The sequence below is a fragment of the Rhodococcus sp. P4_F3_2 genome (genome assembly GCF_056401335.1).
Genome location: NZ_JBFUJN010000006.1, coordinates 171,034 through 219,300, shown reverse-complemented (window position 1 = coordinate 219,300; position 48,267 = coordinate 171,034). Strand labels below are relative to the sequence as shown.

At 63.0% G+C, this 48,267-nt stretch carries 46 protein-coding genes (1 of these 46 only partly in view); 28 read left to right on the top strand and 18 right to left on the bottom strand.

The annotated features are described in order from the left end of the window. Positions 1-538, top strand: a 538-nt coding sequence (locus AC1DWA_RS09415; RefSeq protein ID WP_477916616.1) for a BCCT family transporter, incomplete at its 5' end; no start/stop codon positions are given. A 54-nt stretch (positions 539-592) separates the two neighbouring features. Here the strand turns inward: AC1DWA_RS09415 and AC1DWA_RS09410 are convergent. Next, on the bottom strand, positions 593-2,101 hold the full coding sequence (locus AC1DWA_RS09410) for a dolichyl-phosphate-mannose--protein mannosyltransferase (protein ID WP_477846248.1): 1,509 nt from the start codon (positions 2,099-2,101) through the stop codon (positions 593-595). A gap of 74 nt (positions 2,102-2,175) precedes the next feature. Here AC1DWA_RS09410 and rsmI point away from each other — a divergent pair, with 74 nt between their 5' ends. Next, positions 2,176-3,006 (top strand): 16S rRNA (cytidine(1402)-2'-O)-methyltransferase, encoded by an 831-nt coding sequence (rsmI, locus tag AC1DWA_RS09405; protein ID WP_477916614.1) that lies wholly within the window; start codon positions 2,176-2,178, stop codon positions 3,004-3,006. Here rsmI and AC1DWA_RS09400 read toward each other — a convergent pair. Together AC1DWA_RS09400 and metG are read right to left on the bottom strand one after the other, a co-directional pair. Further along, positions 3,003-4,250 carry a DUF2786 domain-containing protein gene (locus tag AC1DWA_RS09400; protein ID WP_477846241.1) on the bottom strand — a complete coding sequence of 416 codons (1,248 nt, stop codon included), beginning with the start codon at positions 4,248-4,250 and terminating at the stop codon, positions 3,003-3,005. The two genes, rsmI and AC1DWA_RS09400, sit on opposite strands and share 4 nt — an antisense overlap. A gap of 81 nt (positions 4,251-4,331) precedes the next feature. Continuing rightward, positions 4,332-5,930: a methionine--tRNA ligase gene (gene metG, locus AC1DWA_RS09395; RefSeq protein WP_019744705.1), complete on the bottom strand. Its 1,599-nt coding sequence runs from the start codon at positions 5,928-5,930 to the stop codon at positions 4,332-4,334. 21 nt (positions 5,931-5,951) lie between these two features. On the opposite strand from metG, the gene AC1DWA_RS09390 reads away from it, so the two are divergent. The 3 genes from AC1DWA_RS09390 (at position 5,952) to AC1DWA_RS09380 (ending at position 7,410) form a co-directional block, all read left to right on the top strand. Next, positions 5,952-6,779 (top strand): TatD family hydrolase, encoded by an 828-nt coding sequence (locus AC1DWA_RS09390; protein WP_046378972.1) that lies wholly within the window; start codon positions 5,952-5,954, stop codon positions 6,777-6,779. Positions 6,780-6,856: 77 nt separating this feature from the next. After that, positions 6,857-6,988 (top strand): hypothetical protein, encoded by a 132-nt coding sequence (locus tag AC1DWA_RS09385; RefSeq protein ID WP_477916612.1) that lies wholly within the window; start codon positions 6,857-6,859, stop codon positions 6,986-6,988. Then, positions 6,985-7,410, top strand: a complete 426-nt coding sequence (locus AC1DWA_RS09380; protein ID WP_477846240.1) for a DUF6578 domain-containing protein — start codon at positions 6,985-6,987, stop codon at positions 7,408-7,410. The genes AC1DWA_RS09385 and AC1DWA_RS09380 overlap by 4 nt, the downstream gene beginning before the upstream one ends. A 36-nt stretch (positions 7,411-7,446) precedes the next feature. Here the strand turns inward: AC1DWA_RS09380 and AC1DWA_RS09375 are convergent, their stop codons facing one another. Together AC1DWA_RS09375 and AC1DWA_RS09370 are read right to left on the bottom strand one after the other, a co-directional pair. Then, on the bottom strand, positions 7,447-8,214 hold the full coding sequence (locus tag AC1DWA_RS09375) for an amino acid ABC transporter ATP-binding protein (protein ID WP_019744702.1): 768 nt from the start codon (positions 8,212-8,214) through the stop codon (positions 7,447-7,449). Next, positions 8,211-9,659 carry an amino acid ABC transporter substrate-binding protein/permease gene (locus AC1DWA_RS09370; protein ID WP_020908609.1) on the bottom strand — a complete coding sequence of 483 codons (1,449 nt, stop codon included), beginning with the start codon at positions 9,657-9,659 and terminating at the stop codon, positions 8,211-8,213. The genes AC1DWA_RS09375 and AC1DWA_RS09370 overlap by 4 nt, the downstream gene beginning before the upstream one ends. A 236-nt stretch (positions 9,660-9,895) precedes the next feature. Here AC1DWA_RS09370 and AC1DWA_RS09365 point away from each other — a divergent pair, with 236 nt between their 5' ends. From AC1DWA_RS09365 to rsmA, 3 genes are read left to right on the top strand one after another with little or no spacing between them, the layout of a single operon-like run. After that, on the top strand, positions 9,896-11,020 hold the full coding sequence (locus AC1DWA_RS09365) for a resuscitation-promoting factor (protein WP_019744700.1): 1,125 nt from the start codon (positions 9,896-9,898) through the stop codon (positions 11,018-11,020). A gap of 33 nt (positions 11,021-11,053) precedes the next feature. Next, positions 11,054-12,181 (top strand): transglycosylase family protein, encoded by a 1,128-nt coding sequence (locus tag AC1DWA_RS09360; RefSeq protein ID WP_477846238.1) that lies wholly within the window; start codon positions 11,054-11,056, stop codon positions 12,179-12,181. Positions 12,182-12,190: 9 nt separating this feature from the next. Beyond that, the gene (gene rsmA / locus AC1DWA_RS09355; RefSeq protein WP_003946263.1) at positions 12,191-13,090 is read left to right on the top strand and encodes a 16S rRNA (adenine(1518)-N(6)/adenine(1519)-N(6))-dimethyltransferase RsmA; all 900 of its coding nucleotides are present in this window, start codon (positions 12,191-12,193) and stop codon (positions 13,088-13,090) included. Between the two features lie 57 nt (positions 13,091-13,147). Here the strand turns inward: rsmA and AC1DWA_RS09350 are convergent, their stop codons facing one another. The 3 genes from AC1DWA_RS09350 to AC1DWA_RS09340 are packed head-to-tail and all read right to left on the bottom strand — an operon-like array spanning position 13,148 to position 16,540. Continuing rightward, positions 13,148-15,409 carry a heavy metal translocating P-type ATPase gene (locus tag AC1DWA_RS09350; protein WP_477846237.1) on the bottom strand — a complete coding sequence of 754 codons (2,262 nt, stop codon included), beginning with the start codon at positions 15,407-15,409 and terminating at the stop codon, positions 13,148-13,150. Beyond that, positions 15,409-16,323: a hypothetical protein gene (locus AC1DWA_RS09345; RefSeq protein WP_080909181.1), complete on the bottom strand. Its 915-nt coding sequence runs from the start codon at positions 16,321-16,323 to the stop codon at positions 15,409-15,411. Before AC1DWA_RS09345 ends, AC1DWA_RS09350 begins: the two co-directional genes overlap by 1 nt. 7 nt (positions 16,324-16,330) lie before the next feature. Beyond that, positions 16,331-16,540 (bottom strand): heavy-metal-associated domain-containing protein, encoded by a 210-nt coding sequence (locus AC1DWA_RS09340; RefSeq protein ID WP_084325303.1) that lies wholly within the window; start codon positions 16,538-16,540, stop codon positions 16,331-16,333. A gap of 314 nt (positions 16,541-16,854) precedes the next feature. Between AC1DWA_RS09340 and AC1DWA_RS09335 the strand changes: the two genes are divergently transcribed. Beyond that, a complete protein-coding gene (locus AC1DWA_RS09335; protein ID WP_003946232.1) occupies positions 16,855-17,058 on the top strand; it encodes a cold-shock protein in 204 nt (67 codons plus the stop codon). Positions 17,059-17,155: 97 nt separating this feature from the next. Here AC1DWA_RS09335 and AC1DWA_RS09330 read toward each other — a convergent pair whose 3' ends face one another. Continuing rightward, positions 17,156-18,124 carry a helix-turn-helix transcriptional regulator gene (locus AC1DWA_RS09330; RefSeq protein ID WP_477846236.1) on the bottom strand — a complete coding sequence of 323 codons (969 nt, stop codon included), beginning with the start codon at positions 18,122-18,124 and terminating at the stop codon, positions 17,156-17,158. A 96-nt stretch (positions 18,125-18,220) separates the two neighbouring features. On the opposite strand from AC1DWA_RS09330, the gene AC1DWA_RS09325 reads away from it, so the two are divergent. From AC1DWA_RS09325 to AC1DWA_RS09310, 4 genes are all read left to right on the top strand, one after another. Continuing rightward, on the top strand, positions 18,221-19,216 hold the full coding sequence (locus AC1DWA_RS09325; RefSeq protein ID WP_019744695.1) for an ABC transporter ATP-binding protein: 996 nt from the start codon (positions 18,221-18,223) through the stop codon (positions 19,214-19,216). Positions 19,217-19,253: 37 nt separating this feature from the next. Beyond that, positions 19,254-20,030, top strand: coding sequence for an ABC transporter permease (locus AC1DWA_RS09320; RefSeq protein WP_019744694.1), 777 nt, complete (start codon positions 19,254-19,256; stop codon positions 20,028-20,030). Positions 20,031-20,111: 81 nt separating this feature from the next. Continuing rightward, a complete protein-coding gene (locus AC1DWA_RS09315; protein WP_047888461.1) occupies positions 20,112-21,047 on the top strand; it encodes a 4-(cytidine 5'-diphospho)-2-C-methyl-D-erythritol kinase in 936 nt (311 codons plus the stop codon). Continuing rightward, positions 21,047-22,855: an ABC-F family ATP-binding cassette domain-containing protein gene (locus tag AC1DWA_RS09310; protein ID WP_003946255.1), complete on the top strand. Its 1,809-nt coding sequence runs from the start codon at positions 21,047-21,049 to the stop codon at positions 22,853-22,855. Before AC1DWA_RS09315 ends, AC1DWA_RS09310 begins: the two co-directional genes overlap by 1 nt. Here the strand turns inward: AC1DWA_RS09310 and AC1DWA_RS09305 are convergent. After that, complete coding sequence (locus AC1DWA_RS09305) at positions 22,852-23,313, bottom strand: TetR/AcrR family transcriptional regulator (protein WP_070795922.1); 462 nt, start codon at positions 23,311-23,313, stop codon at positions 22,852-22,854. The genes AC1DWA_RS09310 and AC1DWA_RS09305 overlap by 4 nt on opposite strands. Positions 23,314-23,489: 176 nt before the next feature. On the opposite strand from AC1DWA_RS09305, the gene AC1DWA_RS09300 reads away from it, so the two are divergent. Next, complete coding sequence (locus AC1DWA_RS09300; RefSeq protein ID WP_477846235.1) at positions 23,490-24,728, top strand: HNH endonuclease signature motif containing protein; 1,239 nt, start codon at positions 23,490-23,492, stop codon at positions 24,726-24,728. A gap of 66 nt (positions 24,729-24,794) precedes the next feature. On the opposite strand, the gene AC1DWA_RS09295 is transcribed toward AC1DWA_RS09300, so the two are convergent. Beyond that, positions 24,795-26,285, bottom strand: coding sequence for an acetyl-CoA acetyltransferase (locus AC1DWA_RS09295; RefSeq protein ID WP_070795925.1), 1,491 nt, complete (start codon positions 26,283-26,285; stop codon positions 24,795-24,797). Between the two features lie 139 nt (positions 26,286-26,424). Here AC1DWA_RS09295 and AC1DWA_RS09290 point away from each other — a divergent pair, with 139 nt between their 5' ends. After that, positions 26,425-27,249: a helix-turn-helix domain-containing protein gene (locus AC1DWA_RS09290; RefSeq protein WP_003946247.1), complete on the top strand. Its 825-nt coding sequence runs from the start codon at positions 26,425-26,427 to the stop codon at positions 27,247-27,249. A gap of 43 nt (positions 27,250-27,292) precedes the next feature. On the opposite strand, the gene AC1DWA_RS09285 is transcribed toward AC1DWA_RS09290, so the two are convergent. Both AC1DWA_RS09285 and AC1DWA_RS09280 read right to left on the bottom strand, forming a co-directional pair. Next, positions 27,293-29,050 carry an ABC transporter ATP-binding protein gene (locus AC1DWA_RS09285; protein ID WP_477846234.1) on the bottom strand — a complete coding sequence of 586 codons (1,758 nt, stop codon included), beginning with the start codon at positions 29,048-29,050 and terminating at the stop codon, positions 27,293-27,295. After that, positions 29,047-30,705, bottom strand: a complete 1,659-nt coding sequence (locus AC1DWA_RS09280; RefSeq protein WP_477846233.1) for an ABC transporter ATP-binding protein — start codon at positions 30,703-30,705, stop codon at positions 29,047-29,049. The genes AC1DWA_RS09285 and AC1DWA_RS09280 overlap by 4 nt, the downstream gene beginning before the upstream one ends. A gap of 258 nt (positions 30,706-30,963) precedes the next feature. Between AC1DWA_RS09280 and AC1DWA_RS09275 the strand changes: the two genes are divergently transcribed. The 5 genes from AC1DWA_RS09275 to AC1DWA_RS09255 are packed head-to-tail and all read left to right on the top strand — an operon-like array spanning position 30,964 to position 35,933. Then, positions 30,964-31,851 (top strand): siderophore-interacting protein, encoded by an 888-nt coding sequence (locus AC1DWA_RS09275; protein WP_445387140.1) that lies wholly within the window; start codon positions 30,964-30,966, stop codon positions 31,849-31,851. Beyond that, the gene (locus AC1DWA_RS09270; protein WP_428690815.1) at positions 31,848-32,975 is read left to right on the top strand and encodes a Fe(3+)-siderophore ABC transporter permease; all 1,128 of its coding nucleotides are present in this window, start codon (positions 31,848-31,850) and stop codon (positions 32,973-32,975) included. The genes AC1DWA_RS09275 and AC1DWA_RS09270 overlap by 4 nt, the downstream gene beginning before the upstream one ends. After that, positions 32,972-34,021, top strand: a complete 1,050-nt coding sequence (gene fepG, locus AC1DWA_RS09265) for an iron-enterobactin ABC transporter permease (RefSeq protein WP_019744683.1) — start codon at positions 32,972-32,974, stop codon at positions 34,019-34,021. Before AC1DWA_RS09270 ends, fepG begins: the two co-directional genes overlap by 4 nt. A 23-nt stretch (positions 34,022-34,044) precedes the next feature. Further along, on the top strand, positions 34,045-34,896 hold the full coding sequence (locus tag AC1DWA_RS09260) for an ABC transporter ATP-binding protein (RefSeq protein WP_438472257.1): 852 nt from the start codon (positions 34,045-34,047) through the stop codon (positions 34,894-34,896). Continuing rightward, positions 34,893-35,933 (top strand): ABC transporter substrate-binding protein, encoded by a 1,041-nt coding sequence (locus AC1DWA_RS09255; RefSeq protein WP_477846232.1) that lies wholly within the window; start codon positions 34,893-34,895, stop codon positions 35,931-35,933. The genes AC1DWA_RS09260 and AC1DWA_RS09255 overlap by 4 nt, the downstream gene beginning before the upstream one ends. Position 35,934: 1 nt before the next feature. Here the strand turns inward: AC1DWA_RS09255 and AC1DWA_RS09250 are convergent, their stop codons facing one another. Further along, the gene (locus tag AC1DWA_RS09250) at positions 35,935-36,909 is read right to left on the bottom strand and encodes an ABC transporter substrate-binding protein (RefSeq protein WP_477846231.1); all 975 of its coding nucleotides are present in this window, start codon (positions 36,907-36,909) and stop codon (positions 35,935-35,937) included. Positions 36,910-36,980: 71 nt separating this feature from the next. Next, the gene (locus AC1DWA_RS09245) at positions 36,981-37,619 is read right to left on the bottom strand and encodes a TetR/AcrR family transcriptional regulator (RefSeq protein WP_477846230.1); all 639 of its coding nucleotides are present in this window, start codon (positions 37,617-37,619) and stop codon (positions 36,981-36,983) included. 84 nt (positions 37,620-37,703) lie between these two features. Here AC1DWA_RS09245 and AC1DWA_RS09240 point away from each other — a divergent pair, with 84 nt between their 5' ends. The 7 genes from AC1DWA_RS09240 to AC1DWA_RS09210 all read left to right on the top strand — a co-directional run bounded on the left by AC1DWA_RS09240 (position 37,704) and on the right by AC1DWA_RS09210 (position 45,639). Continuing rightward, a complete protein-coding gene (locus AC1DWA_RS09240) occupies positions 37,704-39,086 on the top strand; it encodes an MFS transporter (protein WP_070385493.1) in 1,383 nt (460 codons plus the stop codon). A 55-nt stretch (positions 39,087-39,141) separates the two neighbouring features. Then, the gene (locus AC1DWA_RS09235) at positions 39,142-40,011 is read left to right on the top strand and encodes an ABC transporter substrate-binding protein (RefSeq protein WP_060939779.1); all 870 of its coding nucleotides are present in this window, start codon (positions 39,142-39,144) and stop codon (positions 40,009-40,011) included. Further along, on the top strand, positions 40,008-41,945 hold the full coding sequence (locus tag AC1DWA_RS09230; protein WP_477846229.1) for an ABC transporter ATP-binding protein: 1,938 nt from the start codon (positions 40,008-40,010) through the stop codon (positions 41,943-41,945). Before AC1DWA_RS09235 ends, AC1DWA_RS09230 begins: the two co-directional genes overlap by 4 nt. Further along, positions 41,942-43,678, top strand: coding sequence for an ABC transporter ATP-binding protein (locus AC1DWA_RS09225; RefSeq protein ID WP_259121022.1), 1,737 nt, complete (start codon positions 41,942-41,944; stop codon positions 43,676-43,678). The genes AC1DWA_RS09230 and AC1DWA_RS09225 overlap by 4 nt, the downstream gene beginning before the upstream one ends. A 21-nt stretch (positions 43,679-43,699) precedes the next feature. Then, a complete protein-coding gene (locus AC1DWA_RS09220) occupies positions 43,700-44,341 on the top strand; it encodes a TetR/AcrR family transcriptional regulator (protein ID WP_477846228.1) in 642 nt (213 codons plus the stop codon). 97 nt (positions 44,342-44,438) lie between these two features. Further along, positions 44,439-44,939: a nuclear transport factor 2 family protein gene (locus AC1DWA_RS09215; protein ID WP_020970307.1), complete on the top strand. Its 501-nt coding sequence runs from the start codon at positions 44,439-44,441 to the stop codon at positions 44,937-44,939. Between the two features lie 25 nt (positions 44,940-44,964). Continuing rightward, a complete protein-coding gene (locus tag AC1DWA_RS09210; RefSeq protein ID WP_477846227.1) occupies positions 44,965-45,639 on the top strand; it encodes a pyridoxine/pyridoxamine 5'-phosphate oxidase in 675 nt (224 codons plus the stop codon). 15 nt (positions 45,640-45,654) lie between these two features. Here AC1DWA_RS09210 and AC1DWA_RS09205 read toward each other — a convergent pair whose 3' ends face one another. Then, positions 45,655-45,963, bottom strand: a complete 309-nt coding sequence (locus tag AC1DWA_RS09205) for a hypothetical protein (protein WP_283301934.1) — start codon at positions 45,961-45,963, stop codon at positions 45,655-45,657. A gap of 55 nt (positions 45,964-46,018) precedes the next feature. Here AC1DWA_RS09205 and AC1DWA_RS09200 point away from each other — a divergent pair, with 55 nt between their 5' ends. Continuing rightward, positions 46,019-46,210, top strand: a complete 192-nt coding sequence (locus AC1DWA_RS09200; protein ID WP_306294056.1) for a hypothetical protein — start codon at positions 46,019-46,021, stop codon at positions 46,208-46,210. A 92-nt stretch (positions 46,211-46,302) separates the two neighbouring features. Here the strand turns inward: AC1DWA_RS09200 and pnuC are convergent, their stop codons facing one another. Together pnuC and AC1DWA_RS09190 are read right to left on the bottom strand one after the other, a co-directional pair. Continuing rightward, complete coding sequence (gene pnuC / locus AC1DWA_RS09195; protein ID WP_477846226.1) at positions 46,303-46,953, bottom strand: nicotinamide riboside transporter PnuC; 651 nt, start codon at positions 46,951-46,953, stop codon at positions 46,303-46,305. Continuing rightward, positions 46,953-48,267, bottom strand: the 3' portion of a protein-coding gene (locus tag AC1DWA_RS09190) for a peptide chain release factor 3 (RefSeq protein ID WP_477846247.1). 290 nt of this gene lie beyond the right edge of the window; only the last 1,315 of its 1,605 coding nucleotides appear in the window; its start codon lies off the right edge, out of view; the stop codon is at positions 46,953-46,955. Before AC1DWA_RS09190 ends, pnuC begins: the two co-directional genes overlap by 1 nt.

The following is a 48,267-nucleotide window of genomic DNA, read 5'->3' as shown; positions in this document are numbered from 1 at the left end:
GTTCATCGTCGGCGTCATCGCCGTTCCCACGACTGTCAGCTTGCTCTGGTTCGCGATCTTCGGCGGCGCGGGCATCGGCGAGGAACGTGACGGAATCGGCTTGTCCGGCCGAGGCTCGGAAGAGGCTCAACTGTTCGGCATGCTCGACAATTTGCCGTTGGCCGGAGTGACGACTGTCCTCGTCATGCTGCTCGTGGCAGTGTTCTTCGTTTCCGGCGCCGACGCTGCGTCGATGGTGATGGGGACGCTCTCGCAGCGCGGAACGCTCGAACCGAGTCGCTGGGTTGTGGTCTTCTGGGGCATGTTGACCGGTGGCGTCGCAGCGCTTCTGCTGTGGACCGGTGGCTCCGAAGCGCTCGACGGCTTGCAGACCATGACGATCATCGCTGCGGCGCCGTTCGTGCTGGTCATGATCGGACTGTGCTTCTCGCTGTACAAGGATCTTTCGCACGACCCGATCATCATTGCGGCGAAGGAGCAGAAACGTGCTCTCCTACGCCCGAGGCGGGGACGTCGCGTCGGTAAGCCGACAGAGTAATCGTGAAGCGAAGGAGGCACCGAACCAGGTTCGGTGCCTCCTTCGTCTGTCCCACTATTTCCAGCTAGGCAGCCACAGATGGTTTTGCCACGATTCCGGCGTGATCGGCATGGCGGTGAGTATCGGCCAGAGGTAGACGAAGTTGGCCACGACCAGACCGATGTACAGACTGACCGCAAGAAGTCCGGTGGTACGACGCTCGACGGACGCGCTCGCCTTGCCCAGAACATCGCCGAGGACCAGCGCAAATCCCATGACCATGAACGGGGCGAGTGCAACTGCGTAGAAGTAGTACATCTGGCGGTCGAGCGTCGCGAACCACGGAAGGTAAGCGGCGCCGTAGCCCGTCAGGACCACGGCGTATCGCCAGTCCCTGCGCACGAACGTCTGCCAGATCGCCCACGCCAACATCGGTAGGGCCAGCCACCACATCGCCGGTGTGCCGATCAGCATCACGGCCTTGACGCAGCTGGCGGCCCCGCAACCGGTGACCTGCTCGCCGTCGGCGTAGTAGTAGAGCATCGGTCGTAGCCCCATCGGCCACGTCCACGGTTTCGACTCCCACGGGTGGTGGTTTCCGGCGGAGTTGGTCAGACCGGCATGGAACTGGAGAACGTTTCCGCTGTAGTACCAGAGTGAACGCAGTGCGGAGGGAATGAAGCTCCACGTGCCGCCCTCACCGATCTCGTTACCGACGGCGTGACGGTCCACGCCGGTCTCGCTGGTGAACCAGGCCCAGTAGCTCGCGAGGTACACACCGAGCGGAATGACCACCAGCGCATACAGAGCTGGACCGATGTCGCGAACTGCGGTGCCGACCCAGGGGCGCTGCACGCGGTATGCGCGGCGCGCTGACAGGTCGAAGGCAACACTGAGCAATCCGAAGAACAGAATGAAGTACATGCCGGACCACTTGGTTCCGCATGCCAGACCGAGCAGGATGCCGGCGCCGAACCGCCACCACCGGAAACCCAGCCGTGGACCCCAGGCGGAATCGCCGATTCGACCTTCCTCGTATACCTTCGCCATTCGTTCGCGGACTTGGTCGCGATCGACCGCCAGGCATCCGAGCGCCGCAAGGACGAAGAATGCCAGGAAGATGTCGAGCATCCCGAGGCGTGAGGAGACGAAGGTGACGCCGTCCACGATGAGCAGGATTCCGGCAATCGCCCCGATCAGCGTGGACCGCGTCATGCGGCGGACGATCCGGATGATCAGCAGGACCATCAGCGTCCCGACCAGGGCTGACGAGAATCGCCACCCCCAACCGTTGTAACCGAAGAGTGCTTCGCCGATCGCGATCATCTGCTTACCGATCGGCGGGTGCACCACCAATCCGTAACCGGGATTGTCCTCGATGCCACCGCCGGTCAGAACTTGCCAGCCCTGCGGAACGTAGTGCTTCTCGTCGAATACAGGTGTGCCGGCGTCGGTCGGGTAGGCGAGCATCGTGAAGCGGGTGATCGCCGCGATGGCGGTGATGAAAGCGGTGACGATCCAGCCGCGCAATCTGTCGGTCGGGCCGAAATCAGGATCCGGTACCAGCGGGCCGGGACTACGCACTACCCGATCGCTCGTGGCGGGCGTTGGCCGCTCGTCCGTCTGCACAGTCACCTGGCAATCGTAGGCTGTCAGGTATGACTGGTCGTTTGGTACTCGCCGCAACACCCATGGGAGATGTCGGTGACGCATCCCCGCGTCTTCGGTCTGCTCTCGCAACCRCCGACGTCGTCGCTGCGGAGGACACACGACGCACCAAGTCTCTGGCGTCCGCGCTCGAGGTAACCATCACCGGGAAGATCGTCAGTTTCTACGATCAGGTCGAGATTTCGCGGCTGCCCGCGTTGGTCGCCGACGTGGCCGAAGGCAAGACCGTCCTGCTGGTCACCGATGCAGGCATGCCGTCGGTCAGTGACCCCGGATATCGCCTCGTTGCCGCCTGCGTAGCCGAGAACCTCGCCGTCACGTGTCTCCCGGGCCCGTCGGCGGTCACGACGGCGCTGGCACTCTCGGGTTTGCCGGTGGAGCGGTTCTGCTTCGACGGGTTCCCACCGCGAAAGCAGGGGCAGCGCAAGACCTGGCTTTCGGCCCTGGCAACCGAGCAGCGAGCGTGTGTGTTCTTCGAAGCACCCCATCGCCTTGCGGACTGCCTCGCAGATGCGGTGGAAGTTCTCGGGCCCGATCGCCGCGCGGCCGTGTGCCGGGAATTGACCAAGACCTACGAGGAAGTGAAGCGCGGCACTCTCGGAGAGTTAGCTACTTGGGCGGCCGAGGGCGTTCGCGGAGAGATCACGGTGGTGCTCGAAGGCGCAGTGCTGGTGGCATCTGATCCTGCCGATCTGGTCGACGAGGTGGAAAGGCTGGTTGAGGGGGGAGCACGATTGAAGGACGCGTGTGCTCTGGTCGCAACGGCCGGAGTCTCCAAGCGTGAGTTGTACGAGACGGTCCTGGCCGCTCGAAAGGACTAGCGGGAGCGGTTCACGGCGGGTGCGCCGGGACGCAGGTTGGCGTCGTCGGCTGCAGCCTGGCCGGCGTGCCAGCCTTCGGCGTCGACGGACCGTCCGCGAGTTTTGCGGGTTGTCGGGAACAATCGATCGAATTCGGCGTCGACGGCCTCGGAAGTGGTGGCCAGGATCGGCAGAAGATCCGCGACGTCCATCGATGCCGCGTCGGCCGCTTCGGCGGTGGCTTTGGTGCCGGCGTCACGCAGGCGGTGTCCGATGCGGCTGGCGAACCCGGCCAGGAATCCCTTGCGGAACGAGGTGGTGCGTGAGCCGCCACGATTGCTCGAGTCGGCGAATTGCATTGCACGGGTTGCCTGTACGAGCAAGGAAGTGAACAGCATATCGACTTGCTGAAGGTCGACCGGAGTGCCGACGACGGTCGCGAGTGCAATGTCGCTGAACCAGACAGTCCTGACTCGATTCGATTCGCCGATCTCGGTCAGGAGGTGAACCTTTTCCTTCACGTACGGGTTCTCGATGTGAATGCGTCGGGCATTCACGGATGTGTCGGTGACCCCGGCGCGAGAGTGGAGCAGCGCGGAATCGATGGCGTACCGGGTCATCAACTCCTGAGCCTTCGCGGTGAAAATCTCGGCTTCTTCCGCGAAGTTGGTGGCTTCCGCTTTGGCGAGTAATCCACGAATTCGCTTGAGTACCTTGGCGTCGACCTCGGTATCGCCGACGCCGGCATAGCTGGTGTCGGTCCGTTGCGACGGCCAGGTGGATGGTGGCGCGAGCAACACCGTCCACTGAGGTAGGCGCATCCAGGATCGCGCGACGTCGACGATCTGCGAAACAAGGAAGTAGGGATCCTGGAACAGAAGGCCGGCCGCGAGGGAGCGAAAAACGTCGTCGTCCACGGTGATTCGAGAAGCGATGTGCCGAGACTTCGGATACTGCTCGCCGATCGTCTGCAACTGCCCCACCCATTCGAGCGGTGCGCGATCGGAGGCGCGCGACGCTTTCGCATCGAACAGGATGGTGGTGGCGGCGAGATCGGCGTCGGACGCTTCTTTGCTTCGACGCGCCAGATGGATCAGATCCGCCGGCTGCCATCCGCGTTCGTACGCCGCGGACAGTTCGGAAACGAGATCTCGCACCGCGGAAACGGTTTGAGGGCTGACCTCCTGAGTGGACACCCGCGCTCCGTTCCATGGCAGTGTCTGCGCCGAAGCGCTGGTTCGAATGTATGTTCTATTCGTCGTCATGGCTGGAGTGTGCACGTGGGGTCCGACACATCCGCCTGTAACCGGATATCTCGGACCCCACGTGCGGCACTCTCGCTTAGCTCATTCCTCGACGAAGCGGGGGAAAACTGGCGCCGGAGCAGGCAGTTTCCGGTTCGCGTCGATGCGAACCGCGATGTCGGCGAACTGCCGGTTCTCTTCGCTCTGGCCGAGCAGATCGAGGATGCGTGACGCCGCGTCGGGCATCACCGGCTGAACGAGAAGCCCGACGATACGGACCACTTCGAGCGTCACGTACAGAACCGTCGCCATGCGTGCCGGATCGGTCTTACGCAGAACCCACGGTTCCTGCTTGGAGAAGTACCGGTTGGTCTCGCCGAGCACGCCCCAGATGGCTTCCAGCGCGAGGTGTAGAGCCTGCACGTCGAACTCGCTGCGGCACTTGGCAAGCAGGGCATCCGCCGATGCCAGCATCGCCAGGTCGTCCTCGGTGAACTCACCGGGGGTGGGTACCTGGGCGTCGCAGTTCTTCGCGACCATCGTCAGCGAACGCTGCGCGAGATTGCCGAGTTCGTTCGAGAGATCAGCATTCATGCGCGTCACGATCGCTTCGTGGCTGTAGCTGCCGTCCTGACCGTACGAGATCTCGCGGAGCAGGAAGAAACGGACGGCGTCGAGGCCGTACTGATCGACCATCGCGATGGGGTCGACGACGTTGCCGACGGACTTCGACATCTTCTCGCCCTTGTTGTACAAGAAGCCGTGGACGAACACCCGCTCCGGCAGTTCGATGCCGGCAGACATGAGGAATGCCGGCCAGTACACGGTGTGGAACCGCGTGATGTCCTTGCCGATGATGTGCAGGCTCGCGGGCCAGAACTTCTTGAACTCCTCCGAATCGACGTTCGGGTAACCCACACCGGTCAGATAGTTGGTGAGGGCGTCTACCCAGACGTACATGACGTGGTCCGGGTCGCCCGGGACCTTGACGCCCCAGTCGAACGTGGTGCGCGAGATCGAGATGTCCTTGAGGCCGCCCTTGACGAAGCTGACGATCTCGTTGCGGCGTGTTGTGGGGGCGATGAATTCGGGGTGCTCTTCGTACAGCGCGAGGAGACGCTCCCCGTACGCCGAGAGACGGAAGGTGTAGTTCGACTCCTCGGTCCACTCCACCGGGGTGCCGGTCTCGGTGGACTGACGGGTGCCGTCCTCCAGAAGCGTGGTCTCGGCTTCGGTGTAGAAGGCCTCGTCCCGAACCGAGTACCAACCCGAGTACGTGTCGAGGTAGATGTCGCCCGATGCGGCCATCTTCTCCCAGATCGCCTTGCTGGCGACCTGGTGATCAGCGTCCGTGGTGCGGATGAACCGGTCGTACGAGATGTTCAGGACCTTGTCGAGGTTCTGGAACACGTCGGAGTTTCGAGCCGCGAGTTCGCGTACGTCGATGCCCTCTTTGATCGCTGTCTGCTGCATCTTCAGACCGTGCTCGTCGGTACCGGTCATGAAGAACACTTCATGACCGTCCAAGCGCTTGAAGCGGGCGAGCGCGTCCGAAGAGATGTACTCGTACGCGTGGCCGATGTGCGGAGCGCCGTTGGGATACGCGATCGCAGTCGTGATGTAGAACGGCGATCGTTCCGCGCCTTCCGGGGCGGCGGAGTCCGGGCGCGGGGTCTGGGAGGGTGAGGCAGGCACAGTCATGGTGGGCTTACTCTATCGGGCGTGAGCAAAGACCGTCCCGCCCCCGATGCCCCTGAGCCCTTGTCGCCTCTGATCGACGCCCATACGCACCTCGACGCGTGCGGCGCCCACGACGCTGCGACCGTGGCCGAAATAGTCGATCGAGCCGAGGCCGTCGGCGTCGGACGGGTCGTCACGGTGGCCGACGACCTCGATGCTGCACGCTTTGCCGTCGACGCTGCGAACTGGGATTCGAGGGTTTACGCAGCCGTCGCAATCCATCCGACCAGGGCGAACGTCCTGGATGCCGACACCAGGGCCGAGATCGAACGGTTGGCGTCCGATCCGCGGGTCGTCGCGGTGGGGGAGACCGGGCTGGATCTCTACTGGCCAGGCAAGCTCGAAGGGTGCGCCACGATCGAGGAGCAGGTCGACGGTTTCCGGTGGCACATCGACCTCGCGAAGCGTCTCGGTAAGACGCTGATGATTCACAACCGCGAAGCCGACCAGGACTTGCTGCGGGTGCTGAACGAGGAAGGTGCGCCGGAGACAGTGGTGTTCCACTGCTTCTCCTCGGATTCGGAGATGGCGCGGGAGTGCATCGCCGCCGGGTACGTGTTGAGTTTTTCGGGAACCGTGAGTTTCAAGAATGCGAAGGCGCTGCGTGAGGCCGCGCTGTTGGTGCCGTCGGATCAGCTGATCGTCGAGACGGATGCGCCGTTCTTGACGCCGCACCCGTTCCGCGGTGCGCCTAACGAGTCGTACTGCCTGCCGTACACAGTGCGTGCACTCGCAGACATCCGCGGCGAGGATCCGCAGGCCCTGGCAGCGGCGTCCACGGCGACAGCGGAGCGCGTCTACAAGATCTGACGCTATTCTGGTTCGACAGGTAACTCCGCGCCCGGGATTGTCGTGTCCCGGTCCGTCTACTGCGCGGGGTATTTCAGATGAATGACTCCATCTATCCCTCCGACGTCTATCCCTCCGACGTCTATCCCGACGACGTCGAACACACAGCCGAACAGTCCTCTCGATCCGGCTCGAGCGCGGCGAATTTCTCGAATCCCGGGAGGGAATGAAGGCGCACAGCTTCACTGAGCCGACGCCGGTCGACTCTTCGGTCCAGATCGTCAGCGTTCATGTCGACGCGGTCGAAGTCGAGTGCTGCGGGCCGTTTCCGGTGGTCGGTGAATCATGCTCGTGGACATTGGCACCGCGATCGCAGGACGACGCGTTCGACGGTTGGGTTCACGGCGGGATGCCTGCGTCTGGAGTCGTGACCACGGGTGTGGTGCTCGGGATTCTCGTGGTGACGACGACCTACGCAGAGGTCGGAAGTCCACGCATGTGGTTGCCCGTCGCAGGTAGTGAGAACTATCGAAGGGTCGAGGCCAGTCCTCGGTGGTTCCGAAGGTTCGGCGACTTCGACTTCGAGCCGCAGAATCGGATCGAGACCGGGCTGGTCGTCGAATTGGCCACCACCCGTGCGCCTTTCCGGTAGTCCCCACTACCAAAAAGGCGCACAGGGGGCTTGCCCCTACAGGACCTTCGCCAGGAAGTCCTGGGTGCGCTGCTGCTGGGGGTTGCCGAACAGGTTCTCCGGCTTGCCTTCTTCGACGATGTATCCGTCGGCCATGAAGATGACTCGATCGGAAACCTCACGGGCGAAGCCCATTTCGTGGGTTACGACGACCATGGTCATGCCCTGCTTGGCGAGGTCACGAAGCACCTGTAGAACCTCTCCCACCATCTCCGGGTCGAGGGCGCTGGTGGCCTCGTCGAAGAGCATGATGTCCGGGCTCATCGCCAGTGCGCGGGCAATGGCCACACGTTGCTTCTGCCCACCGGACAGGCTGGCGGGCTTGGCATCTGCCTTCTCCGCGAGACCGACCTGGCCCAGCAGTTTGACGGCGATCTCGCGAGCCTGATCCTTGGTCGATCGCCCGGTCTGCACCGGGGCGAGCATCACGTTTTCGACGACGCTCATGTGTGGGAACAGGTTGAAGTGCTGGAACACCATCCCGATGTGCTGGCGCACCTTGTCGATGTCGACGTCCTTGTTCGTGAGGTCGAACTGGTCGACGCGCACGGAGCCGGCGGTGATGTCTTCGAGGCGGTTGAGGCAGCGCAGGAAGGTGGACTTACCCGAACCGGAAGGCCCGATGACGCAGACCACTTCACCGCTCTTGATGTCGACGTCGAGGCCTTTGAGGACCTCGTTGTCGCCGAACGACTTCTTCAGTCCCTTGACCGAAATCTTGACCTCGGTGTCGGACTTGCCCATGTTGACGGCTGTTTCGGTCACTTGTTGATCCTCTTCTCGAGGCGGTTCGACAGCTTGGTGAGCGCCATGATGATGATGAAGTACATGACGCCGATGATCAGCCACATGTTGAACGACTGGAAGTTGCGCGCGATGATGATGCGCCCTGTCTGAGTGAGCTCGGCGAGTCCGATGACCGACAGGATCGACGTGTCCTTGAGGGTGATGACGAACTGGTTGATGTACGACGGGATCATCGTGCGAATTGCCTGCGGCATGATGACTTTTCGCATCGACTTCATGTAGCTGATGCCCAGGCTTCGTGACGCCTCCATCTGTCCCTTGTCGACGGACAAGATGCCGCCGCGGACGATTTCAGCCATGTACGCGCCGGCGTTGAGCGAGAGCGTGATGATGCCTGCGGTGAAGGCGGACATCTGGAAATGCAGGGCTGCCGGGATGCCGAAGTAGATGAAGAACGCCTGCACCAACAGCGGTGTGCCGCGGAAGATGTCGACGTAGGTCGTGCCTATACCTCGGACGAACATGTTGGTGGACACGCGGCAGAGACCGAAGATCGCACCCAGGACCAGAGCGATCGCGATCGAGACGACCGAGAGAACGATCGTCAACCACAGGCCCTTGAGGAGCTGGGGATAGGTGCTCTTGATCAAGCCGATGATGGAGTTGTCCGACGTCGACGCGCCCTGACCGAGGTAGGTCGAGACGATTTCGTCGTACTGGCCGTCGTCGCGCAGGTTCTGCAGTCCAGCGTTGAACATCTGGAGCAGTTCGGCGTTCTGGCCCTTGTTGACTGCGAAGCCGTAGCTCGCGCCCACCTCTTTTTCGGTGACCGTCTTGAGGCCGTTGCCCTGTGTGATGCCGTAGGCGAGGACGGGGTAGTCGTCGAAGACTGCGACGGAGTTTCCGGTGCGGACCTCGTCGTACATGCTGGCGGAGTCGGCGAAATAGACTGTGGTGAAGCCGTATTGGTCCTTGATGGACTCGGCGAAGCTGGCGCCCTCGGTGCCGTTCTTGACCGCGACGCGCTTGCCCTTCAGATCCTCGTACGACTTCACGTCGTTGTCGGTCTCGAGGACCGCCATCTGCACGCCCGACTCGAAGTACGGGTCGGAGAAGTCGAAAACCTGCTTGCGGGCGTCGGTGATGGACATGCCGGCGATGACGCCGTCCGCCTGCCCGGCTTGCACGGCCTGCAGCGCAGCGTCGAAGCCGAGCTGCTTGATGTCGACCTTGAAACCTTGGTCCTCGGCGATCGCGTTGAGGAGATCGATGTCGATGCCGACGAGTTTGCCGTCTTCGTTCTCGAATTCGAACGGGGCGAATGTCAGATCGGTGGCGATCGTGTAGGTGCGACCGGGTTGCGCGCTCGCGATTCCGGGGGCGAACAGCGCTGCGATCAGCGCCAGCAGGATGGCCAGGATCGGCCACCTGGCATTACGTGGTCTGTCGAATCTTCTTCGCACTATCGCCCAGCTTTCTTCTGTCGCGCCCGGGATCGCCGGACTGCTTTGAACCAGACGAGAACATACTGCGCCCAGAGCTGAATCGATACACGGGTATCGGAGCCGGAAAGTGCAGAACACACGACACGCCGTTGCCGTTCCGTGACAAAAGTCGCATTTCGTTGTGATTTGGTTGCCGATACAACGCTCGGTCGTTACCGTATTGTGATCGAACGTCGTCTGCCTTGGGATTTCCTGTGTCGCCTTTTGCCAAGATCAACTCCACGAAGTCACCACTTCTCTATTCAGTGGTGGGTGCGTTGCTTCTGACGCTCATCGTCGGAGGTGCGCTCGCCGTGGTTCGGCACAAGACGATCACCCTCGACGTCGACGGCGACATGATTTCGCTGTCCACGATGTCGAGCAGCGTCGGTACCGCTCTCGAGGACGCCGGATACCCGGTCGATCCCAAGGACGCGCTCGCTCCGAGCGCCGATTCCTCGCTGTCCGACGGCGATACCGTCGTACTGCGCCGTGCCCGTGAGTTGGCGCTGACCGTGGACGGTCAGCCGACGACCATCTGGACCACGGCATTGACGGTCGACGAGGCACTGAAGCAGGTAGATGTTTCCGACGACTTCGCAGTCTCGGCTTCGCGCTCGCATCGTCTGCCCCTCGAACGCACCGAGCTCGACGTCGTCAGCCCGAAGACCGTCAGCGTCAGCGACGGTGGTGCTCCGGCGGCCGAGATCAAGCTCGCCGCCGTAACCGTCGGTGATCTTCTCGCGGCCAAGAATGCGCCGCTCGAGCAGGCCGACTCGGTGGTTCCCACCGCTGACACACCCGTTACCAACGGCCTGACCATCCAGGTCACCCGCGACCGCACGGACACTCGCGTCGAGACGCAGCCGATCGCGCCGCCCGAGAACAAGGTCGAAGATCCCGAGCTCGAGAAGGACAAGACCGTCGTCGAAAACCCGGGTGTTGCCGGCGAGCGCACGGCCACCGTCGAGGTCAAGACCGTCAACGGCGTCGAGGCTGGGCGAACCGAACTGTCCGCGACCGTGATCAAGGAACCGGTCGCAGCAGTGGTGAAGGTCGGAACCAAGCAGACGTCCGCGCCCGCTGTGTCCAACGCGTCGACGTGGGACTCCATTGCTCAGTGCGAGGCGACCGGAAACTGGGCCATCAACACCGGCAACGGTTTCTACGGAGGACTTCAGTTCACCCAGAGCACCTGGGAAGCATTCGGCGGCGGTCAGTACGCAGCGCGGGCCGACCTCGCATCACGTGAACAGCAGATCGCGATCGGCGAGAAGGTCCGCGCCGGTCAGGGCTGGGGTGCGTGGCCGTCCTGCACCAGCAAATTGGGCCTGCGCTGACGCGCCCACACTCCACACAGAACTCAGGAACCCATGTCACCGTTCGCCAAGATCAACTCGACCAGGTCGCCGTTGTTGTACTCGGCGATCGCCGCTCTTCTCCTGACGGTTCTCGTGGGTGGCGTTCTGGCCGTCGTCCGGCACAAGACCATCACCCTCGACGTCGACGGTGAGCAGATTCGCCTGAGCACCATATCGACCAACGTCGACGGCGCTCTCGAGGACGCGGGTTACCCGATCGGTGACAAGGACGCGGTTGCTCCGGCGGCCGACGCGTCGCTGTCCGACGGCGACACCGTGGTGCTCCGTCGTGCTCGTGAGATCACGCTGACGGTCGACGGTCAGCCGCAGAAGCTCTGGACCACCGCCTTGACCGTCGACGACGCGCTCAAGCAGTTGGATGTCTCAGCGGATGTGCACGTGTCGGCGTCGCGCTCGCAGCGTCTCCCGCTCGACGGCGCCGCGCTCGACGTCTTGACACCGGTCGTCGCAAAACTGGTCGACGGCGCAAACGCGGCGGCCGACGTGCGTATCGCGGCACCGACGGTGGGCGAGTTCCTTACGGCCAACGGCACTCCGCTCGAGCAGTCGGACACGGTGGTTCCCGCCGCCGACGCTCCGCTGACCGAGGGCCTCGAGGTCACGGTGACGCGCAACCGCACCGAGAACAAGGTCGAGACCTTGCCGCTCGATCCGCCGGATCAGCGCATCGAGGATCCGACGATGAACCAGAGTCGCACGATCGTCGAGAATCCGGGCGTTCCCGGCGTGCGTGACGTGACGTTCGCCGTGAATCTCGTCAACGGTGTCGAGGCCGGACGTACACAGGTATCGGAGACGATCACCACACCGGCGCAGCCGAAGGTCGTGCGCGTGGGAACGAAGCCGGGCACCGAGGTGCCGCCCGTGGAGAACGGTTCGACGTGGGACGCGCTCGCGCAGTGCGAGGCCACCGGCAACTGGGCTATCAACACCGGCAACGGTTTCTACGGCGGCGTGCAGTTCGACCAGAACACGTGGGAACGGCAGGGCGGGTTGAAGTATGCGCCTCGCGCCGACCTCGCAACCCGTGAGGAGCAGATCGCGATCGCGACGCAAACGCAGCGCACTCAGGGCTGGGGCGCATGGCCGTCGTGCTCGGGTCGCCTCGGACTGGGATAAGTTCTACTGGTGTCAGACGCCGAACAATCGAACGAACCCATCGCTACTCCGCGCGGGCAGGCAGCCCTGCTCGGTCCGGTCGAGGTGCGCGCTCTTGCCGAGGAATTCGGTGTCCGGCCCACGAAACAGTTGGGGCAGAACTTCGTTCACGACGCCAATACCGTGCGACGCATCGTCACCACGGCAGGCGTCACTCGTGACGATGTCGTTCTCGAGGTGGGGCCGGGTCTCGGTTCGCTGACGATGGCGCTGATGGACGTCGTCGATCGTGTGATCGCGGTCGAGATCGATCCCAACCTTGCGGCTCGCCTTCCCAAGACGGTCGCCGAGCGAGCGCCGGAGCTTGCCGATCGACTGACCGTCGTCGAAGCGGACGCGATGCGTGTGCTGCCTTCACAGATTCCCGGCGAGCCGACCGCACTGGTTGCGAACCTGCCGTACAACGTGGCGGTGCCGGTGCTGTTGCATCTGTTCGCATCGCTCCCGAGTCTGCGGACCGCACTCGTGATGGTGCAAGCCGAGGTTGCCGATCGCCTGGCGGCTGATCCGGGAAGCAAGATCTACGGCGTTCCCAGCGTCAAGGCCAACTTCTTCGGCGAGGTTCGCCGCGCCGGTGCCGTCGGACGCAACGTGTTCTGGCCGGTGCCGAAGGTGGAATCAGGTCTGGTTCGTATCGACCGGTACGCGGAGCCGCCGTGGCCGATGGACGAGAAACACCGCAAGCAGGTCTTTGCTGCCATCGACGCCGCATTCGCGCAGCGCCGCAAGACTTTGCGTGCCGCGCTCAGCGGGTGGGCAGGTTCGCCTGCCGAGGCCGAGCGACGGCTCCTCGCTGCCGGCATCGAGCCACAGACGCGTGGCGAGATGCTCGACGCAGCAGCCTTCGTTCGGCTGGCTGGAGGCGAATAGCCCCGTGCGCGGTTAAGGAGTGCAGGGACTCCTTAACCGCGCACAGGGCTTGCCCCCTTACTTGAACCGCCGCAACCTCAGGCTGTTGCTCACCACGAACACACTGCTGAATGCCATTGCGGCACCAGCGAGCATCGGGTTGAGCAGGCCGGCCGCAGCCAGCGGGATCGCAGCCGTGTTGTAGGCGAACGCCCAGAACAGGTTGCCCTTGATGGTCTTCAGCGTCTTGCGGGACAGTCGAATTGCATCGGCTGCCGACCGCAGGTCACCTCGAACCAGGGTGATGTCGCTGGCCTCGATTGCAACGTCGGTGCCCGTGCCCATCGCCAGACCGAGATCGGCCTGAGCCAGGGCCGCCGCGTCGTTCACGCCGTCGCCGACCATGGCTACGACGCGTCCTTCCGCCTGCAGCTTCTTGACGGCGTCGACCTTGTCCGCCGGCATGACCTCGGCGAAGACGGTGCTGATCCCGACCTGATCCGCCACGGTGCGGGCAACGGTGGCGTTGTCACCGGTCAGCAGAACCGGTTCGAGGCCGAGTGCCTTCAACTGCGCGATTGCTTCGGCGCTCGTGTCCTTGACCGCGTCGGCGATCACGAGGACGCCGTGCGCCTTGCCGTCCCAGCCCACCGCGATTGCGGTGCGCCCGGCCTTCTCTGCTTCAGCTTTCGCGTCACGGAGATTTTCCGGCAACGGCATCGACCAGTCGGCGAGCAGCGCGTCTCGGCCGGCAACAACGGCATGACCCTCGACCATTCCCTGCACGCCGCGACCGGCGACGTTCACGAAATCCTCGACCGCAGGCAATTCGCCCACTGCGTCGGTCGCACCCTTCGCGATCGCAGCGGCGATGGGGTGCTCGGAGCGATGTTCGAGTGCACCGGCCAGCCGAAGGACCTCGTCGACGGTTGTTCCTTCGCCCACCACGGTGTCCAGCAATGTCATCTGACCGGTGGTGACGGTTCCCGTCTTGTCGAGCACGACGGTGTCGACTGCGCGCGTCGATTCGAGCACCTCGGGTCCCTTGATGAGGATTCCCATCTGGGCTCCGCGGCCCGTGCCCACCAACAGAGCTGTGGGCGTTGCCAATCCGAGAGCACAGGGGCACGCGATGATCAGGACGGCGACCGCAGCGGTGAATGCCATCTCGATGGGGTTGCCGGTACCGAGCCAGTAGCCCAGTGTCGCAACGGCAATCGCGATGACGACCGGTACGAAGATGCCGGCGATTCGATCGGCGAGGCGCTGAACTTCGGCCTTGCCGTTCTGGGCGTCTTCGACCAGTGCCGCCATCTGGGCGAGTTGGGTGTCGCTCCCGACTCGGGTGGCCTCGACGGTCAAGGTTCCACCGACATTGACGGTGGCCCCGACGACGGTGTCTCCGACACCGACCTCCTCCGGGACGGATTCGCCGGTCAACATGCTCATGTCGACGGCTGAGCGGCCTTCGGTGATGATGCCGTCGGTGGCGATTTTCTCGCCGGGCCGAACGATGAAGGAGTCGCCCGCTGCCAGTTCTTCGGCGGGGATTCGTACTTCGACGCCGTTTCGCAGTACCGCGACGTCTTTTGCACCGAGTTCCATGAGCGCGCGTAGTGCGGCGCCGGACGTGCGCTTGGACTTGTGCTCGAAGTAGCGTCCGGCGAGCACGAACGTGATGACGCCCGCGGCAACCTCGAGGTAGATGTTGGCGCTGCCGTCCATCCGGTCGACCGTCAGTCTGAACGCGTGTTTCATTCCCGCTTCGCCCGCGGTGCCGAAGAACAGTGCATACAGCGACCAGACGAACGCTGCGATGGTGCCCAGCGAGATGAGCGTGTCCATCGTTGCGGCGCCGTGACGCAGGTTGACCCAGGCAGCCCGGTGGAAGGGAAGGGCCGCCCACACGATGACCGGTGCGGCCAGCGTGAGGGAGAGCCACTGCCAGTTGTCGAACTGCAACGCAGGAATCATCGCCATCGCGATGACCGGCACGGAGAGCAGAGTCGAGATGATCAGGCGGGTACGAAGCTCGCGCAGATCACGATCCTGCGGGGTTTCCGCATCCGGGTCGACGGTGTCTGGCGCGCTGGGCGGTTTCGGGAGCGCGGCAGCGTAACCGGCATTCTCGACGGCGGTGACCAAATCTTCGACGGGTACCCCGTCCGGGAAGGTGACCTTGGCTTTTTCCGTCGCGTAGTTGACGGTGGCTGTGACGCCGTCGATCTTGTTGAGCTTCTTCTCGATTCGTGACGCGCAGGAGGCGCAGGTCATTCCGGTGATCGCGAGTTCGACGCTGCTCGAGTTGGCAGCATTGTCGACCGCAGTCGGTGACGTCATCAGTGCCCTCCCTCGTGATTGTCTGGAACTGAAGCTGCGGAAGTGCCTGCATCAACAGTGAATTCGGCGGTGCGAACCACGCCCTCGTGCTGGAAGTCGAGGAACAGTCGGTATGTGCCTTCGCTCGGCGCCTGTGCGTGGAAGGAAACGTCAGGACCGGGAGAAGTGACGCCGTCGCCCGGTTCACCCTCGGGGTGAACGTGCAGGTAGGCGAGGTCGCCGGTGCGAAGCGCAACAAGATGACCGTAGGCACCGAGGTACGGATCGAGATCGGTGACCGGGGCTCCGTCGCGAGCAACGCTCAGCGTGATCGGGCCGCCGGCAGTGGTCAGATCACCGTCGAGAGTCACGGTGTATCCGTCGACGGTTGCGGTCGCGCTCTTCGCGGGCAGCGGCGCAGGAGTGAATTCGCCTGCCACGTCGAAGTTTCGGCCGAGTGTCAGTTGGGTGCCGTCGGTGGGATCGAAGTCCGCGAAGACTCGGTAGGTGCCGGCGACGGGCCAGGTCCAGTCGATCGACCAGGTGCCGTCTGCGGCGAGAGAAGGATGTACGTGGCGGAATTCGCTGGTGTCGTTTCGGACGACGATGAGGTGGAGCTTCTTCTCGTGCAGGAGGTCGAAATCGACGACGGGCTTGTTGGTGCTGTCGAGAATCCGGAAGGTCAAGGTTCCCGGCTCCCCAGCTCGACCGGGTGCGGTCACGTCGGTGAGTGTGTATCCGCCGGAAGAGACTTCGAGCCCTGCGGGTGTCGCCGAATCCATGCCTGGCATCGATTCAGCGGTTGATTCGTGGGTGCTGTGCTGGGTAGTGGACATGTCTATCGGGCTTCCGATTGCGGCCCCCACGCCGAGGGCGGCGCCGAAGACGGCGGCCAACCCTACGGCGTAGGTGGCAAGTGTTGTCGAGGTGCGCACGGCTGACTCAGCTTGGTACGACTGCGTAGCCGGCTTCGTCGACTGCTGCGACGACGTCGGCTGCGGAGACGGGGGCATCGCTGGTGACAACGACGCGTCCGCTCGCCAAATCGACATCCACCGCGGTTACGCCCGCGATGTTGCCGATCTCTTCCTTGACGGATCCGACGCAGTGTCCGCAGGTCATTCCGGAAACGGTGTATTCGGCGGTGGTCATCGCAGATCCCTTCGCTTGTGTAAAACTCATTTTACGGATACCCGGTGTAGGTATCTCCCTGGGACTGAAGGTACCCCCAGGGGGTATGCCTGTCAACGGGTTGGGCAGTGACGAAGGCCTCAGGGAAGACAACAGGGCGGATGTGTGGTCTACTTGTGTTGGTCGTAAGTGTTTGTGTTTGTGTTTCCACGCTCGCAAATGGTTAGGTTGCGAGCGTTTGGACATCCTCCACGGATTTGTCTCAGAACGGTCGTAGTAAGTGACCCGGGCGGTCGAAGCGACTGCCTGTTGACACTGTGTTAGAGGAGATTTACATGGCAGAGGGCATCGTGAAGTGGTTCAACTCCGAGAAGGGGTTCGGCTTCATCGCTCCCGAAGACGGCAGTGCTGACGTCTTCGTTCACTACTCCGAGATCCAGAGTGGCGGCTTCCGCACTCTCGAGGAGAACCAGCGCGTGGCGTTCGAGATCGGTCAGGGCAACAAGGGCCCGCAGGCCACCGGCGTTACCATCGTCTAAGACGTCCATGTGAGTCGGGCAACCGACGCATGACGTACTGACAAGACCCCAACTCTTCGGAGTTGGGGTCTTGTTGCATTTTGGGTGAAAAGTGCTCTCACGCATCGAGATAACGCTGAGCGGCGACGGCCGTTTCGGCTGCGATCGTGCGGCATTCCTCGCGGAGTTCGGGTGGATTCACAACGGTGAAATCGACGTCGAAAGCCCTGAGCCACATTGCGATCGACCGTAGGGAAGTGCCCGAAAGCACAATGACGCAACGCCCTTCGTCGGTGGACTCCACTGATCCCCACTGCTCATTGACCATTGGTGCTATCTGCTCGATGGGTGCATGCAGTAGAACTGTTGCGCGCGTGGAGGAATAAGCCCGGGCGACGCCGCGCGAAACGAAGTCTGCCGCGCCACCGGCCGGTAGTTCCCGCGGCGTGAACCGCGGACCGGTGGGAATCTTGGGTTCCATCCGGTCGACGCGGAACGACCGCCAGTCTTCGCGAGATAGATCCCAAGCCACCAGATACCACCGAACACCCGACCGTACGAGCCTGTACGGTTCCACCTCGCGTCGGCTCTGGGTGCCGTCGTGAGTGCGGTAGTCGAATCTCAAACGCTCGTGGTTGTGGCATACGGACGCGATGGCGGACAGTACCGACGCATCGACTGCGCTCGCGGCGGGCTCGCGTGGCACGACGTCGATCGACAGCGACTCCAGACGGTGTCGCAGCCTCGACGGCATGATCTGCCGCAGCTTCGCCAGCGCGCGCATCGAAGCCTCGCCGATGCCGACCACAGAGCCGGTCGCTCCGGACTGCAAAGAGAGCGCCACCGCGAGCACTTCTTCGTCATCGAGCTGTAGCGGGGGCATCTCCGCGCCCGCTCCCAGGCGATATCCACCGCCGACGCCGACCGTCGCGTCGACTGGGTAGCCGAGATCGCGGAGGCGGTCCACGTCACGTCTGACTGTGCGCGGGGTGATCGCGAGCTTGTCTGCGAGTTCGGCACCGGACCAGTCTCGACGTGTCTGGAGCAGTGACAGCAACCGCAGTAGGCGAGCCGATGTCTCCTTCATGGCAAGAAGTCTGCCAAACATTTAGGACCCAATGCGTCCTCAATTGAATTTAGGTTGGTCCACATCCGACCAGTCGAGAAGAAATTGGGGCACATCATGAGTCGCATCAACAACGGCAGACCGATGATCGAGACGGAGGCGCTCACCAAGCACTTCGCCCAGGGCAAGAAACTCGTGGAAGCAGTCAAGGGCGTCACTCTCGACGTAGCGGAGGGCGAGTTGGTTGCCTTGCTTGGGCCGAACGGTGCCGGAAAATCGACGACGTTGCGCATGCTGACCACCTTGCTCGAGCCCACTTCCGGTACTGCGCGGATCGCAGGATTCGACATCGCTGCGGCACGAAACGAGGTGCGCTCCAGCCTCGGATACGTCGGACAGGGGAACGGAGCCGGCCACAACCAGCGGGTTCGCGACGAGTTGGTGACGCAGGGGTTGTGCTACGGAATGCCCAAGGGCGACTCGCAGGTCCGGGCCGACGAATTGCTGCGTGATCTCGAACTCACCGAGTTGGGTACTCGAAAGGTCAGTACGCTGTCCGGCGGGCAGCGACGGCGGCTCGATATCGCTCTGGGCCTGGTCCATCGCCCACCGCTCCTGTTCCTCGACGAGCCGACCACGGGCATGGACCCGCAAAGTCGAGCCAACCTCTGGGACCACATCCTGCGGTTGCGGCGCGAGATGGGCACCACGATCGTGCTGACCACGCACTACCTCGAAGAAGCGGATTCGATGGCAGAGCGGGTCATCGTCATCGACGAAGGCACTGTCATCGCGGACAACACCGCTGCCGCACTCAAGGCCGATCTTGCCGGAGATCATTTGTTGCTCACGTTCGACAACGCCGAAGCGGCCGCCATCGCGGCGTCGGTGGCCGAGCAACTTGTCACTGTGCGTGAGGTCACGGTCGAGGCAAGCTCGGTGAGTATCCGTGCCGGCGAGGGTGATTCGACGCTTCCGGTATTGCTGCGTGAAGCCGATGCCCGCGGCGCCCGCGCAGTCACTGCCGACATCACCAGGCCGACTCTCGACGACGTTTTCCTCACTCTCACCGGCCGCAGCCTGCGCGAGAGCGCCGCCGCGGTTGCTTCCTAGAACTACGACGAAGAACTACGACGAACAGGAATCCGCCATGACAATCACACTCGATACCCCACGTAGCGCGCACGGCAACATTGTTCGAGACAGCGCGATCGTGATGGGCCGTGAACTGCGGCCGATGTTGCGTGACCCGGTCAGCGTCATCTTCAGCCTCATCCAGCCGCTGATCCTGTTGGCCCTGTTCGGGCCTCTGCTCAAAGGGGTCCCGGGAACCGGCGACGGCGTATGGAATTGGTTCATCCCCGGTGTATTGGTGATGATCGCGATCTTCGGCACGACGATGACCGGTTCCAACCTTTTGATGGAGATGCAGCAGGGATCCCACGAGCGAATGTTGGTGACTCCGCTCAGACGCTCGTCGTTGTTGATCGGGAGAGCATGCAAGGAGATGGTTCCGCTTGCCGCGCAGGCGATTCTGATCATCCTTGTTGCGCTACCGCTCGGATTGGACGTCAATGCAGCGGGCGCTGCGCTCGGAATCGTCCTGCTGGGAGTGTTCGGCGTCGGACTCGGTGCGCTCTCGTACGCTCTCGCTCTGGCTGTGCGGGAGCAGGATTGGATGTTCTGGGTCGTTCAGCAGACGCTGATGTTCCCGCTCCTGATCCTGTCGGGAACCATGCTTCCGCTCGACGACGCACCAGGTTGGATGAAGGTCCTCGTGAATATCAATCCRCTCGGCTACGTCGTAGACGCCGAGCGGGCACTCTTTGCCGGTGACTTCGCGTCGGGCAGCGTTCTGGCAGGAATCTTCGCTGCCGTCAGCGTGGCTGTGGTCGGCCTGGGGATAGGCGTGCGCGCGGTGAAATAGCGTGGGTGTGCTTGCTGTCGGATGGGGTGCGGCGGTCGCAGGTTTTCGCCCAGGTGTTCGCAGCGCCTATTGTTGTTCCTTGTGCTCTCCGTCGTTCCTCGCCCCGTAGTTGTCCGGGCCCCGTCCAAGGTGAATCTCCACCTTGCCGTCGGGGACCTGCGAGACGACGGCTATCACGAACTGACGACCGTTTTTCAGGCATTGTCGCTGGCAGACACCGTCACGGTGGCGCCTGCGGACACCTTGACCGTGCGGGTGATCGGCGACGACGCCGCGGCCGTACCGACCGATCGCACCAATCTCGTGTGGCGTGCCGCCGAGATGCTGGCGGCCGAGGGTGGCGTGGCTTCGAATGTCGAGATCGTCATCGAGAAGGGCATTCCCGTCGCAGGCGGTATGGCCGGCGGGAGCGCCGACGCGGCAGCCGCGTTGGTTGCGCTCAATTCGTTGTGGAAACTCGACTTCTCGCGGCCTGATCTCGACGCCTTCGCGGCACGTCTCGGGAGTGACGTTCCGTTCTCGCTGCACGGTGGCACTGCCCTCGGGACCGGTCGCGGTGAACAACTTGTCCCCGTCTTGACGCGCCGCACCTTTCACTGGGTGTTGGCGCTGGCCAAGGGAGGCTTGAGCACGCCGGTTGTCTTCCGGGAACTCGACAAGCTTCGCGCCGAAGGCACACCGAATCGATTGGGTAACGCTGACGAGTTGATTCACGCGCTCACCACCGGTGACCCTCATGTGCTCGCCCCGCTGCTCGGAAACGATCTGCAGGCGGCAGCACTCTCACTCAACCCGGATCTACGACGGACGCTGCGAGCGGGTGTCGAAGCCGGAGCTTTGGCCGGCATCGTCTCCGGCTCCGGACCGACGTGCGCCTTTCTCTGCGCCGACGCACAGTCCGCGGTGGAAGTGAGCGCAGAACTTGCGGGAGCGGGGGTGTGCCGCACCGTTCGCGTGGCGAGCGGACCCGTTCCCGGAGCACGAATACTCGACAATGCGGCAAAGGGACAGCACTGATGGCGAATCTGATCAATCTGGAAAACGTGTCGAAGTCTTTCGGCGTCAAGCCGTTGCTCGACGGGGTCTCCCTGGGCGTGGAGGAAGGCGAGCGCATCGGTGTCGTCGGCCTCAACGGTGGCGGCAAGACGACCATGCTCGAAGTCCTCGCGGGTGTGGAGCAGCCGGATTCGGGACGCGTGAGCCGCGTCGGCGGATTGCGCATGGCCGTCGTGACGCAGCGCGGTGTGTTGCCTCCCGGCTCCACGGTCGGTGAAGTGGTCCTGGGGCCGCTCGGAGTGGCTCAGCACGAGTGGGCCGGCGACGCGCGCATTCGTTCGGTGCTCTCGGGTATCGGCATCGACAACTTGGGCGCCGGCGGCGAGCGGTCCGCATTGGACGCCAAGGTCGACGGCTTGTCCGGCGGTGAGCGTCGCCGCGTGGCTCTCGCTGCGGCTCTGGTTCAGGACCTCGATCTGCTGGTGCTCGACGAGCCGACCAACCACCTAGACGTCGAAGGTGTTCAGTGGTTGGCCGAGCACCTCGTCTCGCGTCGCAGCGCGCTTGTCGTCGTGACCCACGATCGCTGGTTCCTCGACACCGTCGCCACCCGCACCTGGGAGGTTGTCGGTGGCGGCGTCGAAAGCTACGAGGGTGGCTACAACGACTGGGTGTTCGCCCGCGCCGAGCGTTCGCGTCAGGCCGACGCTTCCGAAGAGCGTCGACGCAACCTTGCGCGCAAGGAACTCGCATGGCTGCGCCGCGGTGCGCCGGCCCGTACATCGAAGCCGAAGTACCGCATCGAGGCCGCGGAGGCCTTGATCGCTGACGTTCCGGCACCTCGTGACGCGGTGGCACTTGCGTCCTTCGCCCAGCGTCGACTCGGCAAGGTTGTCATCGAACTCGAAGACGCGCGTCTGGAGACCCCGGACGGCCGCGTACTCGTCGAGGATCTGACCTGGCGGCTCGCTCCGGGGGAGCGTGTRGGCCTGGTCGGTGTCAACGGCTCGGGCAAGACGACTCTGCTGCGGACGCTGGCCGGTGAACTCGAGCCGGCAGCAGGCAAGCGCATTCAGGGGCAGACCGTCCACATCGGTTGGCTCAAGCAGGAACTCGACGATCTGCCGACCGACATGCGTGTACTCGACGCGGTCAAGGACGTAGCCGAGCGAATCACGCTGGGGGACAAGGAAGTATCAGCCGGTCAGCTGGCTGAGCGGCTGGGCTTCACACCGGCGCGTCAGCGCACCCCCGTCGGCGATCTGTCCGGTGGTGAGCGCCGCCGTCTGCAGTTGACGCGTGTCCTCATGGCCGAGCCCAACGTTCTGCTTCTCGACGAGCCCACCAACGATCTCGACATCGACACGCTTCAGCAACTCGAGGATCTGCTCGACGGCTGGGCGGGCACCATGGTGGTCATCTCGCACGACCGGTACCTGATCGAGCGCATCTGTGACACCACCTGGGCTCTCTTCGGTGATCGCAAGCTCACCAACCTGCCGGGTGGTATCGAGGACTACCTGCGTCGACGCGCAGCGATGGGGGACGGCGACAACCCGTCGGTGGCCTCGACGGCGAGTGGTGCGTCGAAGAGCAAGCAGGTCCGCGACGGTGCCGCGGATCGCGCTGCACGCAAGGAGCTTTCGAAGCTCGAGCGGTCAATTGCGAAGTTCGACGACCGCGAGAAGAAGCTGCACGCTTCCCTCGCCGACGCAGCCACCGACCCGGACAAGCTGCAGAAGCTCGGGGCTGAACTCAAGCAGGTCATCGCGGACAAGGAAGCCGCCGAGGAGCAGTGGATGGAGCTGTTCGCCGAGCTGGACGGCTAGGGGAACTTCGCTCCGAATTTCTTGAAGATTCGCTCTGGATCCACGCTCTCCGGTGCTTGCTCGCGTAGCAGTGCGTCCAGAACGACCCCGTCCAGTGCTGCGACCAACTCCGTTGCATCGGACGAGGTCATGCCGCGTTCGACCAAGATGTCGACAAACCGATCCCGACCACGCACCAGTTCCACTGCGAGGTCGGGATCGTGGAATGACGCGATGATCAGTTCGTAACGCGCCCGGGTGCGGCCGGATTCAGGCCCCAGCCACCGGGACACTTGTTGCTTCGGTGTCTCGCCTGGGCGAGGAAGATCGCCGTCCAGAAGGTGTCGCACCACCTCGACTATCAGTCCACGTTGATTTGCGAAGTAGTGCCGTGCGCTGCCGTGTGGCACGCCTGCCTCGTCTTCGACGCCTCTCATCGACCAGGCCCGAAACCCAATCCGGCCCGTCTTCTTCGACATCCTGCTCGTGCTGTGTGTTGTTGCGATTGTGTGTTTTGCGGGGTATGTCTTCTATCGCGTGATATTGGACGACTAGGTGAATGTTGATGTACTTCAACAGGTCTCGAGTCTTCATGTTCCCGAAGTTGTCCGCTTTGTCTCTGGCTATCGAAAATATGTTCGATTAAACTTTCGGTATGGATAGTCGGGAAGCATGGCAGCTGGATGGTGAGGGCCTCAAGGGTGAGGTTCTGGATCTGGTGCGTGCCCGGCACGAGTTGCAGTCGCGGTTGGTGTTGCTGATCGTGGAGATGTTTTCCCGGGAGGTGCTCGGTGGGAAGGGTTTTCGGGCGATCGCGCAGTGGTTGCATGGTTCGACGAATCTGGAGATCGGTGAGTGCAGTCTGCTGGTCGGGTTGGCGCGGTTGTTGATGCTCGAACCYGTTGTGGGCGATGCGTTTCAYCGTGGTGAYGTGGATGCGTTGAAAGCGCGTCAGGTGGCGTCGTTTTGTCAGCATCCACCGAAGAACATGACCCTGGCGGATGTGGACAAGGCYCGCGGGATCTTGTTGGGGTTGGCGTCGAAGAACATCGCGGATTGTGATGCGGTGCGGGCGGCGATTCGGCGGATCGAGAAGCAGTACGGAAAACGCGAGGACGGTGTTCCGGTCGGCGAGGATTCGGAGCGTAACGAGTTCTACGCCTCGAAAGGCCTGTACGGCAGAGTAACTGTGAAGGGCGACTTGGATGCTGTGAACGGGGCGCGTCTGATCACCTTGTTGTCGAGTCTGTCCGCTCCGACGCCGGAGAAGGACGGCGTGAAGGACACGCGTACTCCGGCATTACGGCGTGCGGACGGGTTTTGCGAGTTGTTGCGCCGGTACGAGCGAGCGGGGTTGGGCCCGATCGAAGGCGGAGTGAAACCACACATCACGGTCACCGCCAGCGCGAAAGACATGACGGACCTGCAAGCTTTGAAAGACCTCCTGCCGTCCACTGAGGAACTCGGGTTYGCGTGGACGGATTGGGTGGGTCCGATCAGTATCGACACTGCCCGGATGTTGGCGTGCGACTGCACCGTCACCCGGATCCTCCTGGATGAGAATGGTGTTCCGCTCGACTGCGGTAAGGAAGCGAGAACGGCGACGGTGCCGCAGCGGCGGGCGTTGGCGGTTCGTGATGGTGGGTGTGCGTTTCCGGGGTGTGGGACGCCGTCGGGGTGGTGCGATGCTCATCATATTGTTCACTGGAATGATGGTGGTCCAACGGATCTCGACAATCTGATCTTGTTGTGCGGTCATCATCATCGGACGTTGCATCATACGGAGTGGCGGGTGGAGATCGGCCCGGATCGGAAGTCGGTGTTCTACCCACCGATGTCGGTTGATCCGCACCAGCATCCGATCGGCGGGAACAGTCCGCCCACCGCGGCGTGAATCGCGACAACTGAAGACGTGAGCGCCGGGGCACAAACATGCCCCGGTGCTCACGGCTGTCGACCGTCAGAACGTGAGCGTGAGCTTCCCGTTCTCGTCGCTGATATGAACGGTCCGCCCGATCGCCGCCGGGTTGTCACCGCGAAGCTGGGTCAGTTCGGCGGCATTCTCGGGACCGGTGTGACCGGCGACGCGGCCGCCGTCCGGCGTTGTTGCAATCACGAACCCGATCTCAGGTTCGCCAGTGCGACCGTATTCGACAGAGGCAGTGACGATTTCCGCAGTGCCCTGGTAATCGGTGATCAGTTCCGGAGCTTCCGCGGTCAAAGCACGTGCGTCGGGGTCACCGACGTACCCGTCGGCATGAGCGGCGGCCGACAGCAGTACGCAGTGCTGGTATGTGAGGAATCCACCGTTGGCGTGGACGAGGGCAAGGTTCGCGCCGTCGCGAATTCGCCTGGTGACTTCAGCGACGGAATGCAGGGTGTAGCTGTTGAGCGGTCCGCCGAAGAACGAGTGACCTCCGGTGACGCTTGGGATCGCAGTATCGGGAAGTCCGAGTTCGCGGATCAACAGCTTGGGCACGATCGGGAAGCAGCTGTAGGCATCTACGATGTCGAGTACGTCGGCGCCGACTCCGGCACCATCGAGTGTGCGATGTACGGCGTCATGCATCGCGGCCGAGCTGTCGAAGCTGTTGCGGCTGAGGATGTCCAACGGATCACTCGCACCAGCGCCGCCCCAGAGGTACACCAGTTTGCTTTCATCGATCCCGAACTCGCGGGCGGTCGACAACGAGCAGACGACAACGGCCGCAGCCTGATTGACGAAGGGCATGGCGTTGAGCATCAGCGGGTACGGCTCGGAGACCATCCGATTGCCAGGTCCGACGGTGCCGATCTCGTCTGCCGATCGGATCTCCGACGTCCAGGAGGCTGGATTCTTCGATGCCAGTTCCGAGAAGGCGGCGTACATCTTCGCGGACCAGGCGAGCGATTCGCGGGCGCCGTGGCCCTCGGCAGCACTGAAACAGTTCTCGAAGAGCGGGTAGACGCGCGTCGGCACGATGAAACCGGCGCGCTGCATTTCAGGGCTTCCCAGGTCGGCCGGATCGAATCCGGGAGGCCCACCGGGCGCAGCGGTCCACCCGATCGAGTCGGGAGCGACTCCGGACTTTCGCAGCGCGGTGCTGCTGGCGTGCGATTCGCCGCCCACGAGCAGAGCAGCCGAGGATTCACCGCGAGCGATGGCCGCGCCGATCCGATCGAGGAGTGCCGCCGGCCAGTGGCCACCGATCGGCGAGGTAGAGGTGACAGTGGGGGTCGCGCCTAATCGTGAGGCAAGCAGCCCGGGGAGATCGTCGTACGACCAGCTGACTGTCTTGATCGCGAACACGGAATCGATCTGTGTTCCCAGTTCAGCGTGTCCACTGTCGTTCAACGCGGCGACGGTGGCGTCGTGAATCAAGTCAAGAGGTTCGCGGTGCCCGTCGGCAGGATTCCAGCGCAGATCGCCGACGCCGACGATGACCGGGATTCGTGATGCGTCAACCATCATGTACCTCTCGTTGCCGACCCGTAGCCGGGAGTTGCAGTCACGATATCGGGGACCCCGGTATGTGTAACTCCGGGGTCACAGTCAACAATTTTCGGGTTCCTATTTAGGTATGCCTAACGAAAGTCCTATACTCGTCTTCATGACAGCTGTGGCAGAGAGAATTTCGGTGCCCGTGGGGCCGCGTTCCATCGATCACCCCTACTCGATGACAACGGTGACTCTGAAGCTCTCTCATCAGCGGCAGTGGGCCCCGCATCGTCATCCTGAACATGAGCTGATCTGGGGAAACTCCGGTGGAATGCTCACGGTTGTCGCTGACGGCATCACCTGGGAGGTGCCGCCTTCGGCCGGACTGTGGCTGCCTGCCGGGGCGTTGCATGCCGTGAAGGCGGGCCCAGGTACCGAGTTCTTCTGCACGTACTTCCGGCCTGAGGCGCACGCCGCGCCGTCGGGTGTTCCGGGCTTGTTCGGTGTCAGCGCTCTCCTGCGTGAGGTACTCCTGCACATGCATCGGCGGAACATGCCCGACGAGGCGCGCAGTCGCGCCGAGCGGGTGGCCTTCGACATGTTGCAGCCGCTCGAAGTTGCTGCGGTGGAGGTTCCGATGCCGACCGATCCGCGAGCGTTGTTCGTCGCCGAAGCGTTGGTCGCCAATCCGGCAGACCAGCGGTCGCTGTCCGAATGGGCGCTGACGGCCGGCGGTAGCGTCCGTACGCTGACGCGTGTATTCGCTCAGGGCACGGGAATGACCTTTGCACAGTGGCGAATTCAGGTTCGTGTCCGCGCAGCACTGACGTACCTGGCTGCTGGCGTGCCGGTTTCGGTTGTCAGTAGGCGGGTCGGATACGAAACTCCGAGTGCTTTTGTCGCAGTGTTCCGCCGGGTCACCGGCCGGACACCCGGCAGCATGATGAACAAGGGGAGCGTGGCTCCCGAATCGGTGCCGTATCTCCTGCACGCTTGAGTTGGGTTGCACCGGGCGGAAGTGCCCGGTGCAACCGTCGCGGTCAACGCCGCGGCGCGGACCACGCTTCCCACAGTTCCGCGTACCGACCCCCGAGGTTGACCAACTCGTCGTGAGAGCCGTGCTCGACGACGCGGCCGTCGTCCATCACCAGGATCTGATCGGCGTCGACGGCCTGTGAGAGTCGGTGTGCCACTGTGACAGCAGTGCGACCCCGGGTCAGGGCGAGAGCGGCATCGTCGAGGACCTTGGCTCCGGCGCTGCCCGCTTCGGCGGTCGCCTCGTCGAGAATCAGCAGCGGCGGATCCAGTAATTCGATTCTTGCCAACGCAAGTTGTTGGGCCTGTGTTGCGGTCAGCCGGTGTCCACCGTCTCCGACGACGGTTTCGAGTCCGTCCGGGAGTGCCCGCAGCCAATCGGAGGCGCCGACGGTATCGAGCGCTGCGATGATGTCGCTGTCGGTTGCCGACGGGTCGGCCAGCCGCAGATCCTCGGCCAACGTGCCGGCAAAGACGTGGACCTCCTGAGTCACGAGGGCCACCGCGCTCCGAGAGGTCGACGGTGGCAGTTCGTTCCGGGGCACCGTCCCGATCTTCACGACGCCTTCGGTCGGTTCGTAGGTCCCCGCGACCAGTTTTGCGACTGTCGATTTTCCGGCTCCGGTAGCGCCCACCAGCGCCGTGACGGTTCCTGCCGGAAGGGTGATGTGGATGTCTCGCAGAACAGGAGCGTCGCCGCTTCGGTACGAGAAGGTGACGCGTTCCAAAGACGCCGAGCTGTCGACAGGTTCCTGCGGATCGGTCGGTGCGGATGGCAGGGGCGCAAGGGTGACTCCGACCAGGCGAGCCAAYGCGATTGTGCCTTCCTGCAATTCGTCGAACACGCTGAGAACCGCGCCCACCGGATCGAAGAGGCGGTGGAAGAACAGGGCTGCGGCGGTGGCGGCACCGATGCTGATCTGACCGTCCTTCACCAGCCAGAAGCCGGTGATCAGCACAGCGGACAGGCCGATGAACTCCGCGATGTTGAGCCGGCCGAAGAACCTGGTGCGTAGACGCGTGGTCAACAAGCTCAGGCGGACGGCGGCCATCGATCGAGATTCGATCTGTTCGAGATGTGGCTGGGCCAGGCGAAGCGATCCGACGGTGTCGGAGTTGCTCAGCGAGTCCAGGAGCTGTTGCGCACGTGCACCTTCTGCCTCCCTCTCCTCGCGGTAGACCGGTGCCGACCTCGAGAGGTACCAGCGCAGCGCCTGGATCTGGATGGGTGCCGCGATCACCGCGGCGACAGCCAATCGCCAATCGAGGCTACCCAATCCGATCAGCGTCAACACGATGGTCAGTGCCGCGGTGGCAAAAACCGGAAGGGCTTCGGATACGGCCCGAGTCACCAACCGCACGTCGCCGGTGATGCGGGAGACCAGGTCTCCGCGCCCGGCGCGTTCGACGTCGCTCTGGGGAAGATCGAGAACCCGGACGACAACTTCTTCGCGCAGGTCGGCGACAACACGTTCACCGACACCGGCAAGCAGGTAGTTGCTCACTCCGACGAGAAGGGACGAGGTAACCGCGATGCCGACCAACGCGAGAGTCAGTGTGCCGATGCGAGAGACAGCGTCGCCGTCTCCGTCGGTCACGGCGTCGACCATGGCGCCGAGGACCAGCGGTGTGAGCAGACCTATCGCGGTCGCGGCGGTCAGGGTGACGACTGCTGCGATCGCGGAGATCCGGTGGGGTCCCATCAACCGAAGTGCCGCGCGGCGCGCTTGTTTCGGTGTTGCGGTGGGGAGTAGTTCGTTCACAGCTCGATCACCCGATCGCAGATATCGAGCAGCACGGGGCTGCTGGTCAGAAGTATTGTGGCGTGCGCCCCGCGTACCTCGGCGATCCCGCGAGCAATGCGCGCTTCGGTGACGGAGTCGACGGCAGTGGTGGGATCGTGCAGCACCAGGACGGGCGCTTCGCTCGCCAGTGCCCTCGCCAACGCGATGCGCTGACGCTGTCCGCCGGACAAAGAATTCCCTTGCTCGGTGACTCGGGTGGCGAGGCCGAGCGGCAGTGCCGAGATCACTTGATCTGCGGCGGCAGCGGCGATGGCCTCGTCGTTGCGGCGACCGATCGGTGCGAGGGCGTCGATGTTGTCGCCGACTGTGCCGATGAACAGTGTCGCGTCGTGCGGTGCTGCCAGAACGTGAGTGCGAAGTTCGTCGATGTGCAGCTCGTGAATGGCGTTGTCGCCGAGATGAATTGTTCCGCTCGAAGGCTCGATTCGACGCGCCAGTGCGTCGACCAACGCATCCGCCCAAGCTGCATTCTCGGTGACGATGCCGATGATCTCGCCGCGTTTGACGTCGAGATCGACTGGTGATGCTCCGGCCAACACGACGTCACGCAGCGTCAGGAACTCCGAGTGATTCAGGGGCACAGGTTCACCCGCGGGAGTCACAGCCTCGGTGGTCCCGAGAAGTGCTGCGACGCGGTTGGCGGAAGCACGCGCCCGTGCCAGGCCGGCGCCGAAGTAGATGATGTCGATCAACGGACCGCGAAGGAACTGTGCCAGACCAACCACGGCAACGAATTCACCGACCGAGATGCTCCCGGACGCTGCCATCCGTCCACCCACGTACGCGATGACGGCGAGGAAAGCGCCGGCGATCGCAACATTGGCGGCGGAGTACATCGCTTGGTATCTCTGTGCGCGAAGGGTTGCTTCCAACGAAGTCCGGCTGGCTCCCCGATACCGCTGCGCTGCAGCATCTCCGGCGCCGATGCCGGAGAGGATTCGAAGTCCGGAAAGTAGATCTGCGGCCAGGGCACCGGCCTTGGCGCCCTGCCATTGATCGGTCTCGGCTCGGCGTTCGAGCGGTCGACTGACCACCTGCATGAGAGCCAGCACCGGGGGCGTACCGAGAATGACGAGCAGGCCGAGTGGCACCGAAATCACCAGCAGCGAGATCGCTGCGGTCAGTACTCCGCAAGCCGCGGCGAGCTTGGTGCTCAGCGTGTGGGTGAATCCGGCCACCGAACCCGCGTCGGACGTCGCGATCGAATAGACCTCGCCAGGCATGCGCCGCGGCGACATGCCGTGCGGATCGAGGCCTCGGCGCGCGATGTCCATCCGCAAGCGATGTGCACCGTGCTCGGTGACGGAATCGGAGATGCGTGCCGCGAAGCGCCAACTGAGCAACAAGCCGGTGAAGAGAATTCCGAGAACGAGGATCCACTTTCCGAGTGCGGCGGCATCGCTGGTCGCGACAGCACGGTCGATCACCGCACCGATCACCACCGGCACCAACGCTTCCGCGACCTGGTGGCCGGTGAAGCCGACGGACGCCGCCGCCAACTTGGCTCCGCGACCTTCGGAAGCGATCGCGCGTGTGATTACCTGGCGCGGCGTGATCGCCGGGCCGGTTGGGGGACCGTTTGTCTCGGCCGAAAGAAGTGGTGTCGAAGGCACTGGGTCCACGCTAGGGATCGTGGGCGGTAGTCAGAAGTCACACCGGTGCCAATACTTGTCGTGAACAGGCCATATGTATTGCGTTGGCCGAATTGCGATAGTAGTTGGCCCCGTTGCAGCGGAGAAGGCATCGACTCATCGACAACACTGCAATAAATTAAGGTCTACCTTACTTAGCGCGGGTTAACTATGTCCGGAAGTCGGATTTGATCCTTGTGTTCGGGTCCGGTTCATGTTCCATCGATGTTGGAGATTGTTGTGAGTCTTGTGTTCGGCGAGGTACTTCACAAGGAGTACGTGACCCCGGGAATGGTTCGTGTCGTGTTCGGAGGGGAGGAACTGACCGCCTTCGAAACCACCGGTACCGGTGACGAATACCTGCGCCTCCACTTCCCGGTCCCGGCTACAGGCGAGTTCGTTCTACCTGCGGAAGATCCGGACGCACCGCGCGGTTGGCGGTACCCGGAGGGCGAGGAACCGTCCCCGTGCCAGCCGTACACCGTGCGACGGTTCGATGCCGAAACCAGCCGAATGACAATCGACTTCGTCGTTCACGAGGGCGGAATCGCCAGCGACTGGGCGCAGAAAGCCGAGATCGGTGACAAGTTGGCGATCGGCGAGTCTCGTGGCCTCTACGAGCCGCCGGCCGACGCACGCTGGCAGGTGTTCGTCGCCGACGCAACCGGACTCCCCGCACTCGGTCGTCTGATCGAACAGTTGCCGGCCGGCATGTCGGCCAAGGCGATCGTCGAGGTGGTGGACGAGTCGCACAAGCAGCAGATCACCTCGGACGCCGACGTCGAGTTCATCTGGCTGGTCGGCAGTGGCAACGGTGTTGCACCGTCGAAGCTGCCGGACGCGGTTCGCGCGATGAACCTGCCCACCGAACTCGGATACGTGTGGGTGGCAGGCGAGAGCACGATGCTCCGTGACATCCGCAAGTACCTTCGCCACGAACTCAAGTTGCCGGGTGAGCAGTACAAGGTCATCGGCTACTGGACGTACAAGGCCGAGGTCTGGAACGCGAAGTACGAGGCCCTCGACGAGAGTGTCCGCGCGGCACTCGATGCGGCCTGGGAATCGGACCGCGACGAGGAAGAGATCCGCGACGAGGTCGAGAAGACTCTAGAGAGCGCCGGCTTGTGACCGTTGGATTAGACAAGAGTGCCGTCGACCAGAGTGCGGCTGACGAGAAAGCCGTCGACAAACACACCGAAGAACTGATCGACGAGTCGCTGCAAGAGAAGCAGAAGCAACCGGACGGCCTGGTATCGACCAACTCTCGTCGTATGGCGGGTCTTCTGGTGTGCCTGGTGGTGCTCGCCGCCGTGCTCCTTCTGAGTATCGCGGTGGGATCGAAGACCATTCCGTTCGGGACCGTGATCGACGCGCTGGTGAACTACGACGATTCCAATGATCACGTGATCATCCGTGACCTGCGACTACCGCGTACTCTGCTCGGTCTCATAGTCGGCATGGCGCTCGGCGTGGCCGGTGGCCTCATCCAGGCGATGACACGAAATCCCTTGGCTGATCCCGGAATTCTCGGTGTCAATGCCGGAGCAGGCTTTGCGATGGTTGTCGCCGTCGCGGTCTTCGGCCTGACCAGCATCTGGTCGTACATCTGGTTCGCGTTCCTCGGAGCGGTGATAGCCACGGCGATCGTCTACACGCTGGGCTCGATCGGCCGAGGTGGTGCGACGCCCATTCGGCTGACGCTGGCCGGTGTTGCCATCGGCTCCGTGCTCGGCGGCATCTCGTCCGGCATCACCTTGCTCAACCCGACCGCCTTCGACCAGATGCGCCAGTGGAATGCCGGCTCACTCAGCGGACGTTCGTTGGAAATCGTTCTGGCTGTTGCCCCCTTCATTCTCATCGGGCTCTTCCTGGCGCTCGCGTTGGCGCGCCAACTCAACGCCGTGGCCTTGGGTGACGATCTGGCACGTTCGCTCGGTGCCAACATCACTCGTACTCGTATCCTCGGCGTCATCGCGGTGACCTTGCTGTGTGGCGCAGCGACAGCTGCGGCCGGCCCGATCGGATTTGTCGGTTTGATGGTTCCGCACGTCGCGAGATGGTTCGTCGGACCGGATCAGCGATGGATTCTCCCGTACACGTTGGTGTGCTCGCCGATTCTTCTTCTCTTCTCCGACGTCGTCGGCCGAATCGTGCTGCGCCCGGGTGAACTTCAGGTCGGCATCGTCACGGCATTCATCGGAGCTCCGGTGCTGATCATGCTGGTGCGTCGAAGCAAGGTGAGCGGTCTGTGAGCATCGATTTCGGGCGCCCCACCACGGTGGTGCGCTCACCCAAAGAAGGGTGGTCCGCGCGGATCGACGTCCGCACGGTCACGGTCTGCCTCATCCTCGTTGCGCTTGCACTGGCGATCGGTGTCATCGCCCTCGGTAGTGGTGACTACCAGGTGCCGATCGGGGACGTCCTCGGCGCACTGTTCGGCGAGGCTCCCGCGCGTATCCACATGGTTGTCGTGGAATGGCGTCTGCCCCGAGTTCTGTTGGCGCTGATGCTCGGTGCGGCACTCGGCATGAGCGGTGCGATCTTCCAATCGCTCACCAGGAACCCGTTGGGTAGCCCAGACATCATCGGCTTCAACTCCGGTGCGTACACGGGCGCCCTTGTGGTCATCCTCCTCATCGGTGGTACTTACTACGAGATCGCAGTCGGTGCTCTGGTGGGCGGAATCGCGACCGCAGCAGTGGTTTACCTCCTTGCGTACAAGCGTGGTGTGCAGGGATTCCGGTTGATCATCGTCGGTATCGCCATCAGTGCGATGTTGGGCTCGGTCAACACCTGGATGATTCTCAAGGCGAAACTTGACGACGCCATGGCCGCGGCAGTGTGGGGTGCCGGTTCGTTGAACGGTCTCGGCTGGACTCAGGTGTGGCCGGTGGTCGTCGTGCTGGCCATCCTCGTTCCGCTGATCCTGGTGTTGGGCAGGCGGATGCAGATGCTCGAGATGGGCGACGACGCCGCCAAGGCGCTCGGCGTCCGGGCCGAACCCACGCGGCTTTCCCTGGTTGTTCTGGGTGTCGCTCTGACGGCCATGGTGACAGCAGCGGCCGGACCGATCGGATTCGTCTCGCTGGCGGCTCCGCAATTGGTGAGGCGATTGACCGGTAGTGCCGGAGTGACCCTGCTGCCGTCGGCAGCAATGGGTGGCGCGTTGCTGATGGTCAGCGACTGGGTGGCGCAGCGAGCTTTTGCACCGACACAGTTGCCGGTCGGCGTCGTCACGGTCTCCATCGGTGGCATCTATTTTGTATGGCTTCTCGCGCGAGAGGCCCGTAAGCAGTGATCGGTGAAGGAACGAGGAACAGCGTGAACGAGGCAAGTGCGGCGGGCGTCGTGGCTGAGAAGACGAATCGGCTTCGCGCCGAGGACGTCACGATCGGGTACGACAAGCGCGTCATCTCGGAGCACCTCGACGTCGAGATCCCCGACGGTGGCTTCACCGTCATCGTCGGTCCCAACGCCTGCGGCAAGTCGACACTTCTGCGTGCGTTGTCCCGGTTGCTCAAGCCGACCACCGGCAAGGTTCTTCTCGACGGCAAAGCGATCACGTCGTACCCGGCCAAGGAAGTTGCGAGGCGGCTCGGGCTTCTGCCGCAGACGTCGATCGCCCCGGACGGTATCAAGGTCGCCGATCTGGTTGCGCGAGGACGTTATCCGCATCAGAAGCTGATCCGTCAGTGGTCGCGAGAGGACGAGGCCGCCGTCATCAAGGCGATGGAGGCAACCAAGGTCACGGATCTGTCGGCAAGGCCGGTCGACGAACTGTCCGGTGGTCAGCGCCAACGTGTCTGGGTCGCTATGGTTCTCGCGCAGCAGACTCCGTTGGTGCTGCTGGACGAGCCGACGACGTTCCTCGACATCGCGCATCAGATCGAGCTGCTGGAGCTGTGCCGCGATCTGAACGAGAACGACGGACACACGCTGGTGGCGGTGCTTCACGATCTCAATCACGCGTGCCGCTACGGAACTCACATCATCGCGATGAAGGACGGCGCCGTGGTCGCCGAAGGCCCGCCCGCGGAGATCATCACCGAAGAACTGGTGCAGGAGGTGTTCGGCATGGCGTGCCGCATCATCGACGATCCGGTTTCCCATACACCGCTTGTCATTCCGCTGGGACGCGAGCGTCAGCGAAACATCGAAGGAGCAAACGTATGACACTCGTCCTGGATACGCAGGTCACCGACACGGAGTGGGCTCAGATCGTCGACCGCATTTCACGGCGCCGATTCTTCGGTGGCGCAGCCGGTGTGGCTGCAGCACTGGCGCTGAGTGCGTGTGGAACTTCGGATGCCGAGTCGGACTCGGCCAGTGACACTCTCCCGTACACGTGGGGCGAGTTCAGCGGCGACGTTCCCCGCGACCCCAAGCGCGTTGTGGTGCTGGACGGACGCGTCGACCTCGAATTCGCGATGATGATGGACTACCCGATCGTCGGTTCGGGGAACTTCTGGTTCCCCGATGCCAAGGCAGGATTCCAGTTTCCCGGCCGCACCATCGAGGACGCGAGCTTCGTCAACGTCGCGGGCGACTTCTCCACCAATTTCGAGGCTCTGCTCGCTCTCGAGCCTGATCTGATCGTCATCACTGCGATCGGCTACACGAGTGACTGGTACGGCACCGAGCGCTTGTCTTCCATCGCGCCACTGTTGGTCGTCGGCGACGACGTCGAACCGATCGCCGGACACCCGGTCGACTGGCGAGGTGCGCTGATGGCGCAGGCGAGCCAACTCGACCGTGTGGCAATCGCCGAGGCTTCCATCGCGGAGTACGACGACAAGCTCGCGAGACTGCGACCCATGTTGCAGGAGAAGCTGGGCGGAAAGAAGATCGTGTTCGGCGTTCAGACGCCGACCGGATTCCTTGTGCATCAGCGGAATCTGCGGATCAGTGTTGCAATCGATGCCGGCCTGAACGTGCTTTTCCGTGACGACGACAATGCAGAGAACTCGTTCGAGTTGTCGTTCGAGCAACTCGACACCTTGGCTCCGGCGGATGTGATCATCGCCCAAGCTCGCGATCAGGAAGCACTCGACGCGATCAAGACGCAGCCGACGTGGCAGCGGTTGCCTGCAGTTCAAGCGGGCAACGTGTTGACCAGCGACGCGCGATACAACCAAGGATTTGCGCTCACCGCGGCCATCTTCCTCGACGTTCTCGAGGAAGCGGCCGGGCGAATCACTGCTGGGCAGTAATTCAGGCGACGTTGCGGGCCTGGTCGAGTAGTTGTGCAACCTGCTCGAACCAGGCGCCGTAATTGGCGTAGGTGTTGGGACGCTTGTCGTCGAAGTCGATCACCTGGTTCGCGGTTACCGCGGGCAGCTTGACGAACACGGGTGATGCTGCGAATGCTTCTGCCGACTTCGCGAACTGGAACACGATGTCCGCCGGGTAATCCGGGACCTGCTCCCAGCTGAGATCGGCCCAGCCTTTGTCGCCTCCCGGTCCGGTGAACTTCACGCCGAGTTCCTTCAGATAACCGAACTGGGCGAGCGCCGTTGTGCCTGCGTACAACTCGGAGCTGTCACCGTTCAGGGCGAGGACTTCGATGTCGTCGACCTTGGCCGCGGCAGTTCGGATGCGCTCTGCACCGGATTCGAATGCTTCCTTGCCCTCGCGTGCTGCGGCTGTGTCGGTGTTCCCGTCGAGAGCTTCGGCGAGTGAGGCGTATTCGCTCAACACGTCCGGTGTCGAGGCTCCGGAGAACTTGACACCGACAAACGGTGCAACATTGTTGACGGTGTTGCCCATCGGCTCGTCCCACCAAGTCCAGCGTGTCGGGTCGTCACTGTTGCCGTACCCGATGACGAGGTCGGGGTCCAGTGCCGCAAGTGCTTCCGCGCTGAGTTCGCCTTCACGGCCGACGACCGTCATGGTCGACTCGTCGGTATGATCGGTGACGTCGGGATTGCCGACGCCGTAACCGAAGATGCCGACCGGCCGAATACCGTAGTCCCACAGCGCAGCAGCGGAATACGCGTCGACGACGATCCGCTCCGGGGCGTGATCGAGGGTGATCGTGTTTCCGTATCCCGTTGTGTAACTCCAGGACTGGTCGGCGGACCTGGTCTCGGTAGAAGGTGATGCGTCGCTACTTCCGCAACCGGTGAGTAGGAGTGCGGCGACGGCGGGTAGTGCGGCGAATCCGGCGAACCGGCGGGTGAGTTTCATGAAAACCTTCCGAACATGGCGAACTAAGCTAGGTAAGCCTAACCTGATGTTCCGTTCGGGTGTTCTCCGGGTCAGGTGCCCTGCCACATCTGAAGCCATTCGCTCCAGGATGGGGGAGTGATCGACGGTTGAGGTGTTCCGCCACGAAGTCCGTCGAGCATGAAATCGAGATAACGCGTGTGTATTTCGGTGGCTCGATCGCCCTCGATCGGCAGAGTCGGCCGCAGATGCACTGTCATGAGCATGACGTCTGCAGCAGTGAAGCCGGGCGGGACTTCGTGAGCGTCGATGCAGACGTCGACCATGGATTGCAGTGCGTCCTCCAATTCTTCGGCGGCACGAGTGACTTCGGCGTGTTCAGGCAACCTGCCGCCGAGGACCGGAATGAGCGGTCCCATCGATTCGGTGAGATATCGCGAGAAGAACGTCTTCAATACGGCTTCATCGGTTTTCGCGGTGCTCACGCACTCTCGGGCAAGGGTGGCGAGGTGATCGATCGCCCAGACGCGCAGGGATTGCGCCAGTTCCTCCTTGCCTCGGTATCGGCGATAGATGCTGCCGACGCCCACTCCGGCCCGTGCGGCAATCGCCGATACCGGTGCATTCCAACCCTGTTCGGCAAAAATTTCGCGCGCCGCTCGCAGCACGGTGACGTCGTTGTCTGCGGCTTCTCGGGCGCGTCCGGGGAGGCTCGCATTCTCTTTCGCCATTCCCACAGGCTAGCAATGCATGGTTTACTCAATCGGAACGGAGTGTTCCGTTCCGATTCGATTCATGATTGGAGGAAGGTGTCGATGACGACCTTGGCAGAGGCGCCCACGCGATCCGGGAGCCGGGTGATCGCAGCCCTGGCTGGAGCGGTACTCGTCTACTCGCTCATGCAGACGATGCTGGTACCGGCGTTGCCGGTGTTGGGTGAGCATTTCGACACGTCCGTGGCGGTGACCGGGTGGATTCTTACGTCCTATCTGTTGGCGGCCGCGGTGATGGCTCCGATCGTCGGGGCAATGGGTGACCGGTTCGGCGACAAGCGAGTTCTGGTGATCGTTCTGATCATCTTTGCCCTCGCCACATTCGCCGCCGCGGCAGCGCCGAACATCGGGGTGCTGCTCGTCGTTCGGGCCGTCCAGGGAGTGAGTATGGCGAGCTTCCCGCTCGCGATGGCGGTGCTGCGGAGAACGGTAGTGGGCCCCGAGTTGTCTTCGGGGATAGGTTGGCTCGCTGGGACTTTGGGAATCGGTGCCGGAAGTGCACTGGTGATCGGCGGTGTCATTCTCGAGTATCTCAGTTGGCAGTGGTTGTTCGTGATCACCGGGATCTTGATCGTGCTCGCATTGGTCGCGGTGGTGGCCGTGGTTCCGGGTTCGCATCGCCGGCCGGGTATGCCGACGGACTGGGTCGGTGCCGGAGCACTCGCGTTCGGGTTGGTGAGCCTGCTCCTGGCGATCACCAAAGCCTCCGACTGGGGAGTTCTGTCGCTCGGATTCTGGGGTCTGGTTGTGATCGCGTTCGTTTCGTTCGCGACACTGATTGCCGTCGATTCCCGCCACGACGCGCCGATTGTCGACATGCGAGTCTTTCGGGACAAACCGATGATGATCACCAGCGCACTCACTCTGGTGTTCGGATTCGTGCCGTACATCTTTTACCTCTGCCTGCCGCGGATCCTCCAGGCGCCGGACACGTCCACGTACGGAAGCGGATTCACTGTCGTGCAGACCGGGTTGGCGCTCTTGCCTGCCGCTGTACTCGTCTTTCTCGGCGGGCGTTTGACGCCGGCTCTCGCGCGGCGATACGGGCCGCGAGTACCGGCGGTGACAGCGCTGGCACTCATGGCGACGGGCGCGATCGGACTTGCAATCTGGCCGAGTTCGGTGGTTGCGATCGTGCTGTTCTTCTCCCTCGTCGGGTTGGGGAACGGCGTGGGGTTCGCGGTCTGTGCTCTGTTGGTTGCTTCGATCGTGCCGCCATCGGAGATGGCAGCGGCCAGTGGTGTCAACAGCGTGATCAGGACCGTGGGATCGGCGGTGGGTGCGCCGGTGACCACAGCAGTCCTGGCGATCGGTATTTCCGGTGATTCGTTCGGGGCGGCGTTCGTGATGGGCGCAGTCATCAGTGTTGTCGCGTGTCTGCCGGCGTTTGCACTTCCGGTGACGAGGGCTGCACAAACGGCCTGAGTTATTGTAGGCTCCCCTAATCGAGACAGTGTGTAACTAAAGCGGGGAGAGAAGGATGCGGCAGCAGTGGGGCGCACTGGACGAGTTCGCAGCACTCAACGCGCTCACACTTGGGGTCAAGCCCGATACGGTCTTTGCCACCCTGCAATCACAGGCGGCGAAGGAGATCTTGCAGAGCGAGGGCATAGAGGTCGTCGACAAACCGACGTTCTTCGAGTCACCCGACGTCGAACAGATCGCAGCAATCGATCCTGACAGAATCCTGCTCAGTGACGTCGGGTCGCTGACGTCGATCACGGCTCAGGCCAACGAGATTGCCCCGACGACGGTGCTCGCCTATGCGGCGCCGTGGCGCGAAGTTCTGAATACCGCGGCGACTGCACTGGGTCGAGAGTCCGAAGCTCGCGAAATCGTGTCGAGGCTCGAGACCAAATTTGCCGAAGGATCCGGAACGGTCGAGGCGCAACCGCAGACGTTGTCCGTGCTGGTGGGATTCTCCGGCGGCATCTACACCGTCATCCCACAGTCGCCGATGTCCTCGATCATCGAGGAAGCCGGTTTCAGGCGTCCACAAGCCGAACTCGACGCGAAGATCGGACCGAACACAGGTGTCGCCACGTCTTCGGTGTCGGGAGAGGAGGTCGGGCAGCACGCGGCGGACGCGATGGTCGTGACCTCGGGAAACATCTACGGCGGCGCACTGGTACACGCAAATCCGTTGTTCAACGAGATCCCTGCGGTGCAGGCCGGGCGCACGGCAGACGTCAGCGGCGAACTCTGGTTCGGCAGTTATCCCTTCGCGGTCTACTGGATCCTCGAAGACCTCGAGGCACTTGCCGATCGCACACTCACCGGCGCGGAGCTCCAAGGACGCATCGCATCCGACGCCGACGCAGTTACCCGATGGAAGGCGTTCTCGAAATGACGACGACACAGGCCACGAAAGCAGACATTTCATCTGAAGAGGCCGACGTATCACAAGGAGCGGCGGCCGAAGCCTCGCAAGCCAAAGCTGAAGCGGCGGAGCACAAGAGCGCGCTTCGCGAACTCCTTGCTCCAGTGCGCACGCGGACCACCATCGCGATGGTGATGCAGGTGATCGCCGCGGTCGCCGCCATCGTGCCGTACGTGGCCATCGCCGAACTGGGTAAGACGCTGATCGTGGGCGGTGACGTCGACTCGTCCCGTGTCTGGACGATCGTGTGGGTGGTCGTCTTCGGTCTGGGTATGCGTGCGTTCTTCGGAGGCGGTGCGTTGATCGTGACGCACTTCGCCGATGTGAATCTGCAGGCGGTGCTGCGGCGTCGAATCGCAGCGACTCTCGGTCGACTTCCCCTGGGCTGGTTCACCTCCCACTCGTCCGGAACCGTGCGCAAAGCCGCGCAGAACGACATCTCCGATCTCCATTACCTGGTTGCGCACAGCGCCGTCGAGACCACCGGAGCCATCGCAGTGCCGCTCGTCGGACTCGGCTACGTGATCTCGATCGACTGGCGTCTGGGATTGGTCGCGATTGCCACGCTCCCGATCTACATGATCGCCTACGCGACGATGACCAAGGACATGGCCGTCAAGATGAGCCGGATGAATGAGGGCATCGCGGCCATCAGCAACACCATCGTCGAGTTCGTCACCGGTATCGCAGTGGTCAAGACCTTCGGTCAGGACAAGCAGTCACACTCCCGGTACCGCGACGCCGCCAAGGCATTTGCACTCTCGTACGAGGGCTGGGTTCGCCCGATGCTCCGGACCGAGGCGCTGGCCTCGATTGCATTGAGCGCACCGGTAGTGCTGGTGGTCAACCTTGGCCTCGGCTCGTGGTTCGTCCACTCCGGATGGGTGTCACCCATCGATGTGCTGACCAGTTCTCTTGTCGCGATGGTGATTCCGGTGTCGGTGACGACCATCGGTTTCGGTATGCAGGCTCGCCGAGAGGCAGCCGCCGCTGCGGCGCGACTGATTGCGCTGTTCTCGACCGAGGCGCTGCCGGAAACCGATCATCCGAAAAGTCCCGCGGGGAATGAAGTTCGATTCTCCGGAGTTTCTTTCGCCTACGACGACGGCGCCGACGTTCTGACCGACATCGATCTGACGCTGCCGGAGGGCACGGTGACGGCGTTGGTCGGACCTTCGGGTTCGGGTAAGTCGACGCTGGCAACGCTGGTTCCGAGGTTCCACGACGTGCGTGCCGGATCCGTGGCCATCGGTGGTGCCGACGTCAGGGACGTGGCGACCGACGAGCTGTACCGCCACGTCGGATTCGTTCTGCAGGACGTGCAGCTGGTCGAAGCGACCGTGCTCGACAACATTCGGCTTGCCCGACCGCAGGCGACTTCGGCTGAGGTGAAGGCCGCTGCCGCAGCCGCGCAGATCGACAACCGAATCGAAGCGCTCCCGAGAGGCTACGACTCCGTGGTCGGGGTCGACGCCAGATTCTCGGGTGGTGAAGCCCAAAGGGTCTCCATTGCGCGTGCGATTCTCGCGGACACTCCTGTTCTCGTGCTCGACGAAGCAACCGCTTTCGCCGATCCGGAGTCCGAAGCCGATATCCAGGAGGCGTTGTCGCGCTTGACGGTGGGGCGCACCGTGCTGGTGATCGCGCACCGGTTGGTTTCGATCGTGAGCGCCGATCAGATCGTGGTTCTCGATGCCGGACGGATCGTGGAGAAGGGCACACACGATCAGCTTGTGGCGAGTGGTTCAACCTATGCCCGGATGTGGGCGAGTCACAGTCGGGCCGACTCGATTGAACACAGTCGGGCCGACTCGATTGAACACAGTCGGGCCGACTCGATTGAACACAGTCGGGCCGACAGCATCGCTGGTATGTCTGACGCAGCAGGAAAGGCCAACTCATGATTCGCGACCTCTTCCGGATACTCGGCCCGCAGAATCAGGGCCGTTATCGCGAGTTCCTGGTGTGGGCAGTGTTGTACGGCGTGATGCAAGGTTTGGCAGTGGCGCTACTGGTCCCGGCGGTGCAGGCACTGTTCGATCAGGACTGGGGCAGTTTCCTTCGGTGGCTCGCCGCAATGGCCGTGTGCGCCGTGATCAGTTCGATTGCGCATTACCTGCAGGCGATGAAGGGATTCGAGTCGGCCCTCACGCTGCTGAGGACTATGCATCTGCGCCTGGGAGATCATCTCGTCACTCTGCCGCTCGGCTGGTTCGGTGCCGGCCGACTCGGCCAGGTATCGCAGGTTGCCAGCAAGGGCACCATCTCGGTGATGGGGGCGGCTGCGCACCTCATGACACCGATCATCTCCGGAATCGCCAGCCCGGCAACCATTGTCGTGTGCATGTTGTTCTTCGACTGGCGGCTCGGGCTGGCACTGATGGTCAGCGTTCCGATTCTGTTCGCGGCAGCCAGATTTGCCTCGACGATGACTGCCAAGGCCGACGATCGGGCACATGCCGCAGCCGTCGAATCGAACAATCGAGTGCTCGAATACGCTCGTTGCCAACCGGTCCTGCGTGCTTTCGGACGCACACACGGGGTGTACGAACCGCTCGACGACGCGATCGAAGCGCAACACACTGCGGGTCGTTCACAACTGTGGTTCGTGGTGATCGGGTCCGTGGTCAACGGGATCGCCCTGCAATTCGTCTTCTCTGCCGTGATCATCCTGGGTGCATTCCTCGCGCTCGGCGGCGACATCGACCCTGTCACGTTGATCGCGCTACTCGGCCTGACCGCACGGTTCATCCAGCCGCTGGGTGAGATCGGCGAGTTCGGCGGTGCAATCAGAATGGCACGCAACGAAATCCGTCGGATGTCCGAGATCCTCGAAGTGGAACCACTGGTAGAACCCGATACCAGCGGGCAGCCGACGGGGGAGACAGCCGTGCAGTTCGACGCCGTCGACTTCGGCTACGCGGACGGTGGGCAGGTGCTGCGGGACATCTCCTTCGAGGTGCCGCGGAAGTCGCTGACGGCGTTGGTCGGTCCGTCAGGGTCTGGCAAAACCACCGTCACCCGGCTGATCTCGCGCTTCTACGACGTCGACTCGGGGGTGGTGCGTGTCGGCGGCGTCGATGTGCGGGACCTCACGAGTGCCGATCTGATGTCACAATTGTCCTTGGTTTTCCAGGACGTGTACCTCTTCGACGACACGTTGATCGCGAACATCCGCCTCGGTCGCCCCGAAGCCACGGACGATGACGTCTTCGACGTGGCTAGGATCGCGGGCGTCGCGGAAATCGTCGAGCGACTTCCGCGGGGTTGGGACACCCGCGTCGGTGAGGGCGGGACGGCACTGTCCGGTGGAGAGCGGCAGCGGGTCTCCATCGCGCGCGCACTCCTCAAACGCGCACCTATCGTTCTGCTCGACGAGGCGACGGCCGCGCTCGATCCCGAGAACGAGGCCCATGTACAGCGTGCGATGCAGGAACTCGCCAGTGAAAGCACACTGCTCGTGATCGCGCACAAGCTGTCGACTGTCGTGGCCGCAGACCAGATCATCGTGCTCGGTGACGACGGATCGATCGTCGAAGTGGGAACCCACGAAGTTCTGCTCGCAGCCGGTGGGAACTACGCCGCGTTCTGGAACCAGCGCCACCGTGCGTCGGGATGGCGGTTGGTAGCGGGCTGAGCAGGTGGCAGGCTGAGCAGAATGCAAACCGGAAAGAAGACGGGGCGGCCGCCGACGTTGTCGACAGTGGACATCGTCGAGGCCGCCCTGGCTGGTGATCTGAGTGAATTGACCATGCCGAGTGTGGCAAAACGTCTGGGCGTCAGCCATTCTGCACTTTATCGCTACTTCGCGGACCGTGAAGCGCTGCTGCGGGCTTGTGCGGATCACGTTGTGCGTCAGACTGTATGGCCGGACACGGATCGTCCGTGGCGTGAGTTTCTGACGGATTTGTGCGACGTTCTGTGGTCCTCGTTCGAGCGCTATCCAGGTCTAGCCCAGGTCGGTCTCGCAGTTCCGGGCACGCCACCGGCGATAATCGAGATCGTGGAGAAACTGGTCGGTTCGTTGACTGCGCAGGGTTTCACACCACATGACGCGGTCCTGGCCGTGGACTTCATCTCCGAGGTGACCATGACGCAGTTCGCAATGATGGCGGCGATGGACAAGACCGTGAGCTCCGCGGATTCGCGTTTTGCGCGCCAGGCGTATCAGGAGAGTTGGAATGCGTCGGAGTCGTTGGTCGAGGGGATCGGCGACGAATCGACGTGGCACGGGCGAGGTTGGTTGGACGAGAAGATCACGATCATGCTCGACGGCCTGGAAAAGCGTGTTATCGGCTGACATTTCTACTAGCTTTGAGAGTAATGCCCGTTTCGGCGTGATACAGGCTAATGTGCACACATAGGACGGGTGGTTGCTGCACCGGGAGGCGGGGATCATGGATCTCGAAGCGATTGTTCTCATCCAAAGACTCAAGTACCGATACGCACGCGCCTTGGACACCAAATCGTGGGTCGAATTTGCCGACACTCTGACCGTCGACGCCACCGCGATCTACGGAGAACAACTCAGTTTCGATTCCCGAGATTCGTTCGTCTCCTTCCTCGAGAACACCCTCGGATCACACGTCATCACTGAACATCAGTGCGGGCAACCCGAGATCGACGTCGACGGAGACACCGCAACCGGGATCTGGTGCCTCGCGGACACTGTGGTGATCCCCGAAGACGGCATGCTTCTTCGCGGATCGGCCTTCTATCACGACAGATACACCCGCTGCAGCGACGGTGAATGGCGAATCTCCCACACGAGCTACGAGCGGACCTGGGAATCGGTGGTGGCGCTCGCCGACATGCCGAGTTTCCGATTGACGTCCAACAAGTGGGCGCTGCTGCAGCAACCGTCGTTCGGCGACTCGGTAGTTCGCAACGTCTCCTGAGGCCGCCCGCGATTAGAGTCGGCTCATGGTTGATGCAGATTTTTCGCTGCCTGACGTACGGACGTGGATTCGCGGTATCCCCGCACTGACCGGAACTCCGCCGCCCGCGCCTGAACATTTTCCGGAAAAGCCGGGAGAGCTGTTCCTCGACTGGCTCCGTGCGGCCGTGGCCTTCGGCGTCGTCGAGCCACACGTGTGTGCGCTCGCGACCGTCGACAGTGACGGTATGCCCGATTCCCGCTTCCTCATCCTCAAGGACGTGACCGAGGGCGGGTTCTGGTTTTCTGGTTCAGCTGCTTCGCCGAAAGGCATTGAGCTGAAAGAAAATCCGCGAGCATCGCTCGCCTTCTACTGGCGTGAGACGGGCCAGCAGGTCCGGATTCGCGGGTTGGTTCGCGAGGGCGACGACGCACTTCGAAGGCGAGACTTCGTCGAACGCTCCGTCACTGCGAGGGCGGTGGCGACGGCAAGTAAGCAGAGCGAGGTGCTCGAAGACTTAGGGGCGTACGACACATCGGTGGCCGCTGCGGAAGCAAGAATCAGTGACGACCCGGGGTTCGTGTCGAAGGACTGGCGTGCGTGGTGCCTCGAGCCGGAGTCTGTCGAGTTCTGGCAGGCAGACTCCGGGCGTCGGCATCAGCGATGGTTGTACCGGCGCGGCTCGGACCGAGCATGGACACGAGCAGTGCTGTGGCCCTGAACAGCTGGGTCGAGCTCAGCTGGCGCTGATCTCCGGCGACACGAGGTTGACGACGATCGACTGTCCACCGAGCTTGGCGTGGATTTCGGGATGTTCGAACCCCGAGGACAACAGGTAGCTGCCGAGCATCGTGAGCAACTCGTCCAGATCCATCGTGGGATCGGAGGAATGCGTGCTCGAGGGTGAGGCCTGATTCGCGATGAGTTCGGTGTGGGTGAGTCGACCGGCCACTCGAACGGCGGCTACACCCATCGCGTCGCGCCGTACGACGGTGCGACTCCGAGTCTCGAGTGTCCTCGATGATTCGCGTGTTGAAGCTGGCACTGAAAGGTCCTCTCCGCTGCTGTGTGCGGCCGTGGTTCGGGTAGGAAGCGGAAACGTGAATGCATCCGATTGCTTGGGTGCGGTCGACAGAAAATCCGCTGTGGCGGTGGCACTGCTGGAACCGTTGCTCGTGGAAAGGTTGCTCGCAGAACCGTTACCCGTGGGAAGGTTGCTCGCAGAACCATTACTCGCGGAACTACTGGCTCTCGATCCGTTGCCGGAACCGTTGGGGCCCGTTATTCCGTGAGAATTCTTGTCTTCCATTGTTCGCTCCTGATGCCCGTAAACAGACCGCTGGTTTGCTTAATCGACGCAAACATACCAGGAGTCTGTTTACTGTTACACCCCTTGTGGAGTTCGGCGTTGAATGCGCAGCCACATCGCGAAGCCCCACAGAACGAAGAATGCATAGACCAGATAGAGGATCGCCGACGGGTAGTACCCTGCCCGGAATAGAAGGGGAACGCCGACAGCGTCGACGCCGATCCAGATGAGCCAGAACTCGGTCCAGCCGCGTGCCATCCCGTACGTCGCGAGGATCGAGCCGGTGAAGATCCAGGCCTCCGCCCACGCTCCGTACGAGCCGAGAAGGTCGAAGATCCAGGCGAAAGCGATTGTGCCGCTTGCCATGACGGCGATCATGGCGACTCGCTCGCGAGTTGTCGCCCAGTGGGGCAGGACTGCGCGACCGGAGTCAAGTGCCCCACGTCGCCACTGGGTCCACCCGTAGACGCTGACGGTGATGAACAACAACTGACGGCCGGCCTGGCCGTAGAGATTGAGCTCTTGCGGCGTGTGGAAAAGTGCGCCCATGAAGACCGTGAACAACAAGGCATTTCCGGCTATACCGACAGGCCACGCCCATACCGAGCGTCGCGCGCCCGCGATCGCGGAGCCTATTCCGAACGCGTTTCCGATGATCTCTCGCCAGAGAATCGTGGCGCTGCCGATGTGCAGTTCAGCGTCGAACAGCGCCTCGATCAGGCTCATCAGTCCGCAGCAGCGACGAGGGGTTCGAGCGTCAGATCCGGGAGTTCCTTCTGGATGTACTGCAGGCGCCACTTGTCACTGACAAGGGCGAGCAGGACACCGTCGGATCGGGTGAAGACCTCCACACCGCGCTGACGGTTCAGTTCGACCTCGGACGCGGCGTCGGTACGGCGGGCCAATGCGTAGCCGAGTGGTTCCATCTTGGCCTCGACGTTGAACTCGGCCTTCATGCGCGCTGCGACGACCTCGAACTGCATCGGGCCGACAGCCGCCATGACGGGGGAGGCGTCGCCGCGGATGTCGTTGCGGAGAATCTGGACGACGCCCTCGGAATCGAGTTGATCGACTGCACGGCGGAACTGCTTGTACTTGCCGGCGCTTTCGGCGCGCAGGATCGAGAAGTGTTCCGGCGCGAACGACGGGATCGGCGGGAACTCCACCTTCTTCTCGGTGTACAGCGTGTGGCCGGGTGCGAGTGCGGTGGCGTTGACGAGGCCGACGACGTCGCCGGGGAACGCGGATTCGACGGTGGAACGTTCACGGCCGAATACCGTCTGCGCGTACTTGGTCGTGAAGGGCTTGCCGGTTTGAGCGTGTGTGACAACCATGCCGCGCTCGAACACGCCGGAGACGATGCGCATGAACGCCAGACGGTCACGGTGCGCGGTGTCCATACCGGCCTGCACCTTGAAGACGACCGCACTGAACGGATCGGTGACCTCGCGCGGCTTGCCGCTGAGGTCTTCGCGGCCCCGCGGCGGCGGCGCCAATTCGACGAGAGTGTCGAGGATCTGGCGGACACCGAAGTTGAGCATCGCGGACGCGAAGATCACCGGGGACGTCTGACCGGCGAGGAACATCTCCTGATCGTGGTCCTGGCCGGTAGCGGAGAGCAGTTCACTCTCCTCGGCCGCGGTCTCCCACTCGGAGCCTTCCTTGGCGAGCGCCGCGTCGGCGTCCATGACCTCTTCGGGGGCGATCTTCGCGCCGCCTGCGGTACGGGTGAAGCGGACGTACTCGCGAGCCTCACCGCCTTCGCCGCGCCGCAACAGTCCTCGGAAGTCGCCGGCGATGCCGACGGGCCAGTACAGGGGAGTGGGCGTGAGGCCGATGCGTTCGCTGATCTCGTCGAGCAGTTCGAGAGGAGTCTGGCCGGGACGGTCCCACTTGTTGATGACCGTGATGACCGGAATGCCGCGGTGACGGCACACCTGGAACAACTTGAGCGTCTGCGGTTCGAGGCCCTTGGCAGCGTCGATGAGCATGACGGCTGCGTCGACGGCGGTCAGGACGCGGTACGTGTCCTCGGAGAAG

Coding starts and splice junctions, on each gene's coding strand:
- AC1DWA_RS09400 (WP_477846241.1), bottom strand. CDS start 4,250: ATGACGACGAATAGAACATACATTCGAACCAGCGCTTCGGCGCAGACA.
- metG (WP_019744705.1), bottom strand. CDS start 5,930: ATGACTGTGCCTGCCTCACCCTCCCAGACCCCGCGCCCGGACTCCGCC.
- AC1DWA_RS09385 (WP_477916612.1), top strand. CDS start 6,857: ATGAATGACTCCATCTATCCCTCCGACGTCTATCCCTCCGACGTCTAT.
- AC1DWA_RS09380 (WP_477846240.1), top strand. CDS start 6,985: ATGAAGGCGCACAGCTTCACTGAGCCGACGCCGGTCGACTCTTCGGTC.
- AC1DWA_RS09360 (WP_477846238.1), top strand. CDS start 11,054: ATGTCACCGTTCGCCAAGATCAACTCGACCAGGTCGCCGTTGTTGTAC.
- AC1DWA_RS09350 (WP_477846237.1), bottom strand. CDS start 15,409: ATGACGTCACCGACTGCGGTCGACAATGCTGCCAACTCGAGCAGCGTC.
- AC1DWA_RS09340 (WP_084325303.1), bottom strand. CDS start 16,540: ATGACCACCGCCGAATACACCGTTTCCGGAATGACCTGCGGACACTGC.
- AC1DWA_RS09335 (WP_003946232.1), top strand. CDS start 16,855: ATGGCAGAGGGCATCGTGAAGTGGTTCAACTCCGAGAAGGGGTTCGGC.
- AC1DWA_RS09330 (WP_477846236.1), bottom strand. CDS start 18,124: ATGAAGGAGACATCGGCTCGCCTACTGCGGTTGCTGTCACTGCTCCAG.
- AC1DWA_RS09325 (WP_019744695.1), top strand. CDS start 18,221: ATGAGTCGCATCAACAACGGCAGACCGATGATCGAGACGGAGGCGCTC.
- AC1DWA_RS09305 (WP_070795922.1), bottom strand. CDS start 23,313: ATGTCGAAGAAGACGGGCCGGATTGGGTTTCGGGCCTGGTCGATGAGA.
- AC1DWA_RS09295 (WP_070795925.1), bottom strand. CDS start 26,285: ATGATGGTTGACGCATCACGAATCCCGGTCATCGTCGGCGTCGGCGAT.
- AC1DWA_RS09290 (WP_003946247.1), top strand. CDS start 26,425: ATGACAGCTGTGGCAGAGAGAATTTCGGTGCCCGTGGGGCCGCGTTCC.
- AC1DWA_RS09255 (WP_477846232.1), top strand. CDS start 34,893: ATGACACTCGTCCTGGATACGCAGGTCACCGACACGGAGTGGGCTCAG.
- AC1DWA_RS09250 (WP_477846231.1), bottom strand. CDS start 36,909: ATGAAACTCACCCGCCGGTTCGCCGGATTCGCCGCACTACCCGCCGTC.
- AC1DWA_RS09245 (WP_477846230.1), bottom strand. CDS start 37,619: ATGGCGAAAGAGAATGCGAGCCTCCCCGGACGCGCCCGAGAAGCCGCA.
- AC1DWA_RS09240 (WP_070385493.1), top strand. CDS start 37,704: ATGACGACCTTGGCAGAGGCGCCCACGCGATCCGGGAGCCGGGTGATC.
- AC1DWA_RS09235 (WP_060939779.1), top strand. CDS start 39,142: ATGCGGCAGCAGTGGGGCGCACTGGACGAGTTCGCAGCACTCAACGCG.
- AC1DWA_RS09230 (WP_477846229.1), top strand. CDS start 40,008: ATGACGACGACACAGGCCACGAAAGCAGACATTTCATCTGAAGAGGCC.
- AC1DWA_RS09225 (WP_259121022.1), top strand. CDS start 41,942: ATGATTCGCGACCTCTTCCGGATACTCGGCCCGCAGAATCAGGGCCGT.
- AC1DWA_RS09220 (WP_477846228.1), top strand. CDS start 43,700: ATGCAAACCGGAAAGAAGACGGGGCGGCCGCCGACGTTGTCGACAGTG.
- AC1DWA_RS09215 (WP_020970307.1), top strand. CDS start 44,439: ATGGATCTCGAAGCGATTGTTCTCATCCAAAGACTCAAGTACCGATAC.
- AC1DWA_RS09210 (WP_477846227.1), top strand. CDS start 44,965: ATGGTTGATGCAGATTTTTCGCTGCCTGACGTACGGACGTGGATTCGC.
- pnuC (WP_477846226.1), bottom strand. CDS start 46,953: ATGAGCCTGATCGAGGCGCTGTTCGACGCTGAACTGCACATCGGCAGC.